Annotated in this window: 49 protein-coding genes and 2 pseudogenes; 44 read left to right on the top strand and 7 right to left on the bottom strand. The window is 52.8% G+C overall.

The genetic code is table 11. The annotated features are described in order from the left end of the window. Positions 1-381 precede the first annotated feature (381 nt). Positions 382-1,575, top strand: a complete 1,194-nt coding sequence (locus HGBM_RS03795) for a glycine C-acetyltransferase (RefSeq protein ID WP_019119763.1) — start codon at positions 382-384, stop codon at positions 1,573-1,575. Then, the gene (locus tag HGBM_RS03790; protein ID WP_019119762.1) at positions 1,572-2,531 is read left to right on the top strand and encodes an L-threonine 3-dehydrogenase; all 960 of its coding nucleotides are present in this window, start codon (positions 1,572-1,574) and stop codon (positions 2,529-2,531) included. Before HGBM_RS03795 ends, HGBM_RS03790 begins: the two co-directional genes overlap by 4 nt. Positions 2,532-2,635: 104 nt before the next feature. Here HGBM_RS03790 and HGBM_RS26555 read toward each other — a convergent pair whose 3' ends face one another. The 3 genes from HGBM_RS26555 to HGBM_RS03780 form a co-directional block, all read right to left on the bottom strand. Beyond that, positions 2,636-3,151, bottom strand: coding sequence for a TIGR03943 family putative permease subunit (locus tag HGBM_RS26555; RefSeq protein ID WP_147512796.1), 516 nt, complete (start codon positions 3,149-3,151; stop codon positions 2,636-2,638). Continuing rightward, positions 3,067-3,564, bottom strand: a complete 498-nt coding sequence (locus HGBM_RS28745) for a DUF1980 domain-containing protein (protein WP_051029569.1) — start codon at positions 3,562-3,564, stop codon at positions 3,067-3,069. The genes HGBM_RS26555 and HGBM_RS28745 overlap by 85 nt, the downstream gene beginning before the upstream one ends. A 79-nt stretch (positions 3,565-3,643) precedes the next feature. After that, positions 3,644-4,402, bottom strand: a complete 759-nt coding sequence (locus HGBM_RS03780; RefSeq protein WP_035286394.1) for a permease — start codon at positions 4,400-4,402, stop codon at positions 3,644-3,646. 383 nt (positions 4,403-4,785) lie between these two features. Between HGBM_RS03780 and HGBM_RS03775 the strand changes: the two genes are divergently transcribed. The 14 genes from HGBM_RS03775 to HGBM_RS31545 all read left to right on the top strand — a co-directional run bounded on the left by HGBM_RS03775 (position 4,786) and on the right by HGBM_RS31545 (position 17,430). Next, entirely contained in the window at positions 4,786-5,988 is a 1,203-nt protein-coding gene (locus HGBM_RS03775; RefSeq protein WP_019119760.1) for a GTP-binding protein, read from the top strand. A gap of 214 nt (positions 5,989-6,202) precedes the next feature. Next, positions 6,203-6,787 (top strand): amino acid synthesis family protein, encoded by a 585-nt coding sequence (locus HGBM_RS03770; RefSeq protein WP_019119759.1) that lies wholly within the window; start codon positions 6,203-6,205, stop codon positions 6,785-6,787. Between the two features lie 21 nt (positions 6,788-6,808). Beyond that, complete coding sequence (locus HGBM_RS03765) at positions 6,809-7,708, top strand: NAD(P)-dependent oxidoreductase (RefSeq protein WP_019119758.1); 900 nt, start codon at positions 6,809-6,811, stop codon at positions 7,706-7,708. Continuing rightward, a complete protein-coding gene (locus HGBM_RS03760; protein WP_019119757.1) occupies positions 7,708-9,066 on the top strand; it encodes an MFS transporter in 1,359 nt (452 codons plus the stop codon). The genes HGBM_RS03765 and HGBM_RS03760 overlap by 1 nt, the downstream gene beginning before the upstream one ends. A gap of 42 nt (positions 9,067-9,108) precedes the next feature. Continuing rightward, positions 9,109-9,861 (top strand): N-acyl homoserine lactonase family protein, encoded by a 753-nt coding sequence (locus tag HGBM_RS03755; RefSeq protein WP_019119756.1) that lies wholly within the window; start codon positions 9,109-9,111, stop codon positions 9,859-9,861. Beyond that, positions 9,854-10,258 (top strand): hypothetical protein, encoded by a 405-nt coding sequence (locus HGBM_RS03750; RefSeq protein ID WP_019119755.1) that lies wholly within the window; start codon positions 9,854-9,856, stop codon positions 10,256-10,258. Before HGBM_RS03755 ends, HGBM_RS03750 begins: the two co-directional genes overlap by 8 nt. Then, positions 10,255-11,106, top strand: a complete 852-nt coding sequence (locus HGBM_RS03745; RefSeq protein ID WP_019119754.1) for an alpha/beta fold hydrolase — start codon at positions 10,255-10,257, stop codon at positions 11,104-11,106. The genes HGBM_RS03750 and HGBM_RS03745 overlap by 4 nt, the downstream gene beginning before the upstream one ends. Positions 11,107-11,118: 12 nt before the next feature. After that, a complete protein-coding gene (locus tag HGBM_RS03740; RefSeq protein ID WP_019119753.1) occupies positions 11,119-12,093 on the top strand; it encodes an aldo/keto reductase in 975 nt (324 codons plus the stop codon). 142 nt (positions 12,094-12,235) lie between these two features. Then, on the top strand, positions 12,236-12,886 hold the full coding sequence (locus HGBM_RS03735) for a GntR family transcriptional regulator (protein ID WP_019119752.1): 651 nt from the start codon (positions 12,236-12,238) through the stop codon (positions 12,884-12,886). A 106-nt stretch (positions 12,887-12,992) separates the two neighbouring features. Further along, positions 12,993-13,379: a DoxX family protein gene (locus tag HGBM_RS03730; protein WP_019119751.1), complete on the top strand. Its 387-nt coding sequence runs from the start codon at positions 12,993-12,995 to the stop codon at positions 13,377-13,379. A 154-nt stretch (positions 13,380-13,533) separates the two neighbouring features. Then, on the top strand, positions 13,534-14,586 hold the full coding sequence (locus HGBM_RS03725) for a threonine aldolase family protein (protein WP_019119750.1): 1,053 nt from the start codon (positions 13,534-13,536) through the stop codon (positions 14,584-14,586). 48 nt (positions 14,587-14,634) lie between these two features. Further along, a complete protein-coding gene (locus tag HGBM_RS03720) occupies positions 14,635-14,844 on the top strand; it encodes a GNAT family N-acetyltransferase (RefSeq protein WP_019119749.1) in 210 nt (69 codons plus the stop codon). A gap of 206 nt (positions 14,845-15,050) precedes the next feature. Then, positions 15,051-17,129 (top strand): sensor domain-containing protein, encoded by a 2,079-nt coding sequence (locus HGBM_RS03715; RefSeq protein WP_051029597.1) that lies wholly within the window; start codon positions 15,051-15,053, stop codon positions 17,127-17,129. A gap of 64 nt (positions 17,130-17,193) precedes the next feature. Continuing rightward, a complete protein-coding gene (locus tag HGBM_RS31545) occupies positions 17,194-17,430 on the top strand; it encodes a DUF3892 domain-containing protein (RefSeq protein ID WP_019119747.1) in 237 nt (78 codons plus the stop codon). Between the two features lie 93 nt (positions 17,431-17,523). Here the strand turns inward: HGBM_RS31545 and HGBM_RS03705 are convergent, their stop codons facing one another. Further along, complete coding sequence (locus tag HGBM_RS03705; protein WP_019119746.1) at positions 17,524-18,207, bottom strand: response regulator transcription factor; 684 nt, start codon at positions 18,205-18,207, stop codon at positions 17,524-17,526. A gap of 190 nt (positions 18,208-18,397) precedes the next feature. Here HGBM_RS03705 and HGBM_RS03700 point away from each other — a divergent pair, with 190 nt between their 5' ends. The 19 genes and pseudogenes from HGBM_RS03700 (at position 18,398) to HGBM_RS03610 (ending at position 32,499) form a co-directional block, all read left to right on the top strand. Continuing rightward, on the top strand, positions 18,398-19,261 hold the full coding sequence (locus HGBM_RS03700) for a R2-like ligand-binding oxidase (RefSeq protein WP_035286392.1): 864 nt from the start codon (positions 18,398-18,400) through the stop codon (positions 19,259-19,261). A 174-nt stretch (positions 19,262-19,435) separates the two neighbouring features. Beyond that, positions 19,436-20,422, top strand: a complete 987-nt coding sequence (gene lplA, locus HGBM_RS03695; protein WP_019119744.1) for a lipoate--protein ligase — start codon at positions 19,436-19,438, stop codon at positions 20,420-20,422. A gap of 87 nt (positions 20,423-20,509) precedes the next feature. After that, entirely contained in the window at positions 20,510-20,824 is a 315-nt protein-coding gene (locus HGBM_RS03690) for a metal-sulfur cluster assembly factor (RefSeq protein ID WP_019119743.1), read from the top strand. Positions 20,825-21,030: 206 nt separating this feature from the next. Beyond that, positions 21,031-21,747, top strand: coding sequence for a GntR family transcriptional regulator (locus HGBM_RS03685; protein ID WP_019119742.1), 717 nt, complete (start codon positions 21,031-21,033; stop codon positions 21,745-21,747). Positions 21,748-21,835: 88 nt separating this feature from the next. Then, positions 21,836-22,912, top strand: a complete 1,077-nt coding sequence (locus tag HGBM_RS03680) for an ABC transporter substrate-binding protein (RefSeq protein WP_019119741.1) — start codon at positions 21,836-21,838, stop codon at positions 22,910-22,912. Between the two features lie 14 nt (positions 22,913-22,926). Next, on the top strand, positions 22,927-24,003 hold the full coding sequence (locus HGBM_RS03675) for an ABC transporter ATP-binding protein (protein WP_019119740.1): 1,077 nt from the start codon (positions 22,927-22,929) through the stop codon (positions 24,001-24,003). A gap of 3 nt (positions 24,004-24,006) precedes the next feature. After that, positions 24,007-24,912 carry an ABC transporter permease gene (locus tag HGBM_RS03670; protein ID WP_019119739.1) on the top strand — a complete coding sequence of 302 codons (906 nt, stop codon included), beginning with the start codon at positions 24,007-24,009 and terminating at the stop codon, positions 24,910-24,912. Continuing rightward, positions 24,909-25,721, top strand: a complete 813-nt coding sequence (locus HGBM_RS03665) for an ABC transporter permease (protein ID WP_019119738.1) — start codon at positions 24,909-24,911, stop codon at positions 25,719-25,721. Before HGBM_RS03670 ends, HGBM_RS03665 begins: the two co-directional genes overlap by 4 nt. Before the next feature lies 1 nt (position 25,722). After that, on the top strand, positions 25,723-26,049 hold the full coding sequence (locus HGBM_RS03660) for a (2Fe-2S)-binding protein (protein ID WP_019119737.1): 327 nt from the start codon (positions 25,723-25,725) through the stop codon (positions 26,047-26,049). Beyond that, positions 26,039-27,160: an NAD(P)/FAD-dependent oxidoreductase gene (locus HGBM_RS26545; protein WP_019119736.1), complete on the top strand. Its 1,122-nt coding sequence runs from the start codon at positions 26,039-26,041 to the stop codon at positions 27,158-27,160. The genes HGBM_RS03660 and HGBM_RS26545 overlap by 11 nt, the downstream gene beginning before the upstream one ends. 5 nt (positions 27,161-27,165) lie before the next feature. Next, positions 27,166-27,519 carry a (2Fe-2S)-binding protein gene (locus HGBM_RS26540; RefSeq protein WP_019119735.1) on the top strand — a complete coding sequence of 118 codons (354 nt, stop codon included), beginning with the start codon at positions 27,166-27,168 and terminating at the stop codon, positions 27,517-27,519. After that, entirely contained in the window at positions 27,509-28,582 is a 1,074-nt protein-coding gene (locus HGBM_RS03645; protein ID WP_019119734.1) for an NAD(P)/FAD-dependent oxidoreductase, read from the top strand. Before HGBM_RS26540 ends, HGBM_RS03645 begins: the two co-directional genes overlap by 11 nt. A gap of 27 nt (positions 28,583-28,609) precedes the next feature. Further along, complete coding sequence (locus HGBM_RS03640; RefSeq protein ID WP_019119733.1) at positions 28,610-28,792, top strand: 2-hydroxymuconate tautomerase; 183 nt, start codon at positions 28,610-28,612, stop codon at positions 28,790-28,792. A gap of 141 nt (positions 28,793-28,933) precedes the next feature. After that, a complete protein-coding gene (locus HGBM_RS03635) occupies positions 28,934-29,263 on the top strand; it encodes an ArsR/SmtB family transcription factor (RefSeq protein WP_019119732.1) in 330 nt (109 codons plus the stop codon). A gap of 16 nt (positions 29,264-29,279) precedes the next feature. After that, complete coding sequence (arsB, locus tag HGBM_RS03630) at positions 29,280-30,335, top strand: ACR3 family arsenite efflux transporter (RefSeq protein WP_026074186.1); 1,056 nt, start codon at positions 29,280-29,282, stop codon at positions 30,333-30,335. Positions 30,336-30,355: 20 nt separating this feature from the next. Continuing rightward, positions 30,356-30,784, top strand: a complete 429-nt coding sequence (gene arsC / locus HGBM_RS03625; protein ID WP_019119730.1) for an arsenate reductase (thioredoxin) — start codon at positions 30,356-30,358, stop codon at positions 30,782-30,784. 53 nt (positions 30,785-30,837) lie between these two features. Next, positions 30,838-31,056 (top strand): annotated as a pseudogene (locus HGBM_RS31540) (MarR family winged helix-turn-helix transcriptional regulator); the annotation flags it as partial. Between the two features lie 73 nt (positions 31,057-31,129). Then, positions 31,130-31,474, top strand: a pseudogene (locus tag HGBM_RS26530) (methyltransferase domain-containing protein); the annotation flags it as partial. Positions 31,475-31,608: 134 nt separating this feature from the next. Beyond that, the gene (locus tag HGBM_RS03610) at positions 31,609-32,499 is read left to right on the top strand and encodes a fumarylacetoacetate hydrolase family protein (RefSeq protein WP_019119727.1); all 891 of its coding nucleotides are present in this window, start codon (positions 31,609-31,611) and stop codon (positions 32,497-32,499) included. Positions 32,500-32,665: 166 nt separating this feature from the next. On the opposite strand, the gene HGBM_RS30190 is transcribed toward HGBM_RS03610, so the two are convergent. Further along, on the bottom strand, positions 32,666-32,812 hold the full coding sequence (locus tag HGBM_RS30190; protein ID WP_019119726.1) for a hypothetical protein: 147 nt from the start codon (positions 32,810-32,812) through the stop codon (positions 32,666-32,668). On the opposite strand from HGBM_RS30190, the gene HGBM_RS03600 reads away from it, so the two are divergent. Further along, complete coding sequence (locus HGBM_RS03600) at positions 32,811-33,056, top strand: SDR family oxidoreductase (RefSeq protein ID WP_019119725.1); 246 nt, start codon at positions 32,811-32,813, stop codon at positions 33,054-33,056. The two genes, HGBM_RS30190 and HGBM_RS03600, sit on opposite strands and share 2 nt — an antisense overlap. 145 nt (positions 33,057-33,201) lie before the next feature. Here the strand turns inward: HGBM_RS03600 and HGBM_RS03595 are convergent, their stop codons facing one another. Then, positions 33,202-34,614, bottom strand: coding sequence for a sigma-54 interaction domain-containing protein (locus tag HGBM_RS03595; RefSeq protein WP_019119724.1), 1,413 nt, complete (start codon positions 34,612-34,614; stop codon positions 33,202-33,204). A gap of 311 nt (positions 34,615-34,925) precedes the next feature. Between HGBM_RS03595 and HGBM_RS26525 the strand changes: the two genes are divergently transcribed. From HGBM_RS26525 to HGBM_RS03555, 8 genes are all read left to right on the top strand, one after another. Then, positions 34,926-35,489, top strand: a complete 564-nt coding sequence (locus HGBM_RS26525) for an SDR family NAD(P)-dependent oxidoreductase (protein WP_026074185.1) — start codon at positions 34,926-34,928, stop codon at positions 35,487-35,489. Next, positions 35,410-35,649, top strand: a complete 240-nt coding sequence (locus tag HGBM_RS29315; RefSeq protein WP_081590064.1) for an SDR family oxidoreductase — start codon at positions 35,410-35,412, stop codon at positions 35,647-35,649. The genes HGBM_RS26525 and HGBM_RS29315 overlap by 80 nt, the downstream gene beginning before the upstream one ends. 31 nt (positions 35,650-35,680) lie before the next feature. Beyond that, a complete protein-coding gene (locus tag HGBM_RS03580; protein WP_019119722.1) occupies positions 35,681-37,159 on the top strand; it encodes a sodium:solute symporter family protein in 1,479 nt (492 codons plus the stop codon). Between the two features lie 67 nt (positions 37,160-37,226). Then, positions 37,227-38,042 (top strand): polysaccharide deacetylase family protein, encoded by an 816-nt coding sequence (locus HGBM_RS03575; RefSeq protein ID WP_019119721.1) that lies wholly within the window; start codon positions 37,227-37,229, stop codon positions 38,040-38,042. Between the two features lie 4 nt (positions 38,043-38,046). Next, positions 38,047-39,648: an amidohydrolase gene (locus HGBM_RS03570; protein WP_019119720.1), complete on the top strand. Its 1,602-nt coding sequence runs from the start codon at positions 38,047-38,049 to the stop codon at positions 39,646-39,648. Between the two features lie 48 nt (positions 39,649-39,696). Continuing rightward, positions 39,697-40,455 (top strand): SDR family NAD(P)-dependent oxidoreductase, encoded by a 759-nt coding sequence (locus HGBM_RS03565; RefSeq protein WP_019119719.1) that lies wholly within the window; start codon positions 39,697-39,699, stop codon positions 40,453-40,455. A gap of 110 nt (positions 40,456-40,565) precedes the next feature. After that, the gene (locus HGBM_RS03560) at positions 40,566-41,117 is read left to right on the top strand and encodes a flavodoxin family protein (protein ID WP_019119718.1); all 552 of its coding nucleotides are present in this window, start codon (positions 40,566-40,568) and stop codon (positions 41,115-41,117) included. Between the two features lie 143 nt (positions 41,118-41,260). Next, positions 41,261-41,665 carry a ferritin-like domain-containing protein gene (locus HGBM_RS03555; RefSeq protein WP_245552864.1) on the top strand — a complete coding sequence of 135 codons (405 nt, stop codon included), beginning with the start codon at positions 41,261-41,263 and terminating at the stop codon, positions 41,663-41,665. Here the strand turns inward: HGBM_RS03555 and HGBM_RS31275 are convergent. Continuing rightward, positions 41,642-41,898 (bottom strand): hypothetical protein (locus HGBM_RS31275; RefSeq protein WP_218916984.1); only part of this gene is annotated, 257 nt, incomplete at its 5' end. The genes HGBM_RS03555 and HGBM_RS31275 overlap by 24 nt on opposite strands.

Genomic DNA, 41,898 nt, shown 5'->3' with positions numbered 1-41,898 from the left:
AAGCGTCTCGGAGACGATCATGGAAGCCGCAGCTCATTGGCTGTGAGGATCGGCAGGTCAGGCTTCGCCAGCCGGTTGGGTATAAATTGAACAAGGAAATGGCTATTTTGAGCATCCTTTATTGGGTGCTCTTTTTTCATGGCTTGAGTTGAAAAATAGTCTACTTTGCCAAAATCAGGGGATGTTATGAATGGGCGAATATCCCATGGCGACAAGTGGGAAAACTAAAATTTATTGTCCATGTGATATAGACATTACGAAACAAAGATGCTACCTTTAAGATAGCAATCATTGATTTAATGCGATTTTATCAGTCCTTGCTAAGTGGACATTTGTTTGTCTGGAAACTACGTTGGACATCCCATGAAGGAGGGATCTGCCTTGGCGAGCAAAACGCTGGAGCATTTTTTGCAGGAAAATTTGGCGGCTTTAAAAAGGGAAGGCCTGTACAATGAGATCGATCCGTTGGAGAGCCCAAACGGACCCGTCATCAAGATCAACGGGAAAGAGCTGATCAACTTATCCTCCAACAACTATTTGGGCCTGGCTACGGATCAGAGGCTAAAGGAGGCAGCCATCGAAGCCATCAAGACCTACGGTGTCGGTGCCGGTGCTGTTCGCACCATTAACGGAACGCTGAAACTTCACTTGGAATTGGAAGAAAAACTGGCCCAATTCAAGCACACGGAAGCTGCAATCGCATACCAATCCGGCTTTAACTGCAACATGGCCGCGATCTCTGCAGTGATGGACAAGGCCGATGCGATCTTGTCCGATGAATTGAACCATGCCTCGATTATCGACGGATGCCGGCTGTCCCGGGCAAAAATTATTACCTATAAACATTCGGACATCGCCGATCTGCGGGAAAAAGCCAAGCAAGCGAGCGAATCCGGGCTGTACAAGAAAATCATGGTGATTACCGACGGGGTCTTTTCCATGGACGGGGATATTGCCAAACTGCCCGAGATCGTTTCGGTTGCAGAAGAATTTGATCTGATCACCTATGTAGACGATGCCCACGGATCGGGCGTGCTGGGAAAAGGGGCGGGAACCGTCAAGCACTTTGGCCTGTCCGACAAGATCGACTTTCAAATTGGCACGCTGTCAAAAGCGATTGGCGTCGTCGGCGGTTATGTCGCGGGCCGGCGGGAACTGATCGATTGGCTGAAGGTGAGAAGCCGGCCGTTTCTCTTCTCCACGGCGCTCACTCCGGGAGATGTGGCGGCCTGCATCAAGGCGATCGACATCCTGATGAGCAGCACAGAACTGCACGACAAGCTGTGGGAGAACGGCCGTTACCTGAAGCAAGGCCTGAAACAGCTCGGGTTTGACATCGGAGAGAGCGAGACCCCGATCACGCCCTGCATGATCGGAGAAGAAAAAGCGACCCAGGAGTTCAGCAAAAAGCTGTATGAAGCGGGCGTCTATGCCAAATCGATTGTTTTCCCAACCGTGCCCAAGGGGACGGGCAGGGTCAGAAATATGCCGACAGCCGCCCACACCAAAGAAATGCTGGATCAGGCTCTGGCCATTTATGAGCGAGTGGGCATAGAGATGGGGATTCTGCGATGAAAAAAATCCTGGTAACCGGCGCTCTGGGACAAATCGGTTCAGAGCTCGTCGTGAAAATGAGAGAGATCTACGGGGTGGAGAATGTCGTCGCAACCGATATCAGGCCGCATGAAACAGATGAGCATCGTTCCGGTCCTTATGAGATCGTGGACGTGACTGACGCCAAAGGCATGTTTGAGGTGGCGAAGAAATACCAGGTAGACACTATCATCCACTTGGCTGCCTTGTTGTCCGCGACGGCCGAAGCCAAGCCGCTGCTCGCCTGGAATTTAAACATGGGCGGGTTGGTCAATGCGCTTGAGGTGGCGAGAGAGCTTCGCTGCCAGGTGTTTGCGCCAAGCTCGATCGGGGCGTTTGGTCCGTCTACGCCAAAAGAGCGGACACCCCAAGACACCATCCAGAGGCCGACGACGATGTACGGTGTCAACAAGGTAGCAGGCGAACTGCTGTGTGACTATTATTTCCATAAATTCGGCGTCGATACCAGGGGCGTTCGCTTCCCCGGGCTGATTTCCTACGTAACGCCTCCCGGTGGCGGCACCACCGATTATGCGGTCGAAATCTACTATGAAGCGATCCGGCGCGGCAAATACACGTCGTACATCGCAAAAGGGACCTACCTCGATATGATGTACATGCCGGATGCGCTGCAAGCTGTCATCAGTCTGATGGAAGCTGATTCGTCACGGCTCATTCATCGAAATGCCTTTAATGTGACGGCGATGAGCGTCGCCCCGGAGGATATCGCTGCTGCAATCAAACGGCACATCCCCGGATTTGAACTGGAATTCGACGTTGATCCGGTGCGGCAGGAGATTGCGGAGAGCTGGCCCAACTCCCTTGACGCATCGGCGGCCGAAGCGGAATGGGGCTTTCAAGCAAAATACGACCTGGAGAAGATGACCGAGGATATGCTCGCCAAACTCCGCAGCAAAATGTTGGAAAAAGTAAACTGAGCAAAGGCACCTCTTTGACTGGTTGGTGAAGTCAGTGGGGTGTCTTTTGCCTGTCTTTATTCGGCAGGAAACCCCTGGTAATACACATATGGATCTTCAGGAGTCTAAACCGGCGTAATCTCGTCAGCCTGTAAAACCAGCAGATCATTCCCTTCGTATGTAGTAATCCGCAGTGTTCCTTTGACATGCACCCAACTGTCTGTGGGATACTTTTTCGCCTGGGGCGATTGGATTAAAATCCCAGATACAACGGCATCCGCGGCGCAGCAGGAGACAGAGAAGCGGGCTGCCACGAATTCGTCTTCCGACAGGCTCGGCTGCCGATAGACAAAGCCCGTCATCTCAAGCTGGTGTCCGTTAAACTCCTGGTAAAACAAATCGAGGATCGTCAGTCCGTCCAAAAAGATTTTGTCGTTCAGGTCGATGACCGGCTGTTTGTACATGGCGATCGCCGTTTTATGGTAGAAGTCGCCAAACCCCGCATCCAGAAACTTCTGTTCCAGTTCGGCATCATCCTTGGGTTTTCCTGAAGCGCTTACCACAGCTTGGGGAGACGGATCAGGATCACCTGAATGGGCGTTGACAGGGGGATTGCGATCCGCGGACGAAGCAGGAGACACCGGCTCAGAGTCACCTGAACCAAGGTTATCCGGGCCCTCTTGGCCCAAAGACGCAGCAGGGGCCGATTTCTTGGATTCCTTGTTGGCAGACAATACCGTTTTTGCGTCCCTTTTAACAAGTTTACGCCTTTTTGCTGTGCGACTTCGCTCCCCAATACTTTATCAGGCAGGAAGAGCCCCATCGCCACAGGCAGACGGAACAAGCTGTAAATCAGGATGTTTTTCCAAAATCCGCTGGGCAGGGCATGCACGCCGCCGCAATCACACGCGTCGTCGGATATGCCTCTGATCGCTTGGACGAGACTCATAACAGACAAGAGCACCAGGATCCCCAGAGTCACATAGCACAACATCTGCAATCGGGGAGCCAGGTAGTAGGTAATCGATCCGGTGAGCAGCAGCTTCGCCAACATAAAAAGAAAACTCGCTCAGGATGAAGCAGCGAAAAAGGTAGTGACGCCTGATCGTCTTGTCATTCATTAAAATCCCTCCTTACATGGGCAGAAAAAGGGTGAAAGCGAGAACGAGTGTGAATACGACGGCAATGAGCTTGGCGACAAAGGGGAAGCGAAACACGCCGAGCAGCATCAACGTATTTTTGAAGTCGATCATCGGGCCGAACACCATGAAGGCGACGAGCGAGCTCTTGCTGAACGTGTTGGCAAAGGAAGCGGCGATGAAGGCATCCGCTTCCGAGCAGAGAGAGAAGACAAATCCCAGACCCATCATGGCCAGGTGGGAATACACGGGCGTCTGGCCTACGACGGTCAGGATCTCCCGCGAAAAATAGACTTGTAGGACAGCGCTGACAAGAGCGCCCGTCGACACAGCCACCAGAGCCGCAATCAAGCTGCGGTACAGCACCATGTCCGGCTGCGCCGGAAAAGCCATGTAGGTTGCCGCCATGACCACGGGATTGATGACGGGGCCGGCCAGCAAATATACGATGCCGACGTAGACGGGCATTCCCTTGAGGATCAGCCGCCGGACGATCGGGACAATCGCGCATTCGCACACCGGGAATAAAAAACCCAACAAGGCGGCAAACGGGATCGCGATCAACGGGCTTTTGGGCGTCCAGCAGCGAACCTGCTCGTCCCGGACGAAGGTCTGGATGAAGGCGGAGAAGAATACGCCCAACAACACGAAAGGGATCGCTTCGAGCAAGATGCTGAGAAACAGGGTTTTGACATCCAGCAGGCGAGGCGATGCCGCGAGCTGGAAGGAGGAGAAGTCAACGGTCTTGTCCATCAGAAAAATAGAAAGCACTACGGCGATAACGGGCAGAAACAGCATCTCCAAAAGGTAATGGCGCCATTTTACCATTCGTTACACGACCTCCAGCTCACCAAAAAGGAATATCCTTCCGATTTAGTATAAAGCATATTTTGATAAAACGAAATCATTACGTTTTGTAAAAAGAAAAGTTTCTGGGTTGACGACATTGGCAAAATCGTGTAGGTTATGTGATATAAACCGTAATGATTACGATTTAAATCGGCGTTTTCGCTTTCCCATGCATCTTTACAAGGGCACATGTTTGCGGCGCTGCATGGCGATGGTCGAGCCGCATGCCGCAGGGGAGAACGATCGGGTTTAAATCGTAATTATTCTGATTTGAGAGGAGAAGCCTAATGGAGGACAAAAGAATTCCTGTTACCGTGCTGAGCGGATATCTCGGCTCCGGAAAAACGACGATCTTGAATCATGTTTTACATAAGCGGGAAGGGCTCAAAGTCGCTGTGATTGTCAATGACCTGAGTGAAGTAAATATTGACGCAGAGTGGGTGAGGGGCAACAGCAGCGTTTCGAGGATCGATGAAAAAGTGGTGGAGATGTCTAACGGCTGTATCTGCTGTACCCTGCGTGAAGATCTATTGGTAGAGGTCCAGCGATTGGCAAAAGAGAACCGCTATGATTATATTCTGATCGAATCGACAGGTATTGGCGAACCGGTCCCGGTTGCCCAGACCTTTACGTATGTGGACGAGGCGAACGGAATTGACCTCTCGGCGATTTGCCGCCTGGATACGATGGTGACGGTTGTCGATGCCTACCGTTTTTGGCACGATTTTTCTTCAGGCGAAAGCCTTTTGCAGCGAGGGCAGGCGGTTGACGAGACAGATACCCGGGAAGTGGTGGATTTGCTTGTCGACCAGATCGAATTTTGCGATATTCTGCTGCTCAACAAGTGTGACCTGGTATCTGAAGAAGATTTGCAAGAGTTGGAACGCGTGCTGTGCAAGCTTCAACCGACGGCAAAGCTGATTCGCACGACCCGCGGGCAGGTGGACCCGCGCGAGATTTTGCACACGGGCCGGTTTGATTTTGAACGTGCAAGCCAGTCGGCGGGCTGGATTTTGGAGCTGCAAAAGGGCGGCCATACGCCGGAGACCGAGGAATACGGGATTTCGTCATTAGTGTATCGGCGCCGCATTCCGTTTCACCCCGCCAGATTGAACAGCTGGCTGGAAAATTGGCCTGACGAGGTGGTCAGGGCGAAAGGTTTTGCCTGGATTGCCACCCGCAACGACCTTGCCGTCTGCCTGAGCCAGGCGGGGCCTTCTATCGAGCTGGGTGCGGCCGGTTATTGGCTCGCCGCGCTGCCCGAGGCGCAGCAGCAGGCTGTGCAGGCGGAACATCCCGAGCTGAAAGAAACCTGGGATCCCGAGTTTGGAGATCGGATGACGGAACTGGTGTTTATCGGGATCGATATGAAGCGGGAAGAGATTTTGCGTGGGCTTGACCAGTGCTTGCTGACTGAGGACGAAATGAACCGGGATTGGCATTCCCTGCCGGACCCCTTGCCAAAAAGCCATGTGATTGTAGAGGCATAGCAGAAAGCCAGTGGGCAGCCCTTGGGTCAGGGATGCCGTATCAAAGCGGGTTTTGCGCGAAAGACGCAAAACTCGCTTTTTTGTTTTCGGAAGACGAAGGATTTCGGAAAAGAAAGTGTAGACATTTATCAAAATAGAAAGTAAGATAGACTCATGAATACATTATTGTCGACAATCAAGTAGACAATAAACTTTTTTTAAGGGAGAATGGTCCATGGAGATTCGAAAAATGGTCACGACAGTAGAAGAAACGTACATCGAAGGGTTTAAACAAGTGGAGAAACCGGTAAGGGTGGCAGTCGCTGCAGCCGTCATTCAAAATCCCTACGCGGGGAAATACGTGGAAGACTTGCAGCCGCTCATTGACGAGTACTCTGCCAAGCTGGGAAAGCTTCTGCCGTCCAAAGCGCTGGAAGCCCTGGGCTTGTCCGGTGAGGAATGTGAAGGCTACGGCAAGGCGGCTTTGGTCGGCCTGGACGGAGAAGTGGAGCACGGTTCTGCGATCATTCACACGATGCTTTTCGGGAATGAATTCCGAAAAGTGTGCGGAAATGCCAAGACGCTGCTGCCCTCAGCCGAAAAACGGGGAGGAGCCGGAGCTTCGATCGATCTGGCGATTAAACATAAAATGGACGCAAAAATCCGCTCCCATCACATGAGTTTCGAATTTCGAATTCCGGACGCGCCCAGAGCGGATGAGATTGTCATTGCGGCTGCTGTCACCTCTTCGGGCCGGGCCCACCCGCGAATCGGCTCCCTGCATGCCGAGTTGGCGGCACAAGGCGAACAACAAGAGTAAACGAAAGGGGGATGTTTTGCGATGACTCGCATTGGTTTTATCGGGATTGGGCAGATGGGCAGATGGATGTCCGAGCATTTGCTGAGCGCCGGCTATCCCCTCACCGTTTTTGACGCGAATCCGGAAGCGGCGACTGAAGTGATAAAGAAGGGAGCGATCGCCGCTTCTTGTGTGCAGGATTTGGCCGAGAGAAGCGAAGTGGTGATCACCATGCTTCCCAACTCGGCTGCCGTAGAAGCGGTTGCCGAAGGTGAGGCTGGTTTGTTTCAAAGCATGAAACCGGGTGGAATGATCATCGACATGAGCAGTTCCTACTCGCTTTCCACACAACGGCTGGCAAAGAAGGCAGTGGAAGCGGGCTTGACGATGATTGACGCCCCGGTTTCGGGCGGCGTGAAAGGCGCCAAAGCAGGAAATCTGACCATCATGGTCGGAGGCTCTGATGCGGATTTTGCCAGAGCGCTGCCGATTTTGCAGTGCATGGGCAAAACGATCAATTTAGTCGGAGAAACAGGGGCTGGACACGCCCTGAAAGCGATCAACAACTATCTCTCGGCCACCTCGATGTACGCGACGGCTGAGGCGATGATTCTTTGCAAGAAACTGGGGCTCCATTTGAACACTGCGCTGGAGACGATCAACCAAAGCTCTGGCCAAAGCTTTTCCACCCATTATAAATTCCCGACGTTTGTGACGACTCGGCAGTTTAACTCCGGGTTTTCCCTCGAACTCCTGCAAAAGGATGTAAGGATGGTAAACTCGATTGCTCGCGATCAAAAAATTCCTTTGCTGCTGGGCGGGCTCGTCGAACAAATCTACGAGATGGCCTTGCACTCTTTGCCGGGTCACCCGGATCATACGGAGATCGCCGCTTTTTTGGAGAGGATGACCAATATCACGCTATCTGAGGGGGATTCATAATGGCCCAATACGCAAACAAGAAGTACGCCGACCTGCAGACAAGGAGCACGGTCGACAGCGTCATCGAGAAGCTTGCTGTTTCGAATACGCATATTTTTGTGGTGATTGCCGCCGCACTTGGATTTATGTTTGATTCATTTGATACCTACATCGTTTCTTACGCGATGCCGTCTATAATCGAAGAATGGAATATTTCCCCCGTGGTGAATGGTATCCTCCAATCCACGGGGCTCTGGGGAATGTTCCTGGGAGCGATTCTTTGGGGACCGATTACCGACAAGTTTGGCAGAAAAGTAGGCTTTATCGGCACGCTGCTGGGGTTTAGCCTATTGACCGGATTGACAGCGCTTACAAATGATGTCTACACATTTGGGATCCTCCGGTTCGTCACGGGACTTTGTCTGGGTGGGATGATTCCGGTCGATACAGCGCTCACTTCAGAGTATATCTCCACAAAGCATAGAGGGCGATTTACCTCTGTATTAACGGTGTTATGGCCGGTCGGCATGCTGATCGCAGCAGTTCTGTCGCTCCAATATGTAACCGTTTACGGCTGGCGGGTTCTCTTCATAGCTGGTGTCATTCCAGCGCTGCTCAGTTTTCTGATCCGCTGGAAGGTGCCGGAGTCTCCGAGATGGCTGTCTTCGAGAGGGCGTCTGGACGAGACCAAAGAGGTTTTGAAAAAGCTTGGGGCAGCGGATCAGGATGTGGAGAATTTGGAACTGCAGCCGCTGACGAAAGAAAAGGCAGGTCTTCGAGCGCTTTTCGAGCCCCAATACCTGAAAAGATTTATTCTTACGGCTGGATACTATTTCTTTGGCTACTTCGGTTATTACGGCTTCCTGCTCTGGCTGCCAACGATCCTGTCCAGTGTGTACGGGTTGACCATGACCAAGACGTTTGCCTACACGCTGTTTGTCGCCATCGCAGCGATCCTTGGACGGGCTACCGCTTTCTGGACCATCGAACGGTTTGGCCGCAAACAACTGTTCTACGTAGGTTTTGGGCTGGGGGGAGTTGCGGCATTGCTCTTCGGTCTGATTCAGAATCCCGTGCTCCTGGTCTGGGGAGCCTGCCTTTTGTCCTTCCTGTACGAACAAGGCGTAGCAGGCACCGTCGTCTATACGTCTGAGCTGTATCCTTCACATGTTCGGGCGACGGCAACCAGCTGGTCAACGGGAGCCGGTCGCGTAAGTGCGGCCCTTAGTCCGGTTTTGTTTGGTTACTTCATGGAAATCCAATTTTATTATGGCATCTATCTCACGATGGCCGTTTTCTTCTGGGTGGCAGTAGCGCTTGTTTTCTTCCTGGGTCCGGAAACAAGAGGAAAACGACTGGAGGAAATTGGGGCGGCATGATCCTGGAAATACGAAAATGGCAAGAAAGGAGCGGATCCTGTCATGGCTTATACAATCCATCCCCTTCACCTCGGAACTTTTGAGGCGATGGAGACATCGAATCTTCTCTATCAGGTCAATCCTGGCGTGAAAGTGCGCCAGCCCATACTCGGCTGGCTGATTCTTGGCGGGAAGGAACCGATTGTGGTAGATACAGGCGGTTCTGATGAAGAATGGGCCAAGCAGCACCACCACGGACTGCAGCGGCTGCCCGAGCATACCATCGAAGCGCAGCTGCAGAAGCATGGGCTGCAGCCGGAGATGATCCAGACCGTCGTGAATACCCACCTTCACTGGGATCACTGTTTTCAAAACGACAAGTTTCAAAACGCCACTTTTTACGTCCAGAAGAAGGAGCTTATGGCCGCGGTCGCGCCTCTGCCAACCCAGCGCGGTTACTACGAGGTTGGAATAAAGGGTGTCATCCCCCGCTGGATGAAAACATTTGACCGGATGAAGGCAGTCGAGGGAGACGTTACCTTGATGGACGGGATTCGCTTGGTTCATCTGCCTGGACATACGCCTGGCATTCAGGGAGTTCTCGTTGATACAAAAGACGGTCCGTATCTGATCGCCAGCGATACCATCGGCGTCTATGAAAATTGGGAAGGCAATCAGACGATGCCCCATATCCCCCAAGGCATTCACTGGAGCCTGGAAGAATATTTCCAAACATTTGAGAAAATGGAAAAGCTGGGTGCGAAAGTTTTGCCCAGCCATGACATGCGCGTACTGGAGGTTGATCATTTTGGGTGATCTGAAGGCTTTTTCTCCGGAATGGATGAAGGTTTTTCAGACAGCGGCAAACCGTGATCCTGAGCTATCGTGGATCGCCAAGCACATGAATTGCAGGTTTCTTTGGAAAATTGGCTGCTGCTCTTACCTCTTTCAGATTGAGGGAGGGAAAATCATCTCAATCGCCGAACCGACCTGGAACGACAGCTGGGATTTCAACATTGAGGGGCCAAAAGAGGCTTGGGACAAGTTTATCCAACCTGTCCCTCCGCCCGTCTATCATGATCTGCTCGGAATCGTAACCCGCATCCAGGACTGCTGTCTCAATGGAAACAGGCTGATGGCCATGCAGTACATGCGCTCGCTGACTCGCATGTTTACGGTCGCCCGCGAGATGCAAGGGGGCGGCGGGCTGTGATCCAGGGGCGCTATGTATCCGCAACCATCCAGAATAAGTCGTATGATATCTATTACGAAACGGCCGGAGAAGGTATTCCGATCCTGTGTCTTCATACGGCCGGCGCAGATTCGCGGCAATACTACGACCTGCTGCGCGACAAAGAGTTAACCTCGAATTTTCAACTGATTGCCTTTGATCTGCCGTACCACGGGCGTTCGATGCCGGCAGATGGCTGGTGGAAAGAACAGTATTTGTTGACAACGGAACGGTATGTCGAGACGATCATGGCTTTTATCGAGGCGGTCGGTATTGAATCGCCCATCGTGATGGGATGCTCGATGGGGGGAAGCATCACTCTGGAGTTGGCCTATCGGTATCCGGAGCGTTTTCGCGGTGTGATCGGCTTGGGGGCGGCAGCCCGGACGGAAGGCAGGTTCAACGAGTACTTATTCCATCCTCAGGTAAACGGAGGGGAGCTGTGCGCAACCAATGTGTACGGGCTTCTCGCTCCGCAAAGTCCGGAAGTGCTTCGCAGACGGGCTTGGTGGATCTACAGCCAGGGTTCGCCGGGGATTTACTACGGTGACATCTACTTCTACAGCGAGGAATGGGATGCGACCGATCGCGTTGGCCGGATCAATACGGAGGAATGCCCTGTCTTTCTGCTGACTGGAGAGTATGATTATTCGTGCACACCGGAAATGTCGAGAAAGACAGCGGAAAAAATCCCGGGCGCTTCTTTTCAGGTGATGAAGGAGATGGGGCATTTCCCGATGACAGAAAATCCCGATTTGTTCAAGAAGTATCTCGAACCGGTCCTCGGTGCTTTTTTGGAGCGGGAACGAGAAAAGCCGAATAGGCGATAAGGAGGAATCCGCGTGAAATATCGGACCGTTGGCAAGACAGGCATTCAAGTCTCCCAGCTATGTTTTGGGACCATGTCTTTTGGCAAGGATGCCGACAAAGAGACGGCAAAAGCCATGTTTACCCGCTGCCGTGAAGCGGGGATCAACTTTTTTGACACGGCGAATTCCTACAGCAAAGGCCGGGCGGAGGAAATACTGGGTGAATGCATCAGGGACTGCCGGGATGAAATCGTGCTGACGACAAAAGTGTACAATCCGATGGGAACAGACGTGAACGCGCGCGGCCTTTCTCGCAGGCACATCATGCTTGAGGTTGAAAACAGCTTGAGAAGACTGAAAACGGATCGGATCGATTTTTACTTTGTTCATCATTTCGATCAGCTGACCCCGATGGAGGAAACCCTACGCGCATTGGACGATTTGCAATTCCAAGGCAAGATCCTGTACCCGGGCGCAAGCAACTGGGCAGCCTGGCAAATCGCCAAAGCGCTTGGAATTGCCGCAAAAGAACAGTTGGCCCGGTTTGAGATCATTCAACCCATGTACAATTTGGTGAAGCGTCAAGCCGAAGTGGAAATTCTTCCGCTCGCGCAGTCTGAGGAATTGGGCGTCATCACGTACAGCCCGCTCGGCGGCGGCCTTTTATCAGGAAAATACGGAACCAATCTAAGGCCGGTTCAGGGACGGCTGGTAGAACAAAAGCAGTATGCGGACCGCTATGCCGACCGGGTGAACTACGAAGTGGCAGACCGCTTTAATGCCTATTGCAAGGAAAGAGGGGTTCATCCCGCTGCGCTGGCTGTCGCCTGGGCCATGTCACACCCGAGTGTTACCGCAGCGATCATTGGGGCGAGAAATCCGGAGCAGCTTGAATGTTCGCTGCAGGCGCTTGAACTTCACATGACGCAGGAGATGCGCAGCGAAATATCGGCATTGTCAATCACTCCTGCACCAGCGACAGACCGTTCAGAAGAAACTCTTCGCTAAGCATTTCGACCAAGAGGAGAGGCGGGGATGGAAAATTCGGTTTGGAATCACCCGGAAATATACAAGATAAACGGCAATGTTGTATAGTAGAAAGGGGTTTCTAACTGAGTGATGAGTAAAGAACAAAAGGAGAAAATATGGAATGAAGAAAAAAGCGGTAAAAACGGCTCCCATGTTTATAGCGGAAGAGCTAGCTACGCGCATAGCAAAAGGCATCCTTCATCCCAAAGAGCATTTGATAGAAACCGTGATTGCCGAAGAGTTTCACACCAGCAGAGCACCAGTTCGGGAAGCCTTGCTGATGTTGGAAAAAGACAGGCTCGTGACCCGCATCCCCCATCACGGGTTTGTGGTGAAGAAATTCTCGAGAGAAGAGATCCACCAATTATACGATGCGGTATACCGCCTCGAAGAAATAGCGATGGTGAAAGCGATCCAGCATGTGAACGAGGAGCAGATCCAGCGGCTTGATGCCATTCTGGAAAAGCAAGCGGAAGCCATCGAAAAGCAGGATATCGTTGGGTACTACGAGTTGAATGAAGAGTTTCACTATACGATTTTTTCGATAGCACAAAATGAGATTTTGACCGAAATGTACCAATCCCTGCGCAGATCGGCGCGCCCGCTGCGCATGTCGTCGATGGCGCATGGGAGCAATCTCTCGCTTTCCTATCAGGAACACCGGGAGCAAGTGGAAGCGTTAAGGCAGAGAAATAAAGAAGCTGCTATCGCCGCGATCCACAAGCAGGAGATCCGCTCGCTGAAAACGCTGGATATCCTCTACCCGGAATAACGGGTATAAGCTTCAGTGAACGGACGAAATGCCGGACAGAAGTTTAAACCTGCAAACATTCGTACATCCTTGTGATAGTTTCAGTATGTTCTTCAGGAGGATGTCAATGAAACGACGGGAAGATATCGGGTTATTGCTGCTGCGGGTGGTCTTGGGGTTAGTCTTTCTCGTTCACGGGTGGGCCAAATTCCAAGGCGGAATCGAAAAGACGGTCGGATTTTTCGCAACGCTCGGTCTGCCGGGATTTTTGGCCTATGTCGTCGCAGTGATCGAACTGGTTGGCGGATTACTGATGATTCTGGGTCTGGGCACGCGAGTGATCTCTGCCTTGTTTGCGCTTGTTATGCTGGGAGCGATCTTGACTGCCAAGCTGTCTGCCGGTTTTCTTGGCGGGTACGAGCTTGACTTCATGCTGTTGGCGGCTTCGGTCTGTCTGCTGCTGGCCGGGAGCACGATGTGGGCTTGCGATTCGCTCTTTCGACGTAAAAAGTAATAAATGGCAAGGAACATATGCCTGACGGCTGAACACCTCCCGCTGCACGGGAGGGACAGCCGTTTTTTCTTTGCCTGGAAACGGATCTAGAGTTTGGTATAATATTTCCATTGTGAGAGATGACCTAATAAGAAGGAGAAAAGGGGAGAGAGCCATGCGCAAGAGTTTTGCCAGCGACAATTACTCGGGCATTCATCCCGAAGTGCTGGAGTCGATCATTCGCGCCAATACCGGCCACGTGCCCTCGTACGGAAAAGATCCGTATTCCGAAGCGGCGATTTTGAAGTGCAAGGAACACTTTGGCGAGAACATTGAGGTTTTTTTTGTGTTTAACGGCACGGGGGCCAATGTTCTGGGACTGCAAGCCATCACCCGGCCGTACCAATCCATCATCTGTTCGGATCAAGCTCACCTCAACGTCGACGAGTGCGGAGCGCCCGAACGGTTTACCGGCTGCAAGCTGCTGACAGTACCGACTGCAGACGGAAAGATCACACCCGATCAGATCGAGCAGCACTTGATCGGCTTTGGCGACCAGCATCACAGCCAACCCAAAGTGGTTTCCCTCACACAGTCGACGGAATTCGGCACGGTATACCGGCCGGAGGAGATCAAAGCGATTGCGGATTTGGCCCATGAGCACGGACTGCTGCTGCATATGGACGGATCGCGCTTGGCAAACGCCGCTGCCTATTTGGGCGTCCCCTTGAAGGCGCTCACGGCCGATGTTGGCGTAGACGTTTTATCGTTTGGCGGAACGAAGAACGGATTGATGATCGGAGAAGCCGTGATCTTTTTCGATCCGGACCTGGCCCGCGATTTTATGTACATCCGCAAGCAGGGCATGCAGCTCGGTTCCAAGCTGCGCTTTATTGCCGCCCAGTTTGAGGCCTTGCTGTCCAACGACTTGTGGCTTCAAAACGCCCGCCATTCCAACCGGATGGCCTCACTCCTGGCGAGCAGGATCGAGAAGATTCCCGGCGTGCGCATCACGCAAAAAGTAGAGGCGAATGCCGTGTTTGCCGTAATTCCCCGGGAGTGTATCGCGACGCTTTCAGAGCGCTATTACTTCCACGTCTGGTCCGAGCGGGAATCGTTGGTGCGCTGGATGACTGCATTTGATACGACCGAGGATGAGATCGATCAATTTGCGGAGGATATAGCACAGGCACTCTCTTCACATCAACAGAGCCAGAACTGCATCTAGGGCAGACACCATGGGAGGACAACATGATTCGGGAAGCAAAACAGGAGGATGCCGTACATCATTTCACTGCTGCACTGTGCGATCGGTTCCATCGCCAATACGCTTGCCGGGACGCCAGACGAACGGGAAGCTGGGGAGGACGGGTACTATCTCGATTCACTTGCCGTTCACCAAGCGTATCGCGGGTGGGGATTTGGCAAGGGGCTCGTGCAGGCTTTTGAAGCGCAGATTTGCGCTATTATTTGTAAAAAAGCTTGAAAATCCCTGTTTTCTGGTAAATAATCGTGGAGGGGCTAGTTCCCCTGATCGAGTCATTGCAATCCCTGGATTCAGTATCGTCCATTGCATTCCAGGGATTATTTTCCTTTTCACTGCGTTGCACGGAAAAGAAAAAGCGGCTGATTTCGATAGAGTCGACAAGAGCAGACAGGTGATGAACGTTGGATTGGAATTCTCTTTTACTGATGCAGGATGAAACGCTAAGGAAAATCGTAAAAGAACTGCATGACATAAAATACGCCCTGGATCAGTCTTCAATCGTGGCCATCACGGACCAGCGCGGCAGCATTCTCTATGCCAATGAGCAATTTTGCAAAATTTCTCAATACGAACAGAGCGAATTAATCGGGCAGGATCATCGGATTTTAAATTCCGGCTATCATCCCGCCGAATTTTTCCGAAATATGTGGGCAACGATCGGCTCAGGCAGGATTTGGCGCGGAGAGGTGCGAAACCGGGCGAAGGATGGTTCGTTTTACTGGGTGGATACGACGATCATTCCGTTTCTAAACGACCAGGGAAAACCGTATCAGTACGTCTCGATACGGAATGATATCACCCAGCGCAAGCAGATGGAGGAAGAGATCAAGAAGAGTGAGGAAAAGTACCGTTTAATCACGGAAAATACCTCCGACTTGATCGCTGTGATTGACCGGGATGGAACCTATTCCTATCTGTCCCCCTCGCACCAAGCAGTCTTGGGGTATGAGCCTGCAGAGATGATGTCCGAAAAATTCCGGCAGTGGGTCTATGAAGCAGATCGGGCTGAGGTGGAGGAAGACATCCGCTCGGTGCTGGTCACGAAAAAAGCGTCCCAGGTGGAATTCCGCATTCCCACCAAAAACGGCAGCATCATCGACGTTGACGCCAAGATCAACCCGATTCTGGACCAGGCCGGAAATGTAAAAGACCTGGTGCTGGTAATGCGGGACATCACCGACCGGAAAAAGTCGGAACAGACGATTTACCATCTGGCCTACCACGATACGCTGACCGAACTGCCAAATCGAAGGTTGTTCATCGAACGGCTGCATAAAGAGATCAACCAGGCCAGGCGAATCAAGTCGGAGCTGGCCGTCATGTTTCTCGATATGGACCGCTTTAAAGACATCAACGACACCTGGGGTCACGATGTAGGGGACCTGATTCTGATCGAGGCAGCCAAGCGGCTGAAGGGATGCGTCCGCACGGGGGATGTAGTGGCCCGTTTGGGCGGGGATGAGTTTACTGTCCTTTTGACCAACATCTCCCGAAAGGAAGAGGTCTCTTCGGTGGCGGAGCGGGTGCTCGCCCATTTTCAAAAACCGCTGGAGTGGATGGGACATCAGTACAACCTCTCCTGCAGCATCGGGATTGCCATGTTTCCGGCTGATGCGGCAAACGCTGATGATTTGCTGAAACGGGCGGATACCGCTCTCTACGTGGTAAAGTCACGCGGCCGCAACGAATACGAATTTTTTACTCCGGCGATGGAAGCCAAGTCGCTGGAGCGCATCCTCCTGGAAAACGAACTGCGCAAAGCTATCGAGCAGGAGCAATTCCGGCTCCACTATCAACCGAAATTGGATTTGACGACAGGCGAGTTGATCGGGATGGAGGCTTTGGTCCGCTGGGTCCATCCGGAGCTGGGGCTGATCGCTCCGGGCAAGTTCATCCCGTTGGCCGAGGAATGCGGGCTGATCATCCAGCTGGGCGAATGGGTTTTGCGGCACGCCTGCGAACAAAACAAGGCTTGGCAGGACAAAGGATACCCTCCACTCAAAATCGCTGTCAACATGTCGGCACAGCAATTTCAGCAAAAGAATCTGCTGGAGATGATCCGCGGCATTCTCGATGAGACCCGGTTGGAACCGAAGTGGCTGGAATTGGAGATTACGGAGAGCATCTTTTTGCACTCGGAAAATGCCACCGCCATTCTGCAAAGCATAAGGGAGCTGGGGGTGCAGGTGTCGATCGACGACTTTGGGACGGGCTACAGTTCCTTCAGTTATATCAAGGACCTGCCGATCGACACGATCAAAATAGATGCTTCCTTCATCCGCGATCTGCACCACAACAAGGAGAGCCAGGCGATCGTCAAGGCCATCCTGACGATCGCCCAAAGCCTGAATCTCAACGTCGTCGCCGAAGGTGTCGAAACCGGTGATCAGCTCAACATCTTAAACGGGGATGGCTGTGCACAGGGACAGGGGTATTACTTCAGCCACCCCCTGGCCAGCCAGGAATTTGAAGAGTATCTGCGTGCAGCCTGCAAGCCGCATTGAGCATAGGTATTCTTTCCCTTTTGTTGGAAACCCTAAGGAAGGAACCGCAAAGGAGGGAATACGCGTGACAGACGAACAGAAACCCAGTGTCGTCGCCGTACGCAAAAATGGAGACGGCGACATCATCAAGCTGAAATTGTCTGACGGCAATGAGGTGGATTACCTCGTAGCGCAGCGTTTGGCCGAGCAAGGCATGATCGAAAACGTACAGGTGTTCAAGGGCAGGGATGGCGATATTCACCTACGCAGTATTCCGGATGGCGACCCGTCCAACAACCTGGACAACATGCCTTTGTTTTAAGCAGACAAAGATGGCAGCGGCAAATGGGCAAAACCGGTCTTCACATGAGCTGAGGGCCGGTTTTTTTGGCCATCTGGCTAAGTCTTTTCCCCCTCATTTGATGATCCCGGTCCGCAGCGCGATCGCTACGGCCTCCGTCCGGTTTTTCGCATTCATTTTTTGCAAGGCGGACTTGATATAATCGCGAACGGTATATTCGCTGATCCCCATGTGCCAAGCCATCTCCTTGAAGTACTCTCCCCAGGCCATCCGCTGCAGAACTTCGCGTTCACGATTGCTCAGTATCTGCCGGGGACGCTGTTCTTGCTCCATGAAGGCCTCTCCGATCATCTGGCCGTAAATGGTCAACGTCCGAAGCATCTGCGTCCCGATTGTGCCAGGTCCGGCGTAACGGCTCAAGGTGGCACAGCCGATCGTCAGCGCTCCGCTGCAGATCGGCACGACGAGGGGGTAGGAGAGTCCTTGTACATATTTGGCGGGAAAATGTCGGGCCAAACTGGTGGAGTCGATGAGATCTGCCCGTTTCGCCTGGATTGCGGCGTGCATCGGCGGGATCGTCCGGACGTCTTCCCGAATCTCCCGAATGCTGGAGATTCCACTCTCGCATGCCCGGATGATCCCTTCGCCTGTTTCGTTCAGGGCTGAATAGGTAAACAAAGCGGCCGCGCGAAAGTGAAAAAGATCAAGAAACCCGCGAACCGCAAGAACTTGTTTCGCTTCCTGCTGTTTCGTTTTGCAAATGCTCTCCCGATAGCGCAGCATCTTGGCAATCTCCATGGAACCAAAATCCCCCCTTCTTTTAGGGAATACAAGTCCGTCGGATCGGCACGCTACAATAAGAGGCAGAAGGCATGCCTTTTCCTTTCATATACTGTATGTTCCGTATCTGGGAAACATGGCGCCGATAAAGGGAGAACGTCGACCAGCAGGGAGTATCTTTTGGGGAGGGATTTTAGTGAGGAAGGAAATGATTACGACCGGCTGCCGGGGACTTCAGCAGGATCTGCTGCCGTACCAACTGTATCAGAAGGCCAAACGGTTTGGCACCTGGAACCCGCAGGATATCGACTTCAGCCAGGACCGGGATGACTGGGTGAGGATGACAGCGGAACAGAGAGATGAAACGCTGCGCAGAATGGCCGGCTTTCTCGGGGGAGAAGAAGCCGTCACGCTTGACTTGCTGCCGCTGATCATGGCGATTGCCAAACAAGGGCGAATCGAGGAAGAGATGTTTCTGACCACCTTTTTGTTTGAAGAGGCAAAACATACCGAGTTTTTCCGCCTTGTGCTCGATGCCATCGGGGAAAAAGGAGAGCTTGCGCAGTATCATGGGGACGCCTACAAAAAAGTGTTTTACGAAATTCTCCCCGAGGCCATGGAGCGGTTGATCACCGACCAATCGCCGGAGGCGATGGCGGAAGCGTCGACGATCTACAATATGTTCGTGGAAGGTGTGTTGGCGGAGACGGGCTATTACGCCTTTTACGAGGGGCTAAGCAAGGCGGGCGTCATGCCGGGATTGATGAAAGGGGTCGGCTACCTGAAAATGGATGAATCGCGCCACATCAGCTATGGCACGTTTTTACTTCAGCGGTTGATTTGCGAACACCCGCATCTGTTTGAGCTGATCGTCAAAAAGCTGGAGGAGCTGCTTCCGCTGGCGCGGGAGATGTACCGAGGATTGGAACCGAAGGAAAGCACGGCGTTTGGCGTCCGTTATGCCGACCTGCTCAGCTATTCCCAAAAGCAGTTCAACGTGCGGATTGAGGTACTCGCTCGGGCAAAGGGGCAAACGCTGGAAGAGTTGTACAAAAACACAAGCGGCGTCTGATGCGTAACCTGCGCAGGGAGACGACAAGAACGGAACGGCGGGGCCTGAACAGGCTCCGTTTCCGTATGCCCAGCGCCCCATGGAGCAAGGACGCTTCGAAGTGTCAAGCGACACCTGCTTGTCCTTGTCATTCTCCCCGCTTCTACTACAATAGAAGGAAGGGGGGAAAATCTGATGAAATTTATCGATAATCAAGGGATTACCGATCCGCGAATCAATCTGGCGATAGAGGAATACTGTCTGAAAAACCTGCCTGACGATGAGGACTACCTGCTGTTTTACATCAATGAACCTTCGATCATTATCGGCAAGAACCAGAATACGATGGAAGAGATCAATCTCGATTACGTAACGGAGCACAAGATCCACGTGGTCCGCCGCATGTCCGGCGGCGGTGCCGTCTACCACGACTTGGGCAACCTGAACTTCAGCTTTATCACCAAGGACGACGGCCAGTCGTTCCACAATTTTAAGAAGTTTACCGAACCTGTCGTACAAGCCCTGCATAAACTGGGAGTAAATGCCGAGCTTACCGGACGCAACGACATTCAGGTCGGCGAGCGGAAAATCTCCGGCAACGCACAATATTCAACCAAAGGGCGGATGTTCAGCCACGGAACGCTGCTGTTCGACTCCAACCTGGAGACGGTCGTGCAGACGCTGAAGGTGAACCCGCAAAAGATCCAATCAAAAGGGATCAAATCGATTCGCAGCCGCGTGGCCAACATCTCGGAATTCCTGACCGCGAAGCTCACCATTGAGCAGTTCAGGGAGGCGCTCCTCCGCTTTATTTTCAACGGGGAAGAAGTGGTCGAGTACCGGCTGACAGAGGAAGATTGGAAAAAGATTCACGAGCTGTCCAAAGCAAAATACCAGAACTGGGACTGGAATTTTGGAAAATCGCCCAAGAGCAATTTCCGCCAGACCAAGCGCTTTGATATCGGAACCGTGGAGGTCCAGCTGTCGATCGACAAGGGAAAAATCCAGCAAGCGAAGGTGTACGGCGACTTTTTTGGCGTAGAAGACGTAGCCGATCTGGAGCGGATGCTGGTCGGCGTGCCTTACGAAAAACAGGCCGTCTATCAGATTTTATCGGGTGTCGACCTTGGCAAGTACTTCGGCAAAATCGATGCCGAAGAGTTGACCGGACTGTTTTTCTAGCGTTTTCTGATGCATAAAAGGGCCTCGGTCAGGCAAACTACAGCAAAGATGCACCTTTTGCCAGCGACTATTCAGGAGGGCCTGCCGATGAATGTGGAAGAGAAAGTATGGGCTGCTTTGGAAGAAGTAATCGATCCTGAACTTGGCATCAACATCGTCGACCTGGGATTGGTTTATGACGTGGACGTCGATGAAAGTCGAAATGTCAGCGTCACCATGACGCTAACGACGCCTGGCTGTCCGCTGCACGGATTCATTTCCGACGAGGTAACGAAGAAGGTAAAGGGCATTCCCGAAGTGAACGAAGTGGAAGTCAATCTCGTCTGGGAGCCAGCCTGGACACCCGCCCGCATGAACGACAAGGCCAGGGAGGAATTTAGACAGCGCCAAGGCATGTTGTAAGTCATCAGCGAACCGGCCAGGCAGGCGGACAGCGGGCGGCAGCAACCGTGAAGGAGCTGCCGCTCCGTTTTTTCAGGGACACGGGTTGGAAGTTGGATCGGTCACTTGACAGAAATCAGCACAGGACATAAAATCAAAAGTAAATTCAGAATATTCGACGCGAAAGGATATATCTTTATAACAATATATACTTTGGAGAGTGAAGGATGAAACTGGACAAGAATTCGCCGATTCCGCTGTACCACCAGTTGAAGACGATCATCGAGGAAAAGATTGCCCTGGAAGAGTGGCTGCCGGGCTATCAGCTGCCGACGGAGAACGAGCTGGCTGAATCTCTGGAGGTAAGCCGGATTACCGTCAAGCGGGCCATTACCGACCTGGTGCACGCCGGCCTGCTGTACCGGCAGCAGGGGAGAGGGACGTTCGTCACCAGGAAGAGGGGAGAAGAAGATCTGTACAAAAGTGTCAGCCTCGCCAATGACGAAGCAAGCTATCCGCACAAAACCGTCAGCTTTTCCATTGAACCGGCAGGAGAGAGTATCGCCAAGGCGCTGGGGATTTCAAGCAGCGACCTCGTGGCCAAGATCAACCGGATCAAGCTGGTTGACGGGGAACCGGTCGTCATCGAATATTCGTACCTTCCCTGCGATGTCTGCCCGGATTTTACGCCGCAGCTGATCGAGAACGACTTGATCTACAACGTCCTGAAAAAACGCTACCAGGTTGTACTGGACCGGGCCAAGATTTATCTGGCCTCCTCTGTCGCGAACGAGTATGAAGCGTCCCTGTTGAAAATTCAGAAAGGGACATCTGTCATCGTGTTGGAGCGTACCACCTACACCCCGCAAAATCGCATCGTCGAATTTTCCAAGTTCATCGAGAGGCAGGACCGTGCGCGGTATTATTTGGAAGTCAAATTGTGATTCCAAAAAAGGCAGAAGAGGTAGGAATCACATTTTCACTTAAAAAGGTTATATCAATATATCTATATATGTAAGGAGGAAGAGATTCATGAAAAAGCGGATAGGATGGGGGCCGTTATTGCTGGCCGCACTGCTGGCAACAGGCTGCGGTGCAGGTGGACAACCGGCATCTTCCGGCGGTGGAGAGGGCGGCAGCACATTGGTCGTGGCGGCCTATGGCGGAAGCTACGAAAAGGCGATGAAAGAGTCGATCATCCCGCAGTTTGAACAAAAGTACAAGGCGAAAGTGACCTATGTCACGGGCAGCTCGATGGACACCTTGGCCAAGCTGCAGGCGCAGAAGGACAAGCCGCAAATCGATGTGGCCTTTATGGACGACGGCCCGCAGGCGCAGGCCAAATCGGTCGGCCTGCTGGCCCCCCTTGATCCGAATCAGGTGCCTGCGTTATCCGACGTCTACGACGTTGCCAAAGACAGCGATAACGTCGGTGTGGCTATCGGGTTGGACGCGACCGGACTGGCTTACAACACCAAGGTGTTCGCGGAAGAAGGCTGGGCGGCGCCCGCTTCATGGAACGATCTCGCCAGACCAGAGTTTGCAGGCAAGCTGGTGCTGCCCTCCATCGCCAATACCTACGGCGTTCACTTGTTGGTCATGCTGGCCAAGGCGAATGGGGGAAGCGAGTCCAATATTGAGCCCGGCTTTGCCAAGTTGAAAGAAATGGCTGCGAACGCCGTCACCTTTGACAAGACGGCTGACGTCTCCAATTATTTCATGCAAGGCGAAACGGTCACTTCTGCCTGGGGGACGGGACGTGTCTTTACGCTTCAGTCGAAGAATTTTCCCATTGATTTTGTCTATCCCAAAGAAGGAGCCGTGGCCTTAATGCCGACGGCCAATCTGGTAAAAAACGCTCCCCATCCTGTGTTGGCACAAGCGTTCATCAATTTTATGCTGAGTGTGGAAGCGCAGGAAGCGCTAAGCAAATCCACCTTCTCCGGACCGGTCAACAAGCAGGTGAAGCTGCCGGAAGATGTGGCAGCCAAGGTGGTCTACGGTGAAGAGACGGTCGGCAAACTGGTGAGGATGGACTGGAAAACGATCAACGAAAACCGTGCCGCGTGGACGGAGCGGGCCAACAAGGAAATCGAGATCGCTCACTAGGAAGGGGGAGGCATGTGAGTTACCTGCGGCTGCATAATATAGTCAAAACATTTGGTCAAAGCAAAATCGTCAAACACCTGTCGCTGGACATCGAAAAGGGAGAGTTCATTTCGTTTCTCGGGCCGTCCGGCTGCGGCAAGACGACCACGCTCAACATGATCGCAGGATTTTTGGCATTGGATGAGGGAGCGATTGAAGTAGAGGGGAAGCCGGTACATAACCTTCCCCCCCACAAGCGGAGCATGGGCATGGTTTTTCAAAACTACGCGCTGTTTCCCCACATGACTGTCTACGACAACGTCGCTTACGGACTGAAGCTGCGCAAGGTCCCTCGGGATCAGATCCGGCAGCGGGTGCAGTCGGCACTTGAAATGACGCGGCTGGAAGCCTTGCGGGACCGCTTTCCCAAGCAGCTCTCCGGCGGTCAGCAGCAGCGTGTGGCGATTTCCCGTGCGCTGGTGATCGAGCCGACCGTCCTGCTCCTGGACGAACCGCTCAGCAATCTGGACGCCCGGCTGCGGCAGGAGATGCGCGAGGAGATTTCACTCATCCAGAAGCAGGTGGGGATTACCACCATTTTCGTCACCCACGACCAGGAAGAAGCCCTGTCCATTTCAGACCGGATCGCGGTGATGAACGAGGGAAGGATCGAGCAGGTGGATACGCCGGAGAAGATCTACAACCAGCCGAAGACATCTTTTGTCGCCAGCTTCATCGGCGAAGTGAACAGGCTGTCAGGGGAGATCGTCTGTACCACGGAGCAGGAGTGTACCGTACATGTATACGGCAACACCCTGCAGCTCCCTCTGCCGCCCGATCCCGCCGGCAAGGGGCCCGCGACCTTTTACATCCGTCCGGAGAGGATGCGCATCTCCCGCGTGAAGCCGGACGCGTATCCAGCCGTTGCGGCCACGCTGGCGAGGAAGGTGTTTCTCGGAGCCAAGACGCGGTACGTCCTGCAGGTCAGAGATCAGCAGATCGTGGCGGAGGCGTCAGATTCTCCATTCGGGATAAGCGACTTGCTGATAGACGAACAGGTATATGTGTACTGGGAGCCAAAGGATTTGTTGTTGACGGGAAGCGGGGTGTAGCGCATGCAACCTGCAATTGCCGAAAGCACTCCGCTGCCCAATCGGAAAAAAACGCGGCGGAATTGGGACGTTTGGCTGCTGCTGCTGCCCTGCTTGCTGATCTTTATCGCCTCCTTCCTGATTCCGCTGCTCTATCTGTTCATCGGCAGTTTTCATCCGTTCGACTCCACATCCGGCATGGGCGAGGGCTGGACCTTGGAGAACTACGGGAAGTTCCTCTTTGATCCCTTTTATTTAGGCGTCTTGTGGAACACGATCAGAATTGGTCTGGTCACGACGATCGCCGCGCTTGTAACCGGGTATCCGGACGCATACCACCTCGTCCAGACCTCGGGCCGAACGCGCAACCTTCTAACGCTCTTGCTGCTCTCGCCGCTCTTGATCAGCATGGTGATTCGCTGCTACGGCTGGGTGATCCTGCTGGCCAACAACGGGGTGATCAACAATGCTCTCCTGTCGCTTGGGTGGATCGAAAAACCGCTGAAATTGCTGTATTCCGAACTCGGAGTGGAGATCGGGATGGTCCACGTCCTGTTTCCGTACATGGTGCTGGGCATCGTCGGGTCGCTGGAACGAATCGATCCCTCGGTTTTGCGGGCGTCGCAAAACCTCGGGGCGGGTCCGGTTCGGACGTTCTTTTCGGTCACGCTGCCGCTCAGCTTGCCGGGCGTTTTCGCTGGTTCTGTGATGGTATTCAGCCTGGCGTCCAGCTCGTTTGTGACCCCTGCCATTCTCGGCGGACCGCAAGTGAAAGTGATGTCTTACCTGACGTACGAGCAGGTCGTCGTGCTGCTTAATTGGCCGTACGGCGGGGCGATCGGCTTCGTCTTGATCCTGATGACGACGCTGATCCTGCTCATCTACAGCCGCCTGCTCAACCAATCGAAAACAGGGGTGGCGATACAATGAACCGGACATTCTCCAAGTGGGCACTGCGAGGGTACGTCAGCTTGATCTATCTTTTTTTGCTGGCTCCGGTAGTCGTGATCCTGCTTTCTTCCCTGACGGAGACGGAATATGTCACCTTCCCGCCCAAGGGAATCACGCTGCGTTGGTATGCCGAGTTGTTAAACCACCCGGAATTCATTCAATCGTTTGGTTTGAGTTTTGGCGTCGCGGTCGGAACCGCCTTGATCGCAACCGCGCTGGGAACGCTGGCATCACTCGCATTGGTCCGTCATGACTTTCGCGGGAAAGCGGTCGTGACGCAATTTTTCGGGTCGCCCATGCTGATTCCGTCCGTCGTCTTCGGGATTGCCCTGCTGCAGTATTTTTCCTGGATGGGACTTGCGGCAAGTCCGTTGGCGCTCATCCTGGGCCACATCATCCTGACCGTTCCGTACGTCATCAGGCTGGTGATGGCCAGCCTTGTCGGGTGCAACCGAACGATCGAACAAGCGGCGATGAATTTGGGAGCAACCCCTTTGCAGGTGTTCTTTCATATCACACTGCCGGTGATCAAATCAGGGATCATCGCTGGCGCGGTGTTTGCGTTTATCACGTCGTTTGACGATTTGACGGTGGCCTTGTTCATCGTCAGTACGGATGTGGTGACGCTGCCGGTGCGGATATTTACCTACATCCAGTACCAGTACGACCCGATTATCACGTCTGTTTCCAGCATCATGATCTTTATCACCATCCTGCTGATGATCGTCATCGAAAGGATTTTTGGGGTAGGCCGGCTCTACGCCATGAAAAATGCGGAGGAGGAGTGACATGGAGATTCTGCATCATCCGGTGCTCGGTGAACTGCCAGACGCAGAAAGGATTACGATTGACTTTGAGGGGCGAAAAATAGAGGCCCGGCCTGGCCAGACGGTCGCTTTTGCCTTGATGGCAAACGGAATTGTCGCGCTGGGGCGAAGCCGTAAATTGCGGCAGGCCAGGGGAGTGTATTGCGCTTCGGGGAGATGCTGCAGTTGTTTTATGACCATTGACGGACGTGAACACGTCCGGGCCTGTGTCACCCGGGTGCGGGCGGGCATGCGGATCCGGCAAAACACAGGAGATCCACAGGTGGGGAGAGATCTTGATGAAGACTGACGTACTCGTGATTGGCGGCGGGCCGGCAGGATTGCTGGCGGCATATGAGGCAGCCGCAAGCGGCAGGCAGGTGACGATTGTCGAGGAATCGTGGTCGCTTGGCGGTCAACTGCGCCAGCAGACGCAGGTGCTGGAGCAGTTACCCGCCCCCTACACCGGAGCGAGGGGCTTTGTCCTGGCCGAGCGGCTGCTTCAGCAGCTTGAGCCGCTTTCTGTAGATGTCCTGCTCGAACACGCGATGATCGGCCGCTTTGCCGACGGCAGCATCGGCATCAGCAACGAGCAGCAGGTGCACAGGGTTGCCGCCTCCAGCGTGATCGTCGCGACGGGCGCCGCCGAAACGCCGGTCGCTTTTCCCGGTTGGACCCTTCCGGGGGTGATGACGCCAGGGGCCGTGCAAATCGCCATCAATCGCGAACGGGTGCTCCCCGGGAAGAAGGCCCTGATGGTCGGTTCCAGCGACTTCGCGATTGAAGTCGTTCGGCAAATGCGCGAGGTCGGCATCGACGTGCTGGCTGTCGTGGAGCAAAGCGGGGCGATTCAGGCCAGGCGGAAGGAAAATCGGCAGTACGCGGCTGAACATGTCCCCTTGCTGCTCGGGACTGAGCTCTGCGAAGCAAAAGGAACAGGGAGGGTGGAGCAGGCCTTCGTCCGGAAGAGCGGCTCGGATCAGCCGATTCTCTACGAAGTGGATCTCATCTGTACCGATGGCGGACGCCACCCGATTCTGGAGCCGTTCTCGATCCTCGATTGCAAGCTCGCTTACCGGCAGCAGTTGGGCGGATGGCTTCCCGTGTACAATCGGGACCTGCAGACCTCTGTCGAAGGGATATTTGTCGCCGGGAACGCGGCCGGCGTCAGCAGCCAGGTAGCCTGCTTGCTGACGGGAAAAATCGCCGGAATTTCCGCAGCCGCCCACGTAAGCTCGTCCAGTCGGCAGGAGCAAACGCTGCGCAAACAGGAACTGTGGCTAGAGCTGCATCGTATCGAGAACGAGTGTGATCCGTCGCTTTGGGCAGAGAGAGTGAATCATTTGTCCCAGGGGTCGAACTTGAGCTTGTCCCGCGATCCGAGCGAGTGGCTGCACCTACTGGGGAATGGGAGGGAGTAGAGTACATGGACACATCGACGATTCTTTGCCGCTGCGAAGAGATCACAGCCGAGGAAATCCAGCTGGCACTGCAGCAGGGGGCGGAAAGCTTTGATGACGTAAAGCGATTGACCCGCTGCGGAATGGGCCAGTGTCAGGCGAAAATCTGCCGCATTCCGGTCTCGCAGTACATCGCTGACTGCAGAACGATTCATGTCTCAACCGTGCCGCTGCCCCGCCTGAGAATGCCGCTGCGCCCCATTCCGATCGGAGTCTTGGCGGCGCGAATGGACAGCGCGCTTGCGGAAAATGCCCTGTTGGCAGAAGCGGAGCAGCACCAGGGAAGCAAGGCCGAAGGAGGGGAAGCAGGTGAGAAGTGAATACGAGACGATCATCGTCGGCGGCGGCGTGATCGGCAACAGCATCGCTTGCCACCTGGCGGAAAAGCGGCAGGAAGGCATCCTGCTGATCGAACAGAAATATCCCTTGACCGGAACTTCGGGTTCGACACAGGCATGGGTCTGGGTCCATACCAAGACGCCAGCGTATTACGGGGAATTCAGCATGTACAGCTCGGAGCTGTACCCCTATCTGGAGCGAAGGATCGGCGATGTGGAATTTCATCGCACCGGAGGGCTGGCCCCGTTTTTCAGCGAGGCGGAGCGCGAGCGGGCAAAGCGGCTGGCCGAAAGCCAGGCGGAAGTGGGAATCGAGATCCAGGTGTTGACCCGTGATGAGGTATTGGCGATGGAACCCGCTCTCTCACCAGAGGTGGCCGGGGCCACCTTCAGCCGGATTGACGGCAACGTAAACCCGCTGCGGCTGGTGGAGATGTACATGCGCACAGCCAAAAAGCACGGCGTGGAGTACCTGTACTACAACCGTGTGACCAATCTGGAAAAACGGCAAGGCTCTTTTGTCGTCCAATCAAAAAAGGGGAGGTTCACAGCGAAAAACCTGATCCTCTGTGCCGGTGTCTGGTCGCGGGAAGTGGGGAAGATGCTCGGCGTAAACATCCCGATCGATCCGGTCCGGGGACAAATTCTCATCACGGAGCCGCTCGCCCCGCTGTTAAACCATACGATCAGCAGCATGAGGCAGACGCTCAACGGCGAGGTGTTGATCGGTTACTCTCACGAACGGGCGGGGTTTGACCGCAGCAGCACGCTTGACATCATGCAGAATACGGCAAGCATGGCCGCGCGATACGTGCCTGCCCTGGCCAGAGCCCATGTCGTTCGCTGTTTTTCCGGCATCCGGGCCATGCCGGAGGATGAACTGCCGATTCTCGGCAAGGTTCCGGGGGTGGAGCATTTGTACGTGGCCGCCATGCACAGCGGCATTACGCTTTCTCCCTTGGTGGGGACGCTGATGACAGAATTGATCACGGAGGGAGACACGTCCATCCCGATTGATCGATACAGTATCGCCAGATTTGCCTGAAGCCAAAGAAAATCGGAGGGAAGCATTATGCCATTGGTACATATTGAGCTGTTGGAAGGAAGGTCCGAAGAGAAGAAGCAGGCCATGATTCGCCACATCACCGAGGCGATGGCCGAATCCCTTGAGATCGAACCGGAAGAAGTCGACATCATCGTTCGGGAGGTCAGGCGAAAAGATTGGGCGACCGGCGGTGTCACCTGGGACCGGTAAGGGCTGGGGAGGTCTTCGTTTAAGTTGTGCCGCAGTGATTGCGGCCCTTTTTTTTATTGTACGAACATATGTCTGGTGTTGACTTTTTTTAATACACAAATAACAATATGGTTATATCTTTTTGAGTATGGAGGGATACCAATGACTGGGGAATTTGAAAAATTGGCTGACACCCTGAAAGCTCTCGCCGACCCGACAAGACTGAAAATCATTTCCTTGCTCCGCAGCCGCGATTGTTGCGTATGTGAACTAGTTCCCATTTTTAACATTTCACAACCAGCTATTTCAAAACATGTGAATCGCCTGAAAACGGCTGGATTGGTTCGAGAAACGCGGAAAGGACAATGGGTGTTCTATTCGCTCAATGAGAAAAGCTTAAAGGATATTGGCTTTGCTTTGTCCCAATTGCCTGATTTAACCGAGGAACTGCGGAATTTGGAAGAACGAGGATTGTTGGTTAAATGCGAGTAAAGGACGTGTACAGCAAGTGAGTAAACAGTCGCGAAAACGGTTATCCTTTCTGGATCGCTATTTGACCTTATGGATTTTTGCTGCAATGGCGCTTGGGGTTGCATTGGGAAATGCATCACCTCATTTTGTCGCGGTTATGAATGAATTTCAGGTTGGAACTACTTCGATTCCTATAGCGATTGGGTTAATCTTCATGATGTATCCGCCGCTGGCCAAGGTACGCTACGAAGAATTAGGCCGCGTCTTCCGAAATGGCAGGGTATTGACCATATCGCTGCTTCAAAACTGGGTGATCGGACCGGTGCTCATGTTTTTCTTAGCCATCATTTTCCTTCAAGGCTATCCTGAATACATGGTTGGCCTGATCATGATCGGTCTCGCGCGTTGTATTGCCATGGTCATCGTTTGGAATGATTTGTGCAAAGGTGACGCAGAGTATGCAGCGGGGCTCGTAGCTTTCAACTCGATTTTCCAAGTTCTTTTCTACTCCGTCTACACGTATGTATTTGTGACGATTTTGCCGGGATGGTTCGGTTTTGAAGGAATGATTGTAGACATTACGATGGCCGAGGTAGCAAAGAGTGTATTTATATATCTGGGGATTCCGTTTTTGGCCGGAATGGCAACCCGCTATTCACTTGTAAAAGCAAAGGGGCGTTCTTGGTATGAAACGGTCTTTCTTCCAAAAGTTAGCCCGATTACTTTGGTCGCTTTATTGTTTACCATTATCGTCATGTTCTCTCTCAAAGGCGAAATGATCATTCAATTGCCTTTTGATGTGGTGAGGATTGCAATTCCTCTGCTCATTTACTTTGTCGTTATGTTCCTCATATCGTTTTTCATGGGCAAAACAATAGGGGCAAGTTATCAAGTGACTGCTACACTTGCTTTTACCGCCTCGGGGAATAACTTCGAGTTGGCGATTGCCGTTGCCGTCGGGGTGTTCGGGATTCATTCAGGCGCGGCATTTGCCGCAGTCATCGGCCCTCTTGTGGAAGTGCCCGTTATGATTGCCCTGGTCAACCTTGCTCTTCGATTTCAGCGAACGTATTTTTCAAAGAAAGCAGCTTAACGTAAACAGGAGGAATTATCTTGCCGGATTACAAAAAAATCGTTTATTTCCTTTGTACAGGAAATTCTTGCCGCAGCCAAATGGCGGAAGGTTGGTTAAAGACGCTGGGGAGTGATCGATATGACGTGAAAAGCGCTGGCTTGGAAGCGCATGGGCTAAATCCGCGTGCCGTCCAGGTGATGAAGGAAGCTGGAGTAGATATCAGCGGGCATACTTCGGACGTGATCGACCCGGAGATTTTGAATCAGGCCGACTATGTGATTACACTATGTGGCCATGCAGACGAGCATTGCCCAGCGATTTCAAATAAAAACGCAGTGAAATGGCATTGGGGCTTTGATGATCCCGCTAAGGCTACCGGTACCGAAGAAGAGATCATGAACCGATTTCGAGATGTTAGAGACGCGATTAAATCGCGCGTGGAGAAGTTTATAGCCGAAGGTCGGTAAATGAACCTTCACCCCCGAAAAATAATAGAAAGGAAACGAGTGTTATTACTTGCAAAATTCCCCATCCTGATGATCGGCGGATGATTGTCTTTTCTTTAACGAGGGAAGGAAAGTATGTTGGGGCGGTGATAGACCAACAAATGAACGCTTATCTAAACGAAAACTTCTCTCATATGAACGATTTTGAAAAGGACACCGTGATTCGCTCGATCAAGCTATTGAACGAAGCGATGGCGAAGTCTGGGCAGTGCTGTACGACCCCTTTGAGGTAAGCTTTTTTCCATTATACTTGCAAGTTGCAAGTAAAACCATGGCTGCTGATTTTATCAACGTAATGAAGGAGACAACTGCGTGATCAATCTTTCACCGGATAAACAGCAAGTGTTTCATGAAGCGTTTCGCGTTCTGCGCCCCGGCGGGCGCCTTGCCATTGCTGATGTTGTGACGACGGCAGAGCTTCCGGAGGAGATCAAGGATGACCTGGATGCTTTATATTCAGAGTGCATATCCGGGGCATCTTCTGTTGACGAACTAAAAACGATGTTAACGGAAAGCGGGTTTGCGGATGTGGTCGTCGAGCCGAAGGATGACTCCAAGACATTTATTAAAGATTGTATTCCCGGGACGAATGTGGAGAGCTACATTGTTTCCGCTGTTATCAAGGGTGTCAAACCGCCACAACACCGCTAAAGTATCAGGCAGGAATTTCCGCGACAAGAGTCGAACTAAATAAATTCATCAGAAAAGAAAGGGCGCGGTCTGGGCGCCCCGTTTCTTTAGAAGGCGCGACAACGGATTCAAAAGCAAGCATAGGAGGAAGGCACATGATAACGATTACCTTTCAAAAACAAGGCAAGCTGTGTCTGGGAATGAAAACCGACAGAGGAATCCTGGATGTGGAACAGGCGGTTGCATCCTTTCCCGAATATCAGGACGTTCCGACCACAGTAGGCGAACTGATCGCCCGCGGCGAAGCGGGGAAAACGCTCCTCGCGCAGCTGGCAGACAGGGCCAGCCAAAACAGCTCTCTGTTTCTGGAGGAGGAGACGCTTCATTTCGGACCATGTGTCCCTGAGCCGCAAAAAATAGTCTGCGTCGGGCTTAACTATAAAAAACACGCAGACGAGTGCAACATGCCATACCCGCCTGCCCCGCTGTTATTCAGCAAATTCCACAATACACTGGCAGGACACGGCGAGGAAATTGAGCTCCCGCAGGCTTCCACCCAGGTAGACTACGAGGCGGAACTGGCGATTGTCATCGGAGCGCAAGCGAAAAACGTAACGAAAGCGGACGCGCTTTCATACGTCTACGGCTACTGCAACGCCAACGACCTGTCAGCGCGTGATCTGCAGTTTAAAAGCTCCCAGTGGCTGTTGGGCAAAACGTGTGACGGGTTTTGTCCTGTCGGTCCTTACCTGGTCAGTGCCGACGAAATCGGAAATCCCAATGACCTGCGCATTACCGCAACGGTGAATGGAGAAGTCCGCCAAGACTCCAACACCTCTGACATGATTTTCGCCTGCGACGAGATCATCAGCTACATATCAGAGCATATGACCCTGCAGCCCGGCGATCTGATCCTGACGGGAACACCCGAAGGCGTGATTACAGGTTACCCGGAAGAGCAGCGAGTCTGGCTGAAGGACGGGGATGTCGTCACGATCGAAATCGAAAAACTGGGCCAATTGACCAATCGCCTCAGAAAAGCCTGACGCAAAAAGGGTGCCAGATGCAAGTATCCCCAATCGAAAAGCGATGCCGGATTCCGCCACTCGGAATCTGGCATTTGCTTTCCAGTCAAGGCGATGGGGCTAAGGGAGTGGATGGCCACGCTTTACATTTTCCCACAAGCGTCTGCAGTTCGTGCGCCATCTGGTTTCATGTCTGGACAGACGCCGCGATCATCTGTGTGGATGCAAGCTGTTCTTCGGCTGCAGAGGCAGCGGCAGAGATATTGGCCGACGACTCGGCAACGTTGAAGAACGCTTCCGCAATGCGCTGAATGCCGACTGCCATTTCGTCCATGGCTTTAGCGTTCTCTTCAGCCGACTGGGCCTGGGTTACCGTACCGCTGGCTACTTCCTGGATGGAAGAGGGAGCCAGAGTTGTCGTTACCGATCTGCGGGAGACGGGAGAGGGTACGGCAAAAGCAATCTGTGACGCAGGTGGGGAAGCCGCCTTTTTCAAGTGCGATGTCTCGGTGAGAAACCTGATCGCCTTTACTGTCGGGAAGTACGGAAAACCGGATGGCGGCGTCACAGCTAAATAAAACTTGCATCGATTTTTTACATAATAAGTATTATGTAACCTAAACAGCAGCTCGAGCGGGCTGCTGTTTGGTTTCTTAACGTGAGATTTACGAAAGGCATGAGAGAAATAAGAAAAGCGCCGATGGGGACGCTTTTTTTGCATGGCTAGTCCTCGGGACTTGAATTGTAGAGGCAGTATTTTTTCAGCCGCCTGATCAGGAATGATTGACTAACGCCAAGAGCCGCTGCCGTTTTTCGGGTTGTCTTATGCCTGCGAAGCGCATCCTTGATCAATTCTCTTTCTACCTGTTCCAGCTTTTCCGGCAGGCTGTCCCTTTTTTCAATCCCTGGCTGATGCGGATCCGCTGGTTGGCAATGGAATGGCTCCGGCAGGTCATCGTGGGTGATAGGATTTGTTTTTGCGGTGATGACGATAAACTCTATTGTGTTTTCCAGCTCGCGAATGTTGCCTGGCCAATCGTAAGCCTGCAGGAGCGCCATCGCTTCTTTGCTAATGCGGCGTTGTTTCCTGTATTTCTCGTTACAAGACTTTAGGAAGAAAGAGACCAAAGGGGGGATATCTTCGCGCCGTTGACGCAGAGCCGGTATGTGAATGGGCACGACGTGCAATCGATAGTATAAATCGGCCCGAAATTTGCCTTGGCTGATCAGCTCTTTTAAATCACTATTTGTCGCCGCTATGATTCGTACGTCTGCTTTTTTCACTTCGGTATCGCCTACTGGGCGAAATGTCCGGCTTTGCAGAAACTGCAGCAGCGTAGATTGCAGGTGAAGCGGCAGTTCGGCGATTTCGTCCAAGTACAGGGTGCCTCTATGGGCGAGCTGGACAAGTCCGATTTTCCCGTTGACATTCGCTCCCGTAAAGGCCCCTTTCTTGTAGCCAAATAGTTCGGATTCGATCAAAGATTCCGGAATCGCCCCGCAATTCACTTCAATAAACGGCTCGTTACTGCGGCGGCTTACCTGATGGATCCGCCTGGCGACTACATTTTTCCCGACGCCGGTTTCCCCTGTGATCAAAACGGTTGCCTCAACTGCGGAAATCTTCTCGATTAACTGCGTGATTGCTCTATAAGACAAGCTTTTGCCAATAAAAGACTCGCCAGGCCCTTCCGTATTCTGGGCCAGCTTTATCTTGCGGATTTCGTCGCTATACAGGCTTAAGAGAGATTCAAGCTCTTCAAACTGATTGGTCAACTGGACAGCCTGAGTGATATCCCGCGAATGGATGACGATGTACTCTATCTCTCCTTGCTCGTCTCGCAGCAAATGACCGGTGACAAGGTACTGACAGTCGGAGTTGACGCTTTGCACTGTACTGACAGGCCTCCCCGTCTCCAGTATCATGCGGACGACAGATGGGGTAAAGATCCCTGCTTCCTCCAATTCCAGCGAATTCTTGCCGATAAACTCGGAACGAGGTCTTCTCAAGTTCTTTTCGCTGGCGTCGTTAAGCCATACGGTGTTGCCATGCTTGTCCGTAACGTAAATGCCGTCCGTAATCGCATTCATAATATCGATCAAGCGATGACTGAACAATCTGGAATTTCTGTCCATACGCGGAACCTCATGTCGTAATTTTAGTGTAATCATAACAAAGAATTTTATATTTGACGATGCCTCCAGCAAAAAAGTGATTCGAAAATGACGCAAATGCGCCAACTCCGGTTCGGAAAAACAAACTTTTGCAAATAACGGCAGATTATCTTGATCCGGTGTAGACAAGCACAGAATTGTCCTCTGTAAAGTTCATCACTCTTCTCGGATATTTGGTTTCGTTGGCACTGAATTTGCAAAATTACGAATTGACCCGATGGGAGGCGGGACCGCCTACATATAAAAATTAAGACGCGAGGAGGTGAGAAGATATGCAGAATAAAGTAGCGCTGGTCACGGGGGCGGGGGGAGCCATCGGACAAAGCATCGCGCTGCAGTTGGCCGCAGAGGGAGTACGCGTATACGCAAATGAGCTGGAAGCGAAGTCCCTGGACAGTATCGTAGCATTGGCGGCGGAAACAGGGCTTGATCTCGTCCCGCTGCCGTTTGACGTAGCGGATGAACAGCAGGTGAAAAGCGCCTTGGGGCAGTTGGACAACATCGACTATCTGGTAAACAACGCTGGCGTTTGTCCCCCTCTAAAGGACGAGGAGCTGACGGAACGGGATTGGGAGCGTATTTTTTCTGTTAATGTAAAGGGAACGTTTTTTTGTATTCATCATTCCATCGACAAGATGAAGGCCAATAGGGGCTGCATCGTCAATATTTCTTCAGGGGCTGCGAAAACGGGGGGCTCTTTTGTCAGTATTCCCTATGCCGCATCGAAAGCAGCTATTCATTCGATTACCTTATCCTATGCAAAAAAAACTGGCTCCGTATCGCATCCGGGTCAATGCGGTAGCACCCGGGTTCATCGATACGAAAATTTTGAATGAAATGCCCGTTGATAGGGAGCAGGTTCTTGCCGGCATTCCACTGGGCAGGATCGGCAGACCTGAGGACGTGGCTAATTGCGTCGCCTTTCTGCTCTCGGACAAGGCGTCGTTTATTACAGGGGAGATCGTGGATGTCAATGGCGGGGACGTAATGGATTAACAGCAGAACCAACGTAAAAAGGAGGATTTGCATGAGCAATTGGACATGGATTGACAGCGTGATCTTGCTTGGTTCATTTGCAGTGATGCTGCTGATCGGCTGGTACTACGAGAGAATGAGAATTTCCAGTGAGGGCTTCCTGGTCGCGGGGCGGGATGTCAAGTACATCAAATTGACGGCGACTGTACTTGCAACAGACATTGGCGGCGGATTTACCATCGGCCTGACCGGAATCGCCTTTGCCTCCGGCTTTTCCGCTTCCTGGATGGTCTTCACTGGTTTTGCCGGATGCATTCTTGTCGCCAGGTTTATGATTCCCAAAGTAAAGCATTTTGGCGATCGATTCAAACAGTTCACCTTGCCGGATTTTTTAGAGTACCGTTACAGCAAACGGTCTAAACTGATCGGCAGCATTATCACCATTTTTGCCAGCGTTACCTTTGTCGGCACACAAATAACGGCCGGTTCAGCCGTCATCCAGGCCGCTTCCGGCATTGACGCCAGCCTGGCCGCCTGGATTTCCGGTTTAATCGTCATCGCCTACACCGCCTTGGGGGGACTGGCAGCCGTTATCATGACGGATTTGATTCAGTGGATCATCATCGTGATCGGGATATTTACCTTGGCGCTTCCCCTCGGGCTGCGGGCGGTGGGGGGCATCGACGGACTGATCGCCAACCTGCCTGCGAGTTACTTCAGTTTAGGGGAAATCTCCATCTGGACTGTCGCAGGCTGGATGATGTCGATTATCCCTGCGTGGTTTATCTCCATGACTACCTGGCAGAGAATCTATGCCGCCAAGGATGTTAAAACGGCGAAGAGAGCATATTACACGACCGCAATTGTCGAATGGCCGATATTTGCCCTGGTCGGCACCCTGCTCGGGATGTCTGCCAAGGTGCTCTATCCCGGGATCGAGTCTGAACAAGCCTTGCCTACGCTGTTAACCAACGTTCTGCCGATCGGTGCCACCGGGTTCGTCGTCGCGGCGTTCGCAGCTGCGGTCATGTCAACGGCCAGCGGATTATTGATTGTGGCAACGGCCACATCGGTACGCGACATCTATCAATCATTTATCAACCGGCAAGCTACCGAAAAGCAAATCATGAAGTATTCGCGGCTTATGACCGTGGCATTTGGGATTGGTTCACTGGCAATCGCGCTGTACTTGCCGTTCGTCATCAAGCTGCTGCTTTACGGGTACGCTTTTCAAGCAGCGCTGTTCTTCCCGGTTATGTTTGGTCTGTTCTGGAAAAGAGCGAATGCGACAGCCGCTTTTTGGAGTTTGCTGATCGCAGGATTAGGGTCGGTATGCTGGGCGATCCTGGACAATCCGTTCGGTCTGGATCCGATCTACTTCGGGATGCCGACATCGCTCGTATTAATGCTTGTCCTCTCATACACGACCACCCATTCAGGCACAGAAAGGCTGGATTTGTTTGACGGGTTTTCTGCCGTCTCCTCCTCAACCCTATCCGCGAATGCTGGACCAAAAGGGTTAGAAGGCTGAGGGAACCCGGCGAATCCGATGGCAGCGGACACGAATTTTTTTTAGATAAATGCGGGAGGGTATCGCAATGTGGCCAAACGGAAAAAAATGTGCTGTTGTATTGACCTTCGATTTTGACGCAGAGTCTCTCTTTGTCGAGGGACAGCCGATAGAGACAGTGACGCCGGCGAAGCTGTCTCAAGGCGAGTACGGGGCGAGGGTTGGCGTGCCAAGGATTTTGCCCTGGTTGAAGCGGGAAGAGCTTCCGGCGACGTTCTTCATTCCCGGGGTTACCGCAGAAAAGTATCCCCACCTGGCAGAGAGGATCATGGCCCAAGGGCTGGAAATCGCCCATCACGGTTATACGCATGCCGAGCCTTTTTCCATGACCCCGGCAGACGAACGAGAGGATCTAGAGAAGGGGATTGAGGCGCTGCAGAAGCTGACCGGCAAAAAACCGCTCGGCTATCGGGCGCCATCGTGGGCACCTAGTCATCAGACGCTGCCATTGCTTGACGAGTACGGCTTTTTGTACGATGCCAGTCTGCTGGGCGATGAGCGGCCGTATGTCGCAGCGGGGACAAAAGGGCTGATTGAAATTCCTTCCGATTGGTGTCTGGATGACGCTCCGCACTACTTCTTCAACTTTTCACCCCGATATCGGACAGGATTGTCCGCTCCTTCCAAGGTGATGGAGATATGGAAAGCCGAGTTCGACGGGATTTATGCGGATGGGGGATGCTACGTCCTGGCGATGCACCCGCAAATCTCGGGAAGGAGTCACCGTTTGCAGGCGTTGGATGAAGTCGTCCGTTACATCCGGCAGCATGACGTCTGGTTTGCCACGATGGAAGAGGTGGCGCTCTACTGGCTGCAAACGCAGCTTTCGGGAAGGGGAAATTGACTCGATGACAGATGCCATTTTTGTCAACGGCAACATTTGTACATTGGATTCCGGTCAGCCAATTGTTCAAGCAGTCGTCGTTCAAGACGGGAAAATCGTTGATCTCGGCAGCACCAAGGACATGCTGCTGCAATGGGGCCGCAGCGGAACCAGGACGGTTGATTTACAAGGCTGCACTGTGACACCGGGGCTCATAGACAGCCATCTTCACCTGTCGGGAGTAGCCCAAAGCTTCATCTACCTGGATCTGACAAGCGTCACTTCCAAGCAAGAGCTGCTCATAAAGGTGAAACAGCGGTCGGATCAGCTGCAGGAAGGAGAGTGGTTGATTGGGCGCGGCTGGGATGAAAACCTGTTTCGCGACGGTTCGCTCCCTGGACTGGCTGAACTGGACCGCGTCGCTTCGCACTGCCCGCTGCTGCTGACGCGGATTTGCGGCCACGCTTTTCTCGTTAACAGCAGAGCTTTGGACACAATCGGCTATCATCGGGAAATGGACATTCCCGCGGGAGGGGAGATCGTGCTCGATCCTGCCATCAAAGAACCGACCGGTCTGGTTTTAGAGACTGCGTCCGAGCTTTTCCGCAAACACATTCCAGCCCCCGGGTATCAGCAGCTGAAAGCAGCTGTAAAACAGGCGATGCAGCTTGCGTTGAGCTGCGGGCTGACCAGTGCCCATACCGAAGACTTGCGCTATTTGGGCGGGTTGGAGCAAACCTATCGGATCTACGACGAGCTGATTATTCAGGAGGAAGCAGGACTCAGGTGCAACCTGCTTGTCTACTATCCGTACATGCAGGCGCTGAAAGAGCGGAACATGTGCGCCGGTTTCGGCAACAGTTCCTTGCAGATCGGTGCGATTAAGATCTTCGCCGATGGAGCACTCGGCAGAAGAACAGCATATTTATCCGAGCCGTACAGTGACGCTCCCAGCCAGTGCGGGCAGCCGATACACGATAAAGCAGCCCTGTCCGAGATCATCCGCGAAGCACGCAGCCTTCATTTTCCCGTTGCCGTCCACGTGATTGGCGACAAAGCGTTGGAGGTCGTGCTGGACTGCCTGGATCAGCATCCACCCGTCAGGTATCGAGACCGTTTGATTCATACGCAAATTCTCAGGCCAGACCTGCTGCCTCGATTGAGCCAGCCAAGCCGCGTGGCAGACATTCAACCCCGCTTTGTCGTCGGCGACTTCCCGTGGGTCGTGGAACGGGTCGGAAGAGAGCGGATCAACTTCTCGTATATCTGGAAAACAATGCGGGCAGCGGGGATCCTTTGCGCCGGAGGGTCGGATGCCCCTGTAGAGCCGATCCATCCTTTATTGGGCATTCACGCGGCGGTGACCCGCAGAGGGCCTGGGGAAACCCATCAGGGATGGAATGAAGCGGAAAGGCTGTCAGTACGGGAAGCGGTAGAGCTGTTTACAGTAGGCGGAGCGCTCGCTACAAACGAAGAGTCTGTCAAAGGCACACTTTCAAGAGGGAAGTGGGCGGACATGACCGTCTACTCCCGTAATCTGTTTTCCGGCGAACCGGATGAACTGTTGTCCACCGAAATCATGATGACGATCATCGGAGGGAAGGTCTTTTACCAAAAAGGAGCTTGACTTGTCGCAAAAGGAAAGGGAAGAAACATGATAGATGAGGTTGGATCTATGGAAGCAGATAAAGTCGCTATTATTACAGGAGCCGCTGGGGGTATTGGCCGGGCCAGCGTATTCGCCTTTTTGCAAGCTGGTTACAGCGTCGCGATGGTTGATCGGGATACTGAGAGGTTGATGACGCTGCTTCAAGAGGTGACGGCTGCAGGCATGCCGTCGGATCAAGTGATATGCCTTCCAGCGGACATTGCGGACCAGAGTCAGGTAGAATCCCTCATCGCCCGAACTATCGAGCATTTCGGGCGATTGGACGTGATGTTTAACAATGCCGGGATGTGCACGAACATTCCTTTCCTGGCTATGACCGCAGAGCAGTATGATGAGGTTGTCCGCGTGAATCAGTATGGCACGTTTTACGGGATACAGGCGGCAGCCCATGCGATGATCGGGCTCGGGATCAGCGGCGTGATCATAAATAGCTCCAGTATATTCCAGGAGGTCGCCAGCCCTGGTGTCATCCACTACCATGCGAGCAAAGCGGCCATTCAAATGATGACCAAATCGGCGGCGTTGGAGCTTGCACCACACGGAATTCGAGTAGTCGGAATTGCTCCCGGGATTGTCGACACGCCAATGCTGCAGAGGGATAAGGAACTGGGATTGTGGGAAACGCTGCAGCAAAAACACATGCGTGGAAAAGCGCTGCAGCCGGAAGAAATTGCTTCCGTCGCCGTGTTCCTGTGCTCGCCGCAGGCAAATGGCATTAACGGTTCCATCATTCCAATTGAAGACGGACTTCTCGGCAAATACTGACGGTTGATTTGGCTTCGAATTCACCGGCATTTTGGCAAAACTATCGTTTCTACAGCCGTTTCTGTATATAATGGAATTATATTGAAGCGACGAGGAAAGGAGCGAACGGGATGCAGATATTGGTTTTGCATGGAAGCTCGCGGGAAAACGGCAATACGGAACAGCTGACGAACTACGCCTTGGAGGGAATCTCCCATACCAGCATGTTCCTGAGGAAGCTGGATATCAGACCGATTGTGGACAAGCGGCACGATCCGGATGGCTTTGCCTCGGTGGCGGATGATTATGACAGCGTGATTCAAGCGCTGCTGTCGCACGAGATCTTGCTCTTTTCCACCCCCATTTACTGGTACGGAATGACGGGCGTCATGAAGAATTTTGTCGATCGCTGGTCGCAAAGCCTGCGGGACAAGCGCATTTCATTTAAAGAGGCTTTAGCGAGCAAGCAAGCCTATGTGATCGCGACCGGCGGGGACCAACCGCGGATCAAGGGACTGCCGTTGATTCAGCAGTTCCAGTACATCTTTTCTTTTGTGGGCCTGCCGTTTGGCGGATACATCATAGGAGAAGGGAATAAACCGGGTGATATCCTCCGCGACAAACGAGCGATTGCGGAGGCGCGGCTCTTGAATGAGAAGCTGAAGCAGATTTTGTTGGAATAAATGGTTCCCACTCAATCGTAACGTGAATAGCCTAAAGGAGGTGAAGTAACAAAGAAGGAGTGATTTCTATCTTTTACCAACACTACTACCATCCGTATGTTCCGCTGCCAGTCAACCTGGAAACCCAAGCGGGTGGGGAGAACATGAATCTGGTAATCAGTCTAATCGAGCAGGGGATAGCTGGTGAGCGGGAAGACGAATTATTCTACGATTATTTGATCAGTGTGGCTCCTACACAGCAGGAAAAGCAAGTCATAACCAGCATCCGGGATGATGAAAGGAAGCACCGAAGATATTTTCGGCAGCTTTATACGCAGTTAACCGGTATGGCTCCCCCCGCAGTTGAAGGCGAAGCGTTCACCCGTCCGTCCAGCTATTTGGAAGGAATTGAACGGGCACTGATGGGGGAACTGAAGGCGTTTGAAAAATACCGGACGATCTACCTGAACATACCCGCCCCATACAGGGATATTATTTTCGAAATCATGACGGACGAATTAAAGCATGCCCATTACTACAACTGGCTATACGCCAAAAATAAAGCATAAAATATGTGGAAGCACCTGTATTTTCGGGTGCTTTTTTGTGTTAGGCCATACTATTGAAAAATCAGAAAAATCGGAAGGGGATTTTTGCAGAGCCAGTGAGAAGATATTCGTTGTCAAACATTTTTCCAGGCGGCCAGGCATAGAATCTTTACAGAATTTCGGCCTGTCTCTGGCAAGGGGATGTGATACATCAGCATTCTGTGCTTGTTTTTCCGGTTCATGAATCAATAATG

Source organism: Brevibacillus massiliensis (assembly GCF_000311785.1).
Classification (GTDB): domain Bacteria; phylum Bacillota; class Bacilli; order Brevibacillales; family Brevibacillaceae; genus Brevibacillus_C; species Brevibacillus_C massiliensis.
This window is presented reverse-complemented; position numbering and strand designations above follow the sequence as displayed.

Excerpts from the sequence above, each read along its gene's own strand:
- HGBM_RS03790 (WP_019119762.1), top strand. The coding sequence starts at position 1,572 with ATGAAAAAAATCCTGGTAACCGGCGCTCTGGGACAAATCGGTTCAGAG.
- HGBM_RS28745 (WP_051029569.1), bottom strand. The coding sequence starts at position 3,564 with ATGTTGGCGAAGCTGCTGCTCACCGGATCGATTACCTACTACCTGGCT.
- HGBM_RS03780 (WP_035286394.1), bottom strand. The coding sequence starts at position 4,402 with ATGGACAAGACCGTTGACTTCTCCTCCTTCCAGCTCGCGGCATCGCCT.
- HGBM_RS03775 (WP_019119760.1), top strand. The coding sequence starts at position 4,786 with ATGGAGGACAAAAGAATTCCTGTTACCGTGCTGAGCGGATATCTCGGC.
- HGBM_RS03770 (WP_019119759.1), top strand. The coding sequence starts at position 6,203 with ATGGAGATTCGAAAAATGGTCACGACAGTAGAAGAAACGTACATCGAA.
- HGBM_RS03765 (WP_019119758.1), top strand. The coding sequence starts at position 6,809 with ATGACTCGCATTGGTTTTATCGGGATTGGGCAGATGGGCAGATGGATG.
- HGBM_RS03760 (WP_019119757.1), top strand. The coding sequence starts at position 7,708 with ATGGCCCAATACGCAAACAAGAAGTACGCCGACCTGCAGACAAGGAGC.
- HGBM_RS03755 (WP_019119756.1), top strand. The coding sequence starts at position 9,109 with ATGGCTTATACAATCCATCCCCTTCACCTCGGAACTTTTGAGGCGATG.
- HGBM_RS03735 (WP_019119752.1), top strand. The coding sequence starts at position 12,236 with ATGAAGAAAAAAGCGGTAAAAACGGCTCCCATGTTTATAGCGGAAGAG.
- HGBM_RS03730 (WP_019119751.1), top strand. The coding sequence starts at position 12,993 with ATGAAACGACGGGAAGATATCGGGTTATTGCTGCTGCGGGTGGTCTTG.
- HGBM_RS03725 (WP_019119750.1), top strand. The coding sequence starts at position 13,534 with ATGCGCAAGAGTTTTGCCAGCGACAATTACTCGGGCATTCATCCCGAA.
- HGBM_RS03720 (WP_019119749.1), top strand. The coding sequence starts at position 14,635 with ATGCCGTACATCATTTCACTGCTGCACTGTGCGATCGGTTCCATCGCC.
- HGBM_RS03715 (WP_051029597.1), top strand. The coding sequence starts at position 15,051 with ATGCAGGATGAAACGCTAAGGAAAATCGTAAAAGAACTGCATGACATA.
- HGBM_RS03705 (WP_019119746.1), bottom strand. The coding sequence starts at position 18,207 with ATGGAGATTGCCAAGATGCTGCGCTATCGGGAGAGCATTTGCAAAACG.
- HGBM_RS03700 (WP_035286392.1), top strand. The coding sequence starts at position 18,398 with ATGATTACGACCGGCTGCCGGGGACTTCAGCAGGATCTGCTGCCGTAC.
- lplA (WP_019119744.1), top strand. The coding sequence starts at position 19,436 with ATGAAATTTATCGATAATCAAGGGATTACCGATCCGCGAATCAATCTG.
- HGBM_RS03690 (WP_019119743.1), top strand. The coding sequence starts at position 20,510 with ATGAATGTGGAAGAGAAAGTATGGGCTGCTTTGGAAGAAGTAATCGAT.
- HGBM_RS03685 (WP_019119742.1), top strand. The coding sequence starts at position 21,031 with ATGAAACTGGACAAGAATTCGCCGATTCCGCTGTACCACCAGTTGAAG.
- HGBM_RS03680 (WP_019119741.1), top strand. The coding sequence starts at position 21,836 with ATGAAAAAGCGGATAGGATGGGGGCCGTTATTGCTGGCCGCACTGCTG.
- HGBM_RS03670 (WP_019119739.1), top strand. The coding sequence starts at position 24,007 with ATGCAACCTGCAATTGCCGAAAGCACTCCGCTGCCCAATCGGAAAAAA.
- HGBM_RS03665 (WP_019119738.1), top strand. The coding sequence starts at position 24,909 with ATGAACCGGACATTCTCCAAGTGGGCACTGCGAGGGTACGTCAGCTTG.
- HGBM_RS03660 (WP_019119737.1), top strand. The coding sequence starts at position 25,723 with ATGGAGATTCTGCATCATCCGGTGCTCGGTGAACTGCCAGACGCAGAA.
- HGBM_RS26545 (WP_019119736.1), top strand. The coding sequence starts at position 26,039 with ATGAAGACTGACGTACTCGTGATTGGCGGCGGGCCGGCAGGATTGCTG.
- HGBM_RS26540 (WP_019119735.1), top strand. The coding sequence starts at position 27,166 with ATGGACACATCGACGATTCTTTGCCGCTGCGAAGAGATCACAGCCGAG.
- HGBM_RS03640 (WP_019119733.1), top strand. The coding sequence starts at position 28,610 with ATGCCATTGGTACATATTGAGCTGTTGGAAGGAAGGTCCGAAGAGAAG.
- HGBM_RS03635 (WP_019119732.1), top strand. The coding sequence starts at position 28,934 with ATGACTGGGGAATTTGAAAAATTGGCTGACACCCTGAAAGCTCTCGCC.
- HGBM_RS03610 (WP_019119727.1), top strand. The coding sequence starts at position 31,609 with ATGATAACGATTACCTTTCAAAAACAAGGCAAGCTGTGTCTGGGAATG.
- HGBM_RS03600 (WP_019119725.1), top strand. The coding sequence starts at position 32,811 with ATGGCTTTAGCGTTCTCTTCAGCCGACTGGGCCTGGGTTACCGTACCG.
- HGBM_RS30190 (WP_019119726.1), bottom strand. The coding sequence starts at position 32,812 with ATGGACGAAATGGCAGTCGGCATTCAGCGCATTGCGGAAGCGTTCTTC.
- HGBM_RS03595 (WP_019119724.1), bottom strand. The coding sequence starts at position 34,614 with ATGGACAGAAATTCCAGATTGTTCAGTCATCGCTTGATCGATATTATG.
- HGBM_RS26525 (WP_026074185.1), top strand. The coding sequence starts at position 34,926 with ATGCAGAATAAAGTAGCGCTGGTCACGGGGGCGGGGGGAGCCATCGGA.
- HGBM_RS29315 (WP_081590064.1), top strand. The coding sequence starts at position 35,410 with ATGCAAAAAAAACTGGCTCCGTATCGCATCCGGGTCAATGCGGTAGCA.
- HGBM_RS03580 (WP_019119722.1), top strand. The coding sequence starts at position 35,681 with ATGAGCAATTGGACATGGATTGACAGCGTGATCTTGCTTGGTTCATTT.
- HGBM_RS03575 (WP_019119721.1), top strand. The coding sequence starts at position 37,227 with ATGTGGCCAAACGGAAAAAAATGTGCTGTTGTATTGACCTTCGATTTT.
- HGBM_RS03570 (WP_019119720.1), top strand. The coding sequence starts at position 38,047 with ATGACAGATGCCATTTTTGTCAACGGCAACATTTGTACATTGGATTCC.
- HGBM_RS03565 (WP_019119719.1), top strand. The coding sequence starts at position 39,697 with ATGGAAGCAGATAAAGTCGCTATTATTACAGGAGCCGCTGGGGGTATT.
- HGBM_RS03560 (WP_019119718.1), top strand. The coding sequence starts at position 40,566 with ATGCAGATATTGGTTTTGCATGGAAGCTCGCGGGAAAACGGCAATACG.
- HGBM_RS03555 (WP_245552864.1), top strand. The coding sequence starts at position 41,261 with ATGAATCTGGTAATCAGTCTAATCGAGCAGGGGATAGCTGGTGAGCGG.